This is a genomic window from Streptomyces sp. NPDC031340, assembly GCF_055569945.1.
This window is the reverse complement of sequence record NZ_JBVIIE010000052.1, coordinates 1-57,671: the sequence shown is the minus strand read 5'-3', so window position 1 is coordinate 57,671 and position 57,671 is coordinate 1. Positions and strand designations below refer to the sequence as shown.

Here is a 57,671-nt window from a genome sequence, read left to right as displayed (position 1 = left end):
GCGACCGTCCCGGGGCAGCCGGCGGGGCATCAGGTCGGTCGTCGCGAGGCTTCGGCCCTGCGGCGAGGTGCCGTGCGGCGTCCCTCCCAGCCGCCAGGCCGGGGACGCGTCGCGGGCCCGCCAGGATCGACGGGGGTGTCCCCTAGGCGCCGGCGGCCCACGTCGTGTGGAAGCCGTGCGGCACCCGGACGGGCAGAGGTACGACGGCGACCGGGCGCCCGGTGAAGTCGGCGGTGTCGATTATCCTCAGCTCGCTCCTGCCCGCGCACCGGTCGTACACGAGGCTGAGCAGCCAGCCGTCACCCTCCGGGGCGCACGCCTCCCGCGGTACGAGCACCGCCTCACCCGTGGTGTGGCCGGGCGGCAGACGGTGCTCGTCCGTCCGTCCGGCGGCGAGGTCGTGGCGCAACAAGGCAGGACCGCCCAGCAGTTCGTCCGTGCTGGGATCGAGGGCCGTGGTGAAGGCGATGCGGTGCGCGCTGCCGCGGTACCGGTCGTCGATCCGCGGACCCTCCTGGACGACGTCCGAGAGCTGTTCCTCCACAACGGTGCCCGCGCCTGGGTGGACCGTCCAACGCCACAGGGTGGGGGCGGTCTCACCGGGGCGGCGTCGGTCGTGGTCGAAGATCCGGGGGTGGCGCACGACGTCGACCACGATGTGCCGGTCCGTCTCGTAGGCGTTGACCGGGTGGAAGACGAAGCACGGTGCCAGTTCCACCCACAGGATGTCGTCCGGTCCCCCCTCGCGGGACAGTAGTCCGAGGCGCGCGCCGTGACCGTCGTCCCAGGTGTAGGGGGTGCGCGGGTCGGCCGCCGGGTCGAGAACGACGGGCAGGTCGTAGATGAGCGCGTAGTGCTCCGTGAGGGAGAACGCGTGCATCATGGTCGGTCGTTTGAGCTGGATGGGAACCCTGCGCCGGACCCGTCCCTGGACGTCGACGACGATGTGGACGGCGTGGGGCGGTTCGTGGCTGCCGGCGATCGCGTGCAGTTCACCGGTGAGCGGGTCGTGCTGCGGGTGCGCGGCGAATCCCCCGGGAAGGGTGCCGTCGAAGTCGATGCGGGCGACGGTGTTCAGCTCGCGGTCGAGCTCCAGCGGGGATGGCCCGCCGTCCCCCAGAGCCAGAGTGCGGCCGGCGTGCCGGATGATGTTGCCGTTGGCGTTGTCGCCGAAGCCGAGGCGGGGCCCGGGGGCGGGCAGCTCGCCGAGGACGCGGGCGACGCGGTCGGTGCGCAGCCAGCGGTTGCGGTACCACTGCGCACGGCCGTCGCGCAGTCGCACGCCGTGGACCATGCCGTCGCCGGCGAAGGGGTGCCGGTCATCCGGCCCGCGAAGCGGATTCGGGCCGATGGTGAGGAGGGTGCCGTCGAGTTGTGGGGGGATGGCGCCGAGTACCGGCGGCGCGAAGACGGTCGCCTCCCGGGTGACCGGGGGAACGGCGGTGAGGTGGGCCGTGCCGGCTTTCGATGCGATCATGGTTCCGCCCAGGTATCGTATCGACGTTACGTAACAGCGTTTGATTGCATGGTGACGGCACGACCGAAGGGACGTCAAGGGTGAGTCCACGTCAGGCGGATCCGGGTCTTCGCGCGCGCCTCGTCGAGGAGGCGGCCGGGATCCTGGCCGAGGAGGGGCCGCAGGCTCTGACGACGCGTCGGCTGGCTGCGGCGGTGGGGACGTCGACCACCGCGGTCTACACGCACTTCGGCAGCATGGACGACCTGGTCCGGGCCATCGTCCGGGAGGGCTTCGCGCGCCTGGACCAGCGCATGGGTGAGGTCGCAGCGACGGGCGACCCGGTGGCCGACGTCGCCGCGCTCGGGCTCGCGTACCGCGGCAACGCGCTCGACCATCACCATCTGTACGGGGTGATGTTCGGCGGCGCCGGGCCGGGCGGGTTCAGCCTCACCGAGGACGACCGGCAGCACGGGCGTTACACCCTCGAACCGCTGGTCCGTGCGATCGGTGCGGCCATGGCGGCCGGTCAGTTCCGGGACGGGGACGCGCGGCTGGTGGCCCATCAGATGTGGATCGCCCTGCACGGGCTGGTCACCCTGGAACTGGGCGGCTTCCTCGTTCCGCCGTACGACGCCGAGCTCTGTTTCGCGGCGCAGGTGCACGGGCTGCTGGTGGGGGCGGGCGCCGAACCGTCGGCGGCCAAGCGCTCGCTGGAGCGGGCGGGCGTACCCTCCCCGGTCCGCTGACGGACGGGGCGCGCGACGCGGGCCTCGTGCCGCCCCGCCATACTCTCGTGGGCGCCGGCCGCTGAAGGATCCGCCGCTCCAGTCGGGCGAGCGCGCCCGGAAGTGCCGGTGCGCCGGTGCCGACCGCGGATCGGTGAGCCGCGAGGTCCGGGCCGGATCCCCGGCTGCCCGAGGCCGAGCAGGGTTCCCTCACGCCGTCGAGGCCGCCGCCACCGGCCGCTGTCGGTCCCGAACCGACCACGCACTCCAACTACTCGATCTTGAAATCCGAAACGCATCGACCGTCCCTCTGGACGGGCGGATAATTCACAGGGATGGTTCGGAGAAAATCGGCTGCGCCGTTAGTCCGTGCCGCAGAGGCTGCGACATCTCCGGGGTTGCTGTTTCAAGTCACTCCGCCGGGCTGGCATATTACCCCGGCCTACGCATTCGAAACATGAAAAGGATGCTTGTTCGAATGCGAGTCGGACTGCTAATATCCATTTTCGCTGTGAGTGTTCTGGGCAGCCCGTCACCCGGTGGCCCCTGTGACCTCGAATGCAATCGGCCTGATCGCCGTCTCACTGCCCTGGGAGGGTAAATGGAGAACGGGAAGCGTGCGGCGCCCACTATTGTCGATGCTGTACAGCGATCCATCGAGATCATGCGGGACAACCTCTCGGAGCCGCTGAGCATTGATGACATAGCCGGCTTCGCCATGTACAGCAAGTTCCACTTCTCCCGCGAATTTCAGCGGGTGACGGGCGTCTCACCAGGTCGTTTCCTGTCTGCGATGCGGATCCGGGAGGCGAAGAGGCTGCTGCTGACGACCGATCTCACTGTCACCGCTATCAGTCACATGGTCGGGTACAGCAGCGTGGGGACCTTCAGCTCACGGTTTTCCGGCAGCGTCGGAATGGCGCCCTCCGCCTACCGACGATTCAACGGGTTCATCAATTCGGTGAAACTGCCGGGAAGGCGAGATGTCGGGGGCTCGGTGTACGGGTCGGTTACTGCACCTGAGGGTGCGGAGCTGGGATTATTATTCCTCGGTCTTTTCCCTACCCGGGTACCCGAGGGGAGGCCGGTGAGTTGCACCGTTCTCCCTTTCCCCGGACCTTTTGAGATCACAGGGGTTCCGGCTGGAACATGGTATCTGCTGGGACATTCCGTTCCGGGGCACGCCTGCGAAGCCCTGACGGAGGACCAAGCGGTTCATGTGGGTTCCCTCGGCCCCCTGAATGTGCGCCGGGAAACACCGCTCGGCCCGACCGAGTTCCGGCTGCGGGGCAGGCGAGTTCTCGACCCCCCGATACTGGTGGCACTGCAGCGAGTGCGGTCGGAGGCGTTCGAGGCGGCCATCGTCCGAGCCGCCGGATGATCCGGCGCTGCGGCGGGGCGCCGGCCCCCGCCGCAGCGGTTACCGCACTGTATGAACCCTTGCCGGCGGCCCGCCCCACATCCCGAGCCGGAGCATCGGCTCCGCCACCACCCGGTGACCCGGCTCCTTCTCCTCGGCCTCGGGGGAGCGCCCTGCCGCGGGCAGGGTGGCCGCGCCCCATGGCGTTCAGAACGGTGCACGCCATCGTCGCGCCCTCGTAGGCGAACCCGCTCCGCTCGGCGTCGATCAGCTCCGGACGGGGCGTCAGGCCGTCCAGCCCGCGTGCCTCCATGGCCCACTGCGAAGCCGTGCCGCGCGAAGCCGACCTCCACAGGGGTGGCGCGAACAGTGTCCGCCGGAGCGATCGGAGAGTTCTCGCCACACGCCCTCCACCAGGATTCAGAAGCCTGGCTTTCATTTTCCGGCCGGGAAAGCGGTGCGACATCTTTCGCATTGCCGATCGGCGGGCCCCGGAGACTGCCGCGGCGTACCGCAAGGCATGAGTGACAGCGGAAGCCCCCGGGCCGCAGGGCGCGCAGGGTCAACTGGACCAGCGCCATCCCGTGGTCCCGCCACCCCGACCCGGTGCCTCGGACAGGACGGCGCTCGGGGCCGGGCCTGCCCGACGCGGTCCGCGATGCGGCGCAGCGGATCCTTGCGATCACGCACTCCCGCTGCTCGATCTTGAAATGCGCAACGGCATCGTCGGAGTTGTTGCGGTGAGAAGAACCTTGCCACGCTGTCGCGGACCGGAAAACGCGTAAGCCAAAGGGAGACGACAATGTCGACCAATACCAGTTCCACCCGGCCCGACCAGGCAGGTGCGGCAGCAGTTCCGCAGCGAATTGTCGCGGCGTGGGCGAGCCAGGACGCCAAGAAGTTCGCTGCGGTCTTCACCGAGAAAGGGACGATGATCCTGCCCGGGTCTTTCAAGAAGGGCCGCGACGCCATCGAAGAGTTCATGACTGAGGCGTTCACCGGCCCCTACAAGGGGACACGTGTGACCGGTGAGCCGATTTCGGTCGAGTTCATCGGCCCGGACTCCGCGGTTCTCGTCACCGCGGGAGGCGTTCTGCTGCCCGGAGAGAAGGAGGTCGCAGCGGAGCGCTCCATTCGGGCCACCTGGGTGGTCGTCAAGGAGGAGACCGGGTGGCAGCTCGCCGCTTATCAGAACACTCCGGTGGGCTGAGAGGGCGGCGGTGAACCGAACCGTGTTCGGGAATGAGGCCGGCGGGGGACGTCTCGGACGATCTCGTCGGCCGGTACGGCGTGGATAGAGGAACGGGCCTCTCGGCGGAGACGATGTTGTCGAGCAATTCTCCGGCCGAGCAGGCCCGTTGCTGTTTCGGTGCGCCATTCCCGAGCCGGTCTGCGCCACTTCGGCCATCCCGGCGTGTGACTGCCGCATCCAGCGGTTCGGGGCGATCCGCGAGCCTGCCCGTCCTGCGTGCCGGCCCACCGGCATGACCCAGCGCGCCGCTCGAGCGGCGCTCAAGCGCCGCTTCGGCCTCGCCGGCGATGCAGCCCCTGCGCGCCGGTGACGTCCGTCCGGAACGACGGTGTCGTGGAACGAACGGCGCTGGGACACGTCACCGCGACGCCGCCGAACTCACGGCATGACCCTCGCTCGACCCGGAGTGCTCCCGACTCGGCACGGATCACGTGTCGGATTCCCGGAATCTGTTCCGACTACCGGGTAACGACACCATGCGCGGGTGCCGCCCGCGGTGGTGAACGAGAAAGGATTGCCATGAGTGACACGGCTCAGGACACGGCTCCGTCGGCCGGGCGCCGGGAGTGGCTGGGCTTGGCCGCACTGGCGTTGCCCACGCTGCTCGTCGCCTTCGACATCGGTGTCCTGTTCCTCGCGCTGCCCCACCTGAGCGCCGACCTGGGCGCGACCGGCAGCGAGCAGCTCTGGATCACCGACATCTACGGCTTCATGCTCGCCGGCTTCATGATCACCATGGGTACTCTCGGTGACCGGATCGGCCGTCGCAAGCTTCTCATGATCGGCGCCAGCGCCTTTTCCGCCGCCTCGGTGCTCGCGGCGTTCTCGACCAGCCCACTGATGCTGATCATCGCCCGGGCCCTGCTCGGCATCGCCGCCGCCACGCTGTCGCCCTCGACGCTCGCCCTGATCAGCAACATGTTCCGCAACCCCAAGCAGATGGGCACCGCGATCTCGCTGTGGGCCTTCTGCAATTTCGGCGGAGCCGCCCTGGGCCCGGTCATGGGCGGGGTCCTGCTGCAGCACTTCTGGTGGGGCTCGGTCTTTCTGCTCAGCATCCCGGTCATGGTGCTCCTGCTGATCGTCGGGCCGATCCTGCTGCCCGAGTACCGCGACGCCGATGCCAAGCGCCTCGACCTGGTCAGCGTGGCGCTGTCGCTGGCCGCGATCCTGCCGGTGATCTACGGCATCAAGCAGCTGGCCACCGGCGACGACAGTTCACCGGTGGGTGCGCTCCTGGCCATCGCCGCCGGTGTCGCCTTCGGCGTCGTGTTCACCCGCCGACAGCTGCGACTGCCCAACCCGCTGCTCGACCTGCGGCTGTTCCGCAACGTCAGGTTCAGCAGCCCGCTGCTGGCCATGCTGCTCGCCTCCGGGACGCTGGCCGGGCTGGGCCTGCCGACCAGCCAGTTCATCCAGAGCGTGCTCGGGCTGGAGCCGACCGAGGCAGGGCTGTGGCAGGCCCCGACCGGCCTGGGCATCGCCATCGGAGTCCTGGTCACACCGGTGATCGCTCGGCGGATCCACTCGCGCAGCGCGATCCTCGGCGGACTCGTGCTGTGCTTCATCGGCCTGGCCCTGCTCACCACGGTGACCAGGACCAGCAGCCCCGGCCTGGTGTCACTGAGCGTGGCGCTGGTGGCGTTGGGCATCGCGCCGATGTTCGTGCTCGGCACGAGTCTGATCGTCGGGGCGGCTCCGCCGGAGAAGGCAGGCTCGGCGGCGTCGATGTCGGAGACCAGCAACCTCCTCGGCTCGACCCTCGGACTGGCCCTGCTCGGCAGCGTCTGCGGCGCGGTCTACCAGTCCGGCATGGCCGACTCTCCGGTCTCCGGGGCCCGGCAGACGCTGGCCGAGGCGGTCGCCGCCGCCGCCGAACTCCCGGCCGACCGGGCCCAGTCGCTGCTGGCCGCGGCCCAGAAAGCCTTCACCGACGGGCTGAACGTGGTGGCGGTCGTCGGCATCGCGGTCATCGCGGTCGTCTTCGTCCTCGCCTGGATGACGCTCGGTCAGAAGGCTGCGGCGCAGTCAGCGTCCGACGAGCCGGACGCGGTCGCCGAAGGCGCCGAGGCGACCGGATCGTGAGGCCTTCCGCCTGGTACCCGATGCGGCGGTCACCAGGCGGAAAGCCGGCCCGGCTCAGCCCGTGGCCGTGCGGGCGTCGATCTCATCGGGATCGACGACGGGCTCCGGCCGGCGCGGCCGGGGCCTGGACCATTTCCGCATGACCGGCACCTCGACGAACCGGTAGAGCAGCCAGGCCAGGACGATGCTGACGGTCAGGCAGCCCAGCAGGAACAGCACCGCCACCGGCGTACTCCACGACGTCCTGTCGAAGTCGCCGTACCCCATCCACTCCCCTTTGAACGCGGCCTGCGCCGAGTTCAGCACGTTGAGGTGGATCAGGAAGAACGCGTACGAGATCTCGCCCAGCCAGACCAGCGGACGACGGGCCAGCAGTGTTCCCCGACCGGCGGCGTCTCTGGTGGCTGTGGCCGAGACCAGGAGCCCGATCGGGAACGCATAGGGCGCGGCGAACGACCAGAGTTGGGGCAGCCACAGGGACACCACATACACCGCGACGACGCTGAGCGCGGCCGGAGCCAGGCCGATGCGGCCCCACCGTCCGCTCAGGACGATGCGGGCGAAGAGGATGCCGACGACGAACTCCAGGCAGCGCACCAGCGGGAACTGGTAGGCGAACCACATCTGCGGCCAGGAGAACTGGTCGTACCCCGGGAACACCGGGGTGTCGGGCATGAAGGTCTTCGACAGCAGCGGAACCGACAGTGACAGCGCCGCCACACCGACGGCCCAGTACCAGAGCCGGCTGGCCCGGATCTTGTCGATTCCGACAATCAGGAACGGGAACAGCAGGTAGAAGACGATCTCCGCCGACAACGACCACGTGACCCCGTTGACCGCGAACATGAGGTTGTTCATCTGCGGCACCCAGGAGTTCACCAGGAAGAGGTTGGCCACGGCAGGCCCGGTCCTGATCGCGGTACCCGACACGAACAGCATGACGAAGATGATCAACCAGACCACGACGTGGCTCGGGTAGATCTTGAAGAACCGCCGGCGCCAGAACGTGCCCATCGTGTCGGTCGGCTTGGCCGCCCAGGTCAGCAGGAACCCACTGAGCACGAAGAAGAACGAGACGCTGATCCCGCCGGCACTGTTGGTGATGAAGTTGTACTGCTTCTGCACCGAGGCGTTGCTGAATATGCCCAAGTAGTGCGAATGAAATATGAAGACCAGGAACGCGGCAACGAATCGTAAGGCGGTCAGGGACGGAAGTCTGCCTGGACGGGGTGTCGTTGTCTCTGTCATGTCTGTCTGCCTCGTCGTCAAAGGGAACCAGGAGAGAGCCGCACGGGTCTCGGGGTGGATTGTCCGGGCTGCGCCGCGAGCCGGCGTCTTCCAGGATGCGGACTTTTCCCGGCCGGCTCTTTCGGCGTTCGCGTGCACACCTGACGGCGGCGCACCAGGTCCGTGACCACTTGCCCGCACCCCGCAACCCAGGAGATGTAGCGCAAACCGATGGCTGCGACGGTGGTCCAGGGCTCCGGTCACCGGGTGCCTGCCGCCCCCCTGTCGTCGCTTCCCGAGGAGAATCTGTGGACACCACCGAGCTTGCGGACTCACCGACCCGCGCCGACCTCGTCGCCCGCGCAGCGGAGTTGGTGCCGACGCTCCGTGCGAACGCACTCTGGGCCGAAGAGAACCGCCAGTTGCACGAGGGCACCATCAAGGCGATGGCCGAGGCCGGCCTGCTGCGCACCCGGCTCCCCGCCCGCCTCGGCGGTTACGAGTCCGACATGAGGACCCAGGCGGAGGTGATCGCAGAACTGGGCAGGGGGGACGGATCCGCGTCGTGGACCGCCGGCGTGTGGTCCATCAGCGCGTGGGTCGCCGGGCTCTTCCCCGACACGGTCCAGGACGAGGTGTTCGCCTCCCCGGACAACCTGGTGAGCGGCATCATCAGTCCGACGGCCATGGCGGTGCCGGCGAAGGGCGGCATCGTGGTCAACGGCAGGTGGGCGTTCAACAGCGGGGCGAAGCAGAGCAAGTGGAACACCAACGCGGCGGTGCTGGCCATGCCGGACGGCAGTCACCAGCCGGTCATGACCCTGATTCCGCTGGCTTCGCTGGAGATCGTCGACGACTGGCACACCGCCGGACTGCGCGGTTCGGGCAGTGTCAGTACGGTCGCCCACGAGGTCTTCGTGCCGGACGGCTGGTACATCCCGCTGGGCGGCATCCTCCAGGGGCACAGCGGTCACGGCAGCAACGCCGACGCGTCCATCTACCGGGCGCCGATCATGCCGACGGCGTGCGCCACGGTCAGCGCGACCGCGCTGGGTCTGGCCAAGGGCGCCAAGGACGTCTTCTTCGAGCGGCTGCCCGGCCGGAAGATCACTTACACCGATTACACCGATCAGAGCCAGGCCCCGCTCACCCACCTCCAGGTCGCCGAGGCATCGGTCAAGATCGACGAGGCCGAGTTCCACGTGTACCGCATCGCCGACCTCGTGGACGCCAAGAACGCGTCAGGCGAGCCGTGGACACTGGAGGAGCGCGCCCGCGTCCGGCTCGACACGGGCGCGGCGTGCCAGCGGTCGAAGGAAGCCGTCGACATCCTGAACACGGCGAGCGGCGCCTCGTCCATCTACACCGACGTGCCCATCCAGCGCATCGAGCGCGATGTCCAGACGCTGAACCTGCACGCCGTCATGCACCCGAACACCAACCTGGAGCTGTACGGCCGCATCCTGTGCGGGCTGGCCCCCAACACCCAGTACCTCTGAACATCCTCCTCTCAGCACGGTCTGGGGCCGGGGCGGTGGCCGCTGCTCCGCTTCCGGCCCCGCCGCTGCACGCCACGTGTGCTTGCCTCCGCGCACGGCACGGCCACCGCGGCGGTGCCCGCCCCGTCCTGCGCCGGGCTTTGACCCCCGGCCGCCGGTCCGGCGGCCCGGGATGGACGATCAGCCCCTGTGCGGGGCCTGCCGACAGGTGTTCGCGGCCGTCGTCGCGGCCGCGGGGCCGGTGTCCGCGCAGGGGCTGACGCGCGCGCCGGGCCGGGACGCGTCGCGGTCGAACGAGGCGGAGACGGTGCGCCACCGTGCCGGTCTCGGACCGGTGCAGGCGCCGGCGCGCCGTCCGCCGCGTCAGCGTGATCGGACCGGCCCACCGCACCGTCCGCACAGCGCCGTACGCACTCGGCTTCCACGCCGTGCGCCGCGAACGCCGGGGTCAGGGCCTCTCCCCGGCGGGCGGAATCGGCCCGCACCGGCTTCCGCGTGCGGCCCGATCGGCCGTGAACGCCCCGATCAGCTCGGGGCGCCCTTCGAGCCGCAGGAAACTCGTCTCAGCGGCCGTCCCCCAGCACGTCGGGTGGCGTGCGAGGTCGAACAACGGGCTTACTGCCGGACCGCCCCGGTCGCCGGGTTGAACCGCCCGGCGGGCAGGTTCTTGTCGCGCCGGCGCGCCGTGAACTCCAAGTAGGCCTGCGCGGCGAGCAGGTGGATGATCCATGCGCCCCAGCTGGTGACCTCGATCAGAACCTCGATGTTCACCCGCAGACCCCAGTGCATCATCATCCAGGCCACGATGCGGCCGTAGGTCGTGAACAGCGCGAGCGAGAAGCTGTAGATCATCCAGCGGCGGTGCTCGGCGTAACGGCGCAGGCGTGCCTTGCGCCAGGCGTACAGCGTCGTACCCAGCCACAGGACCGCGCTGCAGGCGAGGCCGGTGCTGCCGTGGTTGGCGCGGTGCGGGACCAGCACGAACAGCACGATGAGCGTCGTCGGGATCACCGCGCCGAACACGTACACCCGGCCGACCAAGCGGTGGACCCGGGGCCGCGTGCGGCGCAGGTGGGGCCAGACCTGGAGCATCATCGTCACCAGGGCCAGGTTGCCGGTGACCACGTGTGCGACCAGGAACGCGAAATGCGGGTGGAAGCCCGGGTCGAGCTGGCTGCGGGAGGCGTTGGGGTCCGTGGTGAAGTAGTGGGGGAACGCGTACAGCAGGTTGAACAGCACGGCCCCGCCCACGACGGCGTACCAGGGGTAGTACCTCTTCCACCAAGGCCGTTCCGCGCCTGCTGCGGGCCGCTGGTCAGTGTCAGGGTCCTCCAGGGGGTTCGTCTGGAGGCTCGTCTGTTGCCTGTTCTGAGACATGCCTGTCCTCGGCTCTCTCACGGCTGGGGTGAAGCGCAGGTAGAGCATCGGGCCTGAGCGTCCCGGCGGCATCTTCGTACGTGCCGTTCTGCGGCTTGTCCGCCGGCCGCGACCGGGCCGCAATCAAGGAGATGCCAGGCCCTCGCCGCAGACCACATCGTGAAGGGCGTCGCGCTCACCCGCCGGTCCCCTTCACCCCGGGCGGCTGACCGAGGCGGTCCGCCCGGTCTCCCGCGACCGCCGGAAGAACCCCGAGAACCCGGGAACCGCGGACTCCCGACATCCCCAGGACGATCCCCAGGAGGTGGGCAGGATGCCCAAGGAAACACCCCGGTCGGCGGCCGCCGGCGACCCGACCCGCGCCGTAGTGCTGGGCGGCAGCATCGCCGGGCTGTTCGCGGCCCGTGTGCTCGCCGAGGCCTACGACGAGGTCCTGGTCGTCGACCGGGACAAGGTCACCGGCGTCGACGGGCCGCGCCGCGGCCGTCCCCAGGGCAAGCACATCAACGCCATGCATGTGCGCGGCCGGATGGTGATGGAAGAGCTCTACCCCGGCATCACCGACCAGCTCATCGCCGACGGCACCCCGGTCGGCGACTTCTCCGGCTCGGTCCGCTGGTACTTCCGCGGCCGCCCGGTCAAACGCGCCGACATCGGCTGCATCGCGGTGCCGGCCACGGCGCCGCTGATGGAGCGTCGGATCCGCGAACGCACGGCCGAACTGGCGAACGTCCGGTTCGTCGAACGCTGCGACATCCTGGGCCTGATCGCCACCGCCGACCACGCGCGGGTGACGGGGGTCAAGGTGCAAAGGAGCGGCGCGCCCGGCGAGACGATCGCGGCCGACCTGGTGGTCGACGCGACCGGGCGTGGCTCGCGCACCCCGGTGTGGCTCGAGGAGATGGGCTACCCGCGCGTCGAGGAGGAGCGGACCAACATCGGCCTGGGCTACGTCACCCAGAACTACCGGATGAAGGCCGATCCCTACAACGGCGACCTCGCGATCATCGCTGTCGCCTCCCCCGACGTCCCGCGCGGTGTCATCTTCACCAAGACCGAGGGCGACACGACCCTGATGACCGTCTACGGCATCCTCGGCGACCACCCGCCGACGGACCAGCAGGGGCTGTACCAGTTCGTCAAGGGCCTGCCCGTCCCTGACATCCACGAGGCGCTGAAGCACGCCGAGCCGCTGGACGAGCCGGTCGCCTTCCGGTTCCCCACCACACAGCGCCGCCGGTACGAGCGGATGAGCCGCTTCCCGGCCGGACTGCTGGTCATCGGTGACGCGGTGTCCTGCTTCAACCCGGTCTACGCGCAGGGCATGACGGTCGCGGCGCTGTCCGCCCTCACCCTGCGCCGCCACCTGCACTCCGGCGCCACGCCGGACGGGCGGCAGTACTTCCGCGACCTGGCGCGCGACGTCATCGACCCGCCGTGGGAGATGACGCGCACCGTCGACCTGGGCTTCGACGGCGTCGAGGGCAAGCGGGACCTCAAGGTGCGGATGGGCCAGCGCTACCTGGCGATGGTCCAGGTCGCGGCGACCCGCGACCGCTCGGTGACCCGCGGGTACATGCGCGCCGCCGGGATGCTCGACCGGCCGGAGCAGCTGATGCGCCCCGGCATGATCGTCCGGGTCCTGCTGAACGCGCTGCGCGGCCCGGCCGTGCCGGCCGCCGTGCCGCCGGCCGTGGCCGAGGCCGCCCCGAGCCGGCCGGGACACCGCTGACCGGGATACCGCTGACCGGGACCCCGCTGACCGGGTCCCGGTGCCACGTACGCCACGCCGTCGTGGACCTGCCGAGACGGCAGTTCAGGAGATGTGTCGCGGCTGGCGTGGCTGCGAAAGTCATATCCCGGCGTACTGGGCCGCGAACCGACCGACCTGTGCGCCTTCTTGAGGGACGACCACAGCCACGTCGTCCGGCACGCCGCGACGTCGGCGCGGTCGTGCAGGGGCATCAAGGCGCTGACCCCTCACACGACATGCACCCGACACGAACTTCGAACTGTACGGGCGGCCGGCCTGCGGGCACGCCCGCCCGCACCCGATATCCCTGAAATCCTGTGAGGAGCAATGACATGACCACTCAGCAGCCGGCGGCCACCGCGGACGTCGTCCAGCGAGTCGCCGCCATCTGGACGGACGTCCTGGGGCCGGGCTCCGATCGGGCGGGAGCCACGTTCGTCGAGCTCAATGGGCAGTCCATCGCCGCCGTGCGGATCGCCGCGGAGATCGAGGAGCAACTGGGCATCACGCTCGACATCGGCGACCTGTTCGAGGACCCGGACCTGGAGACCCTCACCCGAAACATACTGGCCCGCTTGGAGGGGTGAATGGGATGGCCGAACTGACCCACGTCACCCCTGCCACCCCGCTCGACGAAGTCGTCGGGATCCTGGAGTCCGACGGAGCGGTGATCGTCGAGGACTTCGTCGATCCCGCGACGCTCGCCGGGCTCCGGGCGGACCTCGGACCCGGCCTGGAGACGGCCGGCTACAGCGAGAGCGGCTACGACGGGAAGAAGACCAAGCGGCTGTCCAGCCTGTTCCAGCGGTCGCCGCGCCACATGACCGGCGTGGTCCTTCAGCCGCAGTTCCTCGGCGCGGCCCGGCGCCTGCTGCAACAGCCCACGCACATGTGGATCGGCAGGGTTCGGATGGAGGTGACTCCGAGTATCCAGGTCAGCTTCACCCAGGCGATACGAATCGATCCGGGCCAGGGGCGGCAGCCGTTGCACCGCGACGACGCGATGCATCTGTGGCGGCATCCGGGACCACCGTGCCGACTGCAGCTGATGCTGGCGATGACCGACTTCACCAGCGCGAACGGCGCGACCCTGGTCATCCCCGGCAGCCACCACTGGGACGACGAGCGGGCCCCCGCGTACGCCGAGGCGGTTCCGGCAGTCATGCCCGCCGGTTCCGCCCTGCTCTGGCCGGGCGGGGTGTACCACGGCGGCGGAGCCAACACCACGGACTCGCCGCGGTACAGCCTCTCCGTCGCGCTCGATCTGGGCAACCTGCGGCAGGAGGAGAACCAGTATCTCGCCGTTCCCCGGGAGACCGTGCTGACCCTGCCGGAGGAGGTGCAGCGGCTGCTCGGCTGGGAACGTTGCCCGCCCGGCCTCGGCCAGGTCGAGACGCAGGACCCGCTCCTGCTGCTGGAGCGGACCCAGCAGGAGCTCGCCACCCGGCCACGCGGTGCGAATCCGCTGAAGTAGTGGTCGTGAGCCGAAAGCAGCCGGTGCGCCATCGCGAAAGCAGGCGCACCGGCTGCTGCTTTATGGGCTGCGGCTTCACCGGCCGCCGGTGAACACGACGACCGGCTGACCACCGCCGAGCACGAGACGCTGAAGCAACTCCGGTGAGAAGTAGCGGAGCTGGGGTGGACCGCTCAGTACGTCACGACGGCGCGGAAACGGACGTCTCCCTGAGCCACCTTGTCGACGGCGTCCGTGATCCTGTCCATCGGGAAGATCTCGGTCATCGGGGTGACCGCACCCTCCGCGACCAGGTCGAGCGCCTCGGTCAGATGCCGCAGTCCGTTGTGGGTGGCGCCCAACACACGCTGGCCCCGCGCCCAGAACGGACTGGCGGGGCCGATGGTGAACGAACCCGCCGGGTCGATGGTGGCCAGCACGATCCGCCCGCCGACCCGCAGCCCCTGCAGCGCGTCCGTGGCGGCCTCGTACGACGTACCTGTCACCAGGACGACGTCGGCGCCGCCGGCCTCCCGCAGTTCCTCCCCGTCCCGGACGACGAGGTCGGCCCCGAGCTTCGCGGAGAGTTCGTGCTTGTCCGACGAGCGGGTGATGGCGACGGTCTCGAACCCGCAGGCCCGGGAGTACTGCACGGCCATGTGCCCCAGCCCCCCGATACCGAGAACGGCGATCCGCTCGTGCGGCTGCGGTTCGCTCGCGCGCAGCGCGCTCCACGCCGTGTAGCCGGCACAGAGGACGGGCGCGGCCGTCGCGTAGTCGATCCCGTCGGGGAGCAGCACGGTGCTCCCGGCGGCCACGCAGAGGTATTCGGCATGGCCTCCCTGTACGGTCAGACCGGTCATCACCGACGCCGCGCACATCATGCCGGACTGGCCGGTCAGCGGCAGGTTGCGCCGGCAGTAGGAGCATCGGCCGCAGGTGGCCTGGACCCAGGTGGTGCCGACCCGGTCACCCACCTGACGGGTCGTGGTTCCCGGCCCCAACTCGACTATCTCGCCCGCCGCCTCGTGCCCGGTGATCGCCGGTTCGCACGTCGGGAAGGGGAAGACGCCCTGGGTGGTCCAGATGTCGTTGTGGCAGATCCCGCACGCGTGCACCTTGATGAGCACCTCTCCCGGGCCCGGCCGGGGGGTCGCGACCTCCTGAATCTCCCAGCGGGCGTTGACCGCGGGAACGACGGCTGCCTTCATATGCGTACATCCTCCGGCTTCAGACGTAAGGAAGGCTGCGCAGCCGACAGTGGCCGGTGCCGTGCTCGGTGGGCGGACCGTCCATGAGGACCCGGCCGATGAGCGGGAAGTCCCCTTCCCGACCCCGCCGTTGGCATACGCAGTCCAGTGCTGGCGCGGATCCCTGGAGAACCGCCGGCCGCTGCGGACGTTCAGCAGCTTCGACCGGCGCCAGCCTCACACCCGGTCGGCCGGCAGGCATCTTCCGGAATGCTCTTGGCAGCCCGCACCGCTCTCTGAACCGGGTTCGAACTGCTGCCCCGGGAAAGCAGGTTGCGGTCGTACACGGCGCGCCGCCCCGGCTCCCGCCGGGAGTTGGGGCGGTGGAACCCCGGTCAGGCGTTGCCGTCAGGCTTCGGTGCGAATCCGTCATGCAGGATCGGCCACATCTCGACCGGGTCCTCACTCGCCCGCGGCATGTCCGCCGCGATCTCACGGGCTCGCTCGGCCGACTCCACGTCCAGGAGGTAGAGGCTGCAGACGTATTCCTTGGCCTCCAGGTAGGGGCCGTCGGTGGAGAAAGGGGCGCCGTCCTTGTTCCGTACCAGGGAGGCCTCGCTCTTGTCGCCCAGACCGTAGGCCGCGAGCAGCTCGCCGGAGGCCCGGTAGCGGGAGTTCCAGGCCTCCTGCTCCGCGATCTCCTTGTCCAGGGCCTCGGCCGGGATCGAAGCCCACTTCTCCTCGTTGCCGTAGATCATAAGCAGGTATTTCATGTCGGCCCTCGGCCTCCTCGGGTCTCACGTGCGAACCGGACGAATACTCGAAGTCCGGTGGAAGCGATCGGGTGGATCACGTCGCTCACCCTACGAAAGGCCACTGTACGAGATCCACTGATGGGGCCCCGGGGTCACCGCAAAGAGTGCCCGTGTCCCAAGGAGGACCGGCACCGGCGGTACGGCGACCAGTCACCTTCGGCAGGAACCGAGTCCGCACCGTGGAAGACGCCCGTGGCGGCGGCCACTGGACACCATAGGAGTGATCGGTATCCATCCGTCCTCACAGGAGGTAGACGTGGACGACGATCCGCCATACGTCATCGATCCGGCCGGGACCGACATCCACGGCGAGGCGGCCCTGCTTCGGGCCCGCGGGCCGGTCACCCGGGTGTTGCTGCCCGGCGGGGTCGCGGCCTGGTCGGTGACCGGCTACCACGCCGCCCGGCAGGTCCTGGCGGACGAGCGGTTCGCCAAGAACGCCCGGCGGCACTGGCCGGCGTACATCGAGGGCACCCTCGGCCCGGACTTCCCGCTGATCGCCTGGGCTCGGATGGACAACATGTCCACCGCGGACGGTGAGCCGCACGCCCGTCAACGTCGGCTGGTCGCGGGCGCGTTCAGCCCGAGGCGGATCGCCATGCTGCGGCCGCGCGTCGAGCGGATCGTGACGCGCGCGCTGGACGAGCTGGCCGAGCACACGGCCGGGCGTCCCGGCGAGCCGGTCGACCTCAAGGTGCGGTACGCGCACCCGGTGGCGTCGCGGGTGATCGGCGAACTGCTCGGCGTGCCCGACGGCGACCCGGACGGCATCCTGGACCGCGCCGGGTACGTCGAGCCGAACCCGCGGAAGGCGGCTGCGGAGTTCGCCTTGCTGCGGAGCAAGATCGAGGCCCTGGTCGCGGAGAAGCGCAGGGAACCGGGCGAGGATCTGATCAGTGATCTGATCGCGGCCGGGCCGAGCGGGTGCCCGGTGTCCGGGACGGGCGGCGGGTCCGACGCCGAACTGGTCGGCCTGGCACAGCTGATGCTCAACACCGGCGCCGAACCGGCCAGGAACCTCATCACGAACACCGCGCTGGCGCTTCTCACCCGGCCCGACCAGCGTGCCCTGGCGGTGGGCGGCGAGGTGGACTGGGACGACGTGGTGGAGGAGACGCTGCGCACCGACGCGCCGGTCGCGCACCTGCCGTTCCGGTTCGCGACGGAGGACGTCACGATCGCCGGCGTGACCATCTCCCGGGGTGACCCGGTGGTGGTCGGTTACGCCGCGACCGGCCGCGACCCGGAGCTGCACGGCGCCGCCGCCGGGGAGTTCGACGCCCGGCACGCGGACAAGCGGCACATGGCGTTCGGCCACGGCGTGCACCGGTGCGTCGGCCCGGCGCTGACCCGCATGGAGGTGCGCATCGCGGTGGAGGCGCTGTTCACGCGCTTCCCCGGGCTGCGACTGGCGGTGGAGCCGAACGAACTGGCCAGTCAGGGCACGTTCATCATGAACGGCCGACGCGCGCTGCCGGTCCGTCTCTGAGAGGGCGCGACGCGCATGCCCGGGCCCGGGCGCGCGGCCCGTTTCCCGGCCCCGGCAGGCGGAGGAGGACGGGGGCCGGCCTGTGAGCCGTCGTCGCGGCGACCGGCGCAACAGGGAAGATGCCTGCCGCCACCACCACTGCGACCCTGGGGCGAAGGCTCGGTGAAGCTGGTCCCAGCGCGAGAGGAGAAGGCATGGAGAGCGCGACGACCACGGGCGGGACGCCGGAGACGGCCGCGATCGCCAAGATGTTCGACGAGTCGTCCGACATGTCGGGGGTGTTCAACGACGGTCAGGTGCATCTGGCCTACTGGTACGACGAGGAGGACCAGGCTCCCCTGATCGAGGCGGCGCAGCGACTGACCCGCAAAGTGGCGGATTCGCTGCGGCTGCGCGAGGGTGACCGGGTCCTCGATGTCGGTTGCGGCCTCGGCGCCCCGGCCATCCAGCTCGCCACCGAGTACGGGGTGCGGGTCACCGGTGTCAACATCAGCACCCGCCAGGTCGCCGAGGCGCATGCCCGGGCCCGGGCGGCCGGGCTGGCCGGCCAGGTCACGTTCCAGGTCGGCGACTACGGTTCGATGGACTTCCCGGACGGCAGCTTCGACGCCGTGGTGGCGATGGAGTCCCTCGTCTACGTCGGTGACCTCGGGCACACGCTCGGCAGTCTGCACCGGGTGATGCGCCCTGGCGCCCGGCTGTCCTTGGCCGAGCCCACCCGGGAAGGCCTCAGCGTCGTGGCCGCAAGCCAGTTCGCCGCCGACTTCGGGGCGAAGTGGCTGCTGTCGGTGGCCGAGTGGCTGGACCCGTTGCGAGAGGCCGGGTTCGAGCCGGTGGAGTACCTGCAGTGCGGGCCGCGGGTGTTCGGGATGGGCCCCAAGTACCTGCAGGCCGTCGAAACGCGGCGCGACGAGCTGGCCGCACGGTTCGGCGAGGCCGCCGTCGACGAACTCCGGCAGACGCTGGAGAACTTCTTCGCACCCGGGGCGAGCCAGATCGGATACGCGATCATCACCGTTCAAAAGCCCTGGAATTGACCCGCCAGGAGCGATCGCTGCAGGGGTACGCGCAGACCCGGCTGGACCGGGGACCGACGGCGCCGACGTGCTGGAGGTCCGCCATGGCACGCGGACCAGCGGCCGTCGTCTTCTGGTGGAATCCGCTGGTCGTGGGTGGTGCGCGGGTGGCGGCAATCACGAAGATGCGCGGTCCTCGAAGCCGTGAAGAGAATCGAGACGCGGCCACACAGCAATGTACTGACCACCCGTCACACCCGGGCGTACCGGCCGACGACAACCCGCTGTTCCTCACCGGCCACGAGACTTCCACGGCGTGAACCTCCACGGCGTGAACTTCCACGGCCGGCCGCTCCGTTCCTGGTGATCGCGCGCGGTCGCCGCCACCACGCCGGCCACGAAGAACCGGACGATCGGCCCCGGCCGGCGTTCACGGCGTGCCGACCGACGGGGACAGCCGGGGTGTGGCCGGCCGGGCCTGGCCGTCACCGAACTCGAACGCGACACGCTGATCGACACCCTCCACAACGGCAGCGTCCGCCTTTTCTGAGGAGAGATCCCACATGACCACGACTTCGGACCCCCAGCAGGCAACCGCGGCGCTCTCACTGCAGCAACAGTTTCTCCGCATGTTCGCCCAAGGCTTCGAAGCCGGGCCGTTCGGGCCGCACTACACGGAGGTCTTCGCGTGGCGGGTCAACGGCCGTATCGACGTGCCGGCCATGCGTCTGGCGTTGGCCGATGTGGTGGAGCGGCACGAGGCGCTGCGCACCGTGGTGCACCTGGAGGACGAGGGCGGGCAGAGCGTGCTGCCCGCCGTACAGCCCGAGCTGGAACTGGTCGACCTGGACGAGCCGCCGGGCGCGGACCGGGACCGGCGCGCCGAGCAGCTCATGATCCAGGCGGAGACCCGGTCGTTCCCGGCCGACCAAATCCCGCTGCTGCGAGCCGTTCTCGGCCGCTTCGACGCGGAGGACTCCGTCCTCGTGCTGTGCGCCCATCACAGCGCCGCCGATGTCTGGTCGATCCAGGTGATCCTGCGGGACCTGGCCGAGTGCTACACGGCTCGCGCGGCCGGGAAGGAGCCGCAGCTTCCCGAGGCGGCCCAGTACCGGGACTACGTCGCCGCGCAGCAGGAGGAGGCCGCCGGGCCGAAGGTGGCCGCCTCACGGGCGTACTGGCGCGAGACGCTGCGCGGTGCCAAGATCCTGGTCGCGCCGGTGCACCGCACCGGGCAGGCCCCGGCGACGAGTTATCACCGGTTCACGACCGACGCGCAGCTGAGCGCGGAGGTGTCCCGGCTGGCGAAGGCGACGCGCAGCTCGCCGTTCATGGTGCTGCTCGCCGCGTTCACCGTCTTCGTGAACCGTCGTACCCAGGCGACCGACATCGTGGTGCCCACCTTCACACCGGGCCGTGAGCACCGCTTCCAGTCCACGGTCGGGTCGTTCTTCAACTTCACCCCGCTGCGGGTGGATCTGGAGGGCTGCCGGACCTTCCGCGATGTCGTCGCCCGCACCCGGACGGCCTGCGTCGGCGCCTTCGCGCATGAGCTGCCGCTGCTGCACCTCCTCGCCGAGGCGCCCGAGCTGATGTCCTCGGCCGGCCCCGACGCGGTACCGACCCTGTTCCAGGCCGTCCAGCCGCCCTACCTGATGCAGGGCAACCGGATCGGCGACCTCGAGTACACGGCGATCTGGCGGCGGGTCATCCCGCAGCCGCTCGGCTCCGAAACCCCCGACGGCATGATCTGGTCCATGCACCTGAGCAGCACCGAAGTGGTCGGCGGGATCAGCTACAGCCGCCACCTCTTCGAGCAGGCCGAGGTCGACGACCAGGCAGCCGGCTTCCTCGACCTGATCGGCGAACTGGTCGCCGACCCGGACTCGTCGATCTGAGGGAGACGCCATGACCGACACCGAGAACGCCGCGCGCGGCGCGGCCATGCCGGCCGAGCCCGACGTCACCCCGGCCGTGCTGATCGAGAGAGCCAAGGCCATGGTGCCCGCACTGGTGGCGCGCCAGCACGAGACCGAGCAGCGGACCCATTACGCCGAGGACACCCATCGGGCGTTCCGGGACGCCGGCTTCTACCGCATAACGGTGCCCAAGCGGTACGGCGGCTACGAGTTCGGCTTCGACACGTTCCTGCAGGTCGCGATGGTCCTGTGCCGTGCCTGCCCGTCCACGGGCTGGATGTTCTGCCTGGGAGCCGCCCACTCGCTGTTCGCGGGCAGCATGTTCGGGGAGAAGGCGCAGGCGGAGATCTTCAGCGGCGGCGACTTCATCGCGCCGCTCGTCAACGCCCCGTACGGAACGGCCAGGCGCGCCGAGGACGGCGGCTGGATCCTGGACGGTGTGTGGAGGTACTGCTCCGGCGCGCCGTACGCGACGCACCTCATCGGCAATACCGTGATCGCCGGGGAGGACGCGGACCCGCCACGCCGGCTGCTGTTCATCGCGCCCCGCGATCAATGGGAGATGCTCGACGACTGGGGCGGGCAGATCGGCCTCAAGGGCAGCGGTTCGCACAGCATCCGGATCTCCGGCGGGCACATCCCCGATCACTTCGGCATCGAGGTCAATTTCGAGGAGATCTCGGTGACCGAGGGCACCCCGGGACGCGAGCTGCACACGCACCCGCAGTACGGGGGAGCGCCGGCGAGCTCGATGGCCCTGGAGGGCGCGCACATCGCGGTCGGCATGTGCCAGGGCGCGCTCGACGCGTACACGGAGCTGATGTTCTCCCGCACCACGATCCTCCCACCGTTCCCGCCCAGGGCGGAGGATCCCGACTTCCAGAACTGGTACGGGAAGGCCAGCGGCATGATCGACGCCGCCGAGACGCTCGTTCTCGCGGCGTCGCGGCGCTGGCAGGAGCTGTCCGCGCTGCCGGTCGGGGCGTTCACCCCCGAGGAAGACCTGCGGATCGCGGTCACCTGCCGAGAGGCCACGGAGCTGGCCTGGCGGGCCGTCGACGAGATTCTCCAGCCGACCGCCGGCAGCCAGGCCGTACGTGAGGGAACTCGCCTGGAACGGGTCTGGCGCGACCTCTCCACCGGGCGTACGCACGCCAGCTCCGCCGTGCTGCTCACCACCGTGGCCAACCGGGAGTTCGCCAAGCTCAGGCTGCAGAGCGCGCGTCCTTGACCCGCGCCGGAGGCGCCGTACTCCGAACCCGTGCCGATGGTCGCCTGCGACCACCGGCACGGGCGTTCGGCGTGCGGGAAGGACGCCCCGGCCCCGCTGCGCCGCTTCCCACGCGACGACGGCAAGGAGGGCGCCGGCCCGGTCCGCTCTTGCCGGGGTCCTGCACCGCCGGCCGGTCCGGGCGGCCGGCCGCACACGTGTGAACGTCCCGGACCGGTGCGGCTGCCCCCGGACGTCCGCCGCAGCCGGGAGGCAGCCGACCGCGACACGGGAGACACCGGCCGCCTCCACGACCACCCCGGTGGACACCGGAAACCGTGGTCGCCGACCACGTCGCACCCCGGATCAGCCGGGCACGAGGAGCGAGGTCCTGGTGTCCTCGCGACCGACCCGAGCGGGTGATCCGAACGACCGGCCCTAGTACTCCAGTCTGACTTCGCGATCTTGCACCTTCAAGGCCGAGCTGATCGAGGTGCAAGGACCGCGGCGGGACAGTCCGCCTGAAACAAGATCACCGGACTCCACGGAACCCGGGACAGCTCACTCGGCAAGGGGCGCGGACACCCGCGCGACCGGCCACGACCGGTTCGCGGTCCCCCGCGCCCCTCAACCGCCACGACTCAGGCGTAGAAGCGGGACAGGCTCTGCAGAACGGCCGCCGGCTTCGGGGCGCCCTCGATCTCGATCGTGCCGTCGACCGTGATCTGCACACCACCCGGCACGTCCTCGACAGACGCCAGCCTGCCGACCAGACGGATCTTGGAGCCGACCTTCACCGGTGACGGGAAACGCACCTTGTTCAGCCCGTAGTTGACCTTAGTCGAGACGCCCTCGACATCGAGCAGTTCGGTGAAGAGCGGGATGAACAGCGACAGGGTCAGGTAACCGTGGGCGATCGGCGCGCCGAAGGGGCCCTCGGCCGCCTTCTCGGGGTCGACGTGGATCCACTGGTGGTCGCCGGTCGCGTCGGCGAAGGTGTTGATGCGGTCCTGTGTGACCTCGATCCACTCACTTGTGCCGAGGTCGCTCCCGGCGAGCTTCTTGAGTTCGTCGATGCCGTTCACGGTGATGCTCATATGCCGTTCCTTACCTACGAATCGATGCCGTAGCGCTTGCGCACCCGGGCCTTGAGGAGCTTTCCGGAGGCGGTGTGGGGGAGCTCTTCCGCGACCACCACCGACTTGGGGATCTTGTACTTGGCCAGCCGTCCGGTGAGGGACGCCAGCACCTCGTCGGCGTCCAGTGAAGCGCCCTCCCGGGGGACGACGACCGCCCGCGGCACCTCGCCCCACTTGTCGTCGGGTACGCCGATGACGGCGCACTCGACGATGTCGGGGTGGGCGAGGAGCTGGTCCTCGATCTCGGCGGGGTAGATGTTCTCGCCCCCGGAGATGATCATGTCCTTGATGCGGTCGACGATGAAGACATAGCCGTCCTCGTCGACGCGGGCGGCGTCCCCGCTGCGGAACCAGCCGTCGGCGAAGACCGCGGCGGTCTCCTCGGGCAGCCCCCAGTAGCCGGGCATGACGTGCGGTCCGCGGACCACGATCTCGCCGGGCTCGCCGACGTTGACCGGTGTCATGTCCGGCCGTACGACCCGTACATCGCTGAAGAAGTGCGGGACGCCCGCCGATCCGGCCTTGCTCACGGCGTGTTCGGCGTCGAGGAAGAGCGTGCCGGGTGCCGCCTCCGTCATGCCGTAGCCCTGGAGGAAGGTGAGCCCGCGCTCCTGGAACCTGGCGATGAGCGGGGTCGGCACCGGTGAGCCGCCGCAGGAGAGCATGCGCAGCGACGACAGGTCGGCGTCCGCCCAGCGCGGGTGCCGGCCGATCTGGTCGAACATGGTCGGCACACCGAACATGAAGGTGATCCGGTGGCGTTCGATCAGTTCGAAGGTGGCCTCCGGGACGAAGGCCTCGACCAGGACGCACGTGCCGCCCTTGAGCAGCACCGGCAGGGTGAGCATGTTCAGCCCGGCGGTGTGGAACAGCGGGGCGGAGACCAGGGCGCGTTCGTCGGTGATGATGTCCTGGTCCACGAGCACGTTGACGGCGTTCCAGATGATGTTGCCGTGGGTGAGCATCGCGCCCTTGGGGCGGCCCGTCGTCCCCGAGGTGTACATGATGATGGAGGTGTCGTCGGCGGTGACGGGCTGGTCGATCGGTTCGTCCTCGGCCCCGGCGAGCAGCGCCTCGTACTCGGTGCCGACCTCCACGAACGTACGGACGTCGGTGTCGCCGGGCAGTCCCGCGACGAGCCCGGTGAAGCCGGACGCGTACACCAGTGCCTCGGCTCCGGAGTCCGCGAGCTGGTAGGCGATCTCGGGGCCCGCGAGGCGGGTGTTGAGCGGGACGAAGACCGCGCCGAGGGTGCCGGCGGCGAACAGCGTCTCCAGGTAGGAGGGGTGGTTCGGACCGAGGTAGGCGATCCGGTCGCCGCGGCGTACGCCGCAGGCGTGCAGAGCGTGGGCGAGGCGCGTGGTGCGCTCGTACAGCTCCGCGTAGGTGATGCTCGTGTCCCCGTGGATCAGGGCGATACGGCCGGGGGTCTTGCGGGCCCGGCGGGCGGGCCACGATCCCAGTCCCTCATTGCGCATGTGTGTGCCCCTGTCCGTCATTGCACATGGGGTGTGTCCCTCATGGTGTCGTCACGGCTTGGTCAGGCCGAGCAGGCGGGCGGCGTTCTCCTTGAAGATCTTCGGCTTGACCTCGTCCTTGATCGGCAGCTTCTCGAAGTCGGCGAGCCAGCGGTCGGGGGTGAGGACGGGGTAGTCGGAGCCGAAGAGCACCTTGTCCTTGAGCAGGGTGTTCGCGTACTGCACGAGCTGCGGCGGAAAGTACTTCGGTGACCAGCCGGACAGGTCGATGTGCACGCCCGGCTTGTGCGTGGCCACGGCCAGTGCCTCGTCCTGCCAGGGGAAGGACGGGTGCGCCAGGATGATCTTGAGGTGCGGGAAGTCCGCGGCGACGTCGTCCACGTGCAGCGGGTTGGAGTACTTCAGCCGGATGCCACCGCCGCCCGGGACGCCGGCTCCGATGCCCGTCTGGCCGGTGTGGAAGAGGGCGATCGTGCCCGTCTCCTCGATGACCTCGTACAGGGCGTACGCCACCGCGCGGTCGTTGGGGAAGAAGCCCTGGATGCTGGGGTGGAACTTGAAGCCCTTCACCCCGTACTCCTCGACCAGACGGCGGGCCTGCTTGACGCCGGCCCGGCCGCGGAAGGGGTCGATGGAGGCGAAGGGGATCAGCACGTCCGCGTTGGCGGCGGCCGCCTCGGCGACCTCCTCGTTCGGGACGGGCTCGGTGCCGGTCGCGGACTCGGCGTCCACCGTGAAGATCACGGCGGCCATCCTCCGCTCGCGGTAGTAGGCGGCCGTCTCCTCCAGGGTGGGCTTCCGCTTGCCCTCCACCTTGAAGTAGGCGGACGAGGCGTCGTGCAGTTCGTCGGCCAGGGACGAGGTGCCCTTCTTCGACGACGCCTCCGCGTGGGTGTGGACGTCGATGGCGACCAGCTCGTCGACGTTCATGGCGGGGTCGGCGGGGCTCATCACGCCTCCGGCATCTTCGGGGCGGGGATGCCCACGGTCTGCGGCTCGGCGCCCAGCGAGGTCGGCCAGACGTCGGCGAGGGCCTCGGGGGTCCAGCCGCCGTTCGCGTACGCCGTCTTGATCTCCTGCGGATGCGACCAGAGTGCCACCTTGTCGCCACCGATGCCGATGGCCTGGCCGGTGACTCCCCGGGCGGCCTCGGAGGCGAGGAAGGGGACCAGGGCCGCGCAGTCCTCGGGGGTGCCGAAGCCCTCCCCCTTGCGCAGGAAGTCCGGGAACGGCTTGCCCTCGCGCAGCGCCTTCACAAAGGGGGCGAAGACCGGGATGGTCTCCGTCATCGCGGTGGCGGCGACCGGGATGATCGCGTTGACGGTGATGTTCGCGCGGCCCAGCTCCATCGCCCAGGTGCGGGCGAAGGCGGCGATGCCGGCCTTGGCTGCGGCGTAGTTGGTCTGGCCGAAGTTGCCGCGCTGGCCGGCCGGTGAGCCGACGAGGATCAGCGAGCCGCCCTCGCCCTGCTCGCGCATACGGATCGCCGCTGCGCGGGCGCAGGTGAAGGTGCCCTTGAGGTGGGTGGTGATCACGGCGTCGAAGTCGTCGTCGGACATCTTCCACAGCACCTTGTCGCGCAGGATGCCCGCGTTGGTGACCAGGATGTCGAGCCGCCCGAACTCCTCCACCGCGCGGCCCACGAGCCGGTCGGCGGCCTCGGTCGTACCGACGGCGACGACCTCGGCCACGGCCTTGCCGCCCGCCTCGGTGATGGACTTCACGGCCGCCTCGGCCACGGCCTCGTCGATGTCGTTGACGACGACCGAGGCGCCGGCGGAGGCGAGGGCCTGTGCGTAGGCGAGGCCGAGGCCACGGCCACTGCCCGTGACGACGGCGACCTTGCCGGTGAGATCGATGCTCGGCATGAGTGGGTCCCTTCGGGTGGCGATGCAGCGTCGAAATCGAAGGTAAGAGCAATAATTGTTGACGTCAATGGTTGTTGTGGCTCGATCTTTGAGGCATGCTGGGCTCAGTACGCATGCGCACCCCCTGTCCGGGGTCCAGGGTCTGTCCTTCGGATCGGGCCAACCACGGCCGGGGGCGTCGCCGGGCCTGATCCGAAAGGCAGGCCCCAGAGACCAGGGAGCCCGCCATCGCCCGCCAGCAGACGCAGGACGCCGCCTCGGTCGACGCGCACGAGCCGTGGATGCGCGGACTGCACGCGGACACGGGCTACCTGCTGTACCGCCTGGGTCTGCGGTCCGGGCAACTGTTCAACTCGTCCCTCCAGGAGTCGGGCCTGCGGCTGCGCCACTACGCGCTGCTGCGCTTCCTGGCCACCTCGCCGGGCGTGCTCCAGCGCGAGCTGGGCGCGTCGCTCGGCTATGACCCGAGCGCGATCGTCGGCCTGGTGGACGACCTGGAGAAGCTGGGCTTCGCCGAGCGGCGCCCCTCCCCCGACGACCGCCGCAGCCGGATCATCATCCTCACCGAGGACGGCAGATCCTTCCTGCGCGACACCGACGAAGCCGGACAGCGCGTCACGGACGAACTGTTGGAGCCCCTCGACGCCACCGAGCGCGAGACTCTCCATACGCTGCTGCAGAAGGTCGCCGAAGCCGGACTGGGGTGACGCCATGCCGATGACCGCTGACGCGCTCCCGTCCCCGCAGGCCGCGCGGCAGCAGGCGCTGCCCCATCCGCCCCAACCCCGCCACCAGCCCGAGCCCTCAGCCCACCACGCAACCCCCGTCACGACGAAGGAGGAAACGAACATGCCTCAAGCTTGACGTTTGACCTCGCGGGTCACCTGACCTGCTGAACTGCGGTTCTTCCCGGGACAGCGGACGCGTGTTGTCCCGCTTTCGGGTCGACTTCTACGACTGCCTGTACAGCCGTGCTGATGCGCTCTTCGAGCTCACCGACGCGATCTTGTGCGCGGACGGGCCGGTGAAGACCCTGGTCGAGCTGGCGCCTCTCCTTCCTGCGCGAACGGCAGGTGCTGTGCTTGTTTCAAGCGCGATGTCGGATCAATGTGCTCGATTCAAGTGTGATGACGATGGAATCGAGCGATCGTGCGTGCGGCTTCTGAACCGGCTGCCCCGCCTTCAAGCTCTGCGAAGTGTCTGGGGCAAGCGGCTGGACCGTTTTCTGTCCCCGACTCGTCCGCGACCGTGCTTGTCCCTCTGCTGTCGAGACAGCGACCGGAGGGGACGGTCGGCGGCCACGGCCACCCCGGTGACCGGGCCCTGGGTGATCCACTCGACAACAGTCGCATAGGCTGGTTCCTTGTCGCCGGCAAGGAGACGCAGGTTGCGGCAGCGCGTGCGCTCGCCGTCCGTCCGAGGAAGGCGTTCGCGTGGCAGTTGCTGGGGGGCGGTCGCCGAAGCGGCTCCAGCGGGGAACCCTTTCCCAGAGGCTCATCGTGGAGACCGCGCTGCGGATCCTCGACGAGGACGGGCCGGACGCGCTGACTTTCCAGCGACTCGGCAAGGAACTGTCCTCCTCCGCGACTGCGGTCTACCGGCACTTCGCGAGTCGCGACCACATCATGGTCGCCGTCGCAGATGAGCTGGACAGGATCTCCCTGGAGGGGTACGCGCCGCACGAGTCGTGGACCGAGTCGCTGCGGGACTTGGCGATCCGTGCCTGGAACACCGCGCTGGACCACCCGGCGGCCGCCGCGCTCTGCATGGGGAGAGTTACCCGAGGCGTTCACGAGTTGCGTGCCGTCGACGCCGTCCTGGAAGCGTTCCACCGCGGCGGCTGGCGCGGCCGGGCAGCCGTCCTGCACTACCAGGCGTTCTCGAACTTCGTCCTCGCCATGGCGAGCAACAACGCCTGGCGGCTCGTCAACCAGCGGTTCGGCGCCGAGTTGAACTGGGTGCAGGAGTACCAGCCGGCGGATCCTGACGCGTACCCCTACGCCGAGGCGGCGAAGGAGCACCTGCGCAGCATCGACACGACCGAGGTCTTCCACCGGCAGACGGACATCCTCCTCGCGGCCCTCGAGGCGGAGGCGGCGACGCTCCCGCGCGACTGACGCGCGTCAGTCTTCGCGGCCACCGCCCAGCAGCAGTTTTCGCGGCCGAAAACCGCTGCTGGGGTGGCGCGCGCAAAGATAGTTAACGCTATTGACTACGTCGTTCACTTTGCTGCATCCTCTCCACACCGAGTGTTCCACGGATCGCTCCCAAGCGGCGTCCACCGAGCGCCGCGCGCACCGCCTCCACCTCAACGGCGTCCACCGAGCGCCGCGCGCACCGCCTCCACCTCGAACTGCTCGCGCTCGTCCCGCCCGATTCCGTGCGACCTGCGCGGAGCGCGACATCCCTCTCCAGGAGCACCCATGCGCCAGACCCGTACCCGCGCGGTCCCTGTGACCGCAGCCGTCGCCATGACGGCCGTACTCGCCGGCTGTACCACCACGGGATCGACGTCCGGAGACCCGAGCGGCGGCGATGCCGCGACGACGACGAAGATCCGGACGACGATCGACGTGCCGGCCGGCTTCGACCCGGCCAAGGCTCTGTCCCTGCCGGACTACCAGCTCGCCCGGAACAGTTACGACACCCTCGTGCGCAAGGACGACGGCGGGCTCGTCGGCGGGCTCGCCACCAAGTGGAAGAACACGCCGACCTCGGCCACGTTCACCCTGCGCGCCGACGCGACCTGCGCCGACGGGACGCCGATCACGCCGACGGTCGTCAAGGACTCCCTCGACCGCTACATCGACCCGAAGACGGCGGCGCCCGACCTCCCCACGGTCTTCGGCCCCGGCAACACGGTGAAAGTGACCGCCGACGACGCGGCGCGGACGGTGAAGATCACGCTCGCCAGGCCGTGGGGCGACATGGTCACCGGCCTCTCGGTCGCGAGCACGGGCATCGTCTGCCCGGCGGGACTCAAGGACCTCAAGGCCCTTGCCGCCGGAAAGGCCAAGGGCTCCCAGTCCGGCCCGTACCTTCTTGAGAAGTCCCAGTCCGGCGTCTCGTACTCCTACACGCTTCGCCCGGAGTACAAGGTATGGCCGGCCTGGCGTACGAAGATCCCCGGCAAGGTCGCCAGGACGCTGGAGTACCTGGTCTCGCCCGACCCGACGGCGACAGGCAACCTCGTGACGAGCGGCCAGCTCGACATCGGCAAGATCGACGCCTCAGGCATCCCGCGGTTCGACGGCGTGGGTGGCCACAGCGTGAGCATCAGCCGGTTCTCCGACTTCTACCTGCTCTTCAACGAACGACCCGGCACCGTCTTCGCGGACGTCGCCACCCGCCGGGCAGTCGCCCAGGCCGTCGACCGCGCCGCCTTCACCAAGGTCGTCTCGAAGGACACGGGTGAGCCGTCGACGATGTTCGTGCAGAAGGGCGTCCCGTGCAACGACCCTGGCTCCTCCTTCCTCGTACCCAAGGACAAAGCCGCGGCAGCCGACGTACTCAAGGGCAAGAAGATCCGCCTCGTCGGCCCCCAGGTCGTCGGGCCGGCCGGCGCAGGAAACCAGTACATCCAGGAGGCGCTGCGGGCCGCGGGCGCGGACGTCACCCTGGACAACGTCGACGTCGGAGCCTGGGTCGGGACCGTGTTCGGCAAGCCTGACGCCTGGGACCTGACGGTCTTCGCCGACCTCAACTTCCTCGGCAGCCTCGCCAACCCGCTCAGCCGCTTCGTGGGTCCGACCGTCCCCGAAGGCGGCGGCAACCTCGGCGCCGTGAAGAACCCCGCGTTGAACAAGGCCTTCGCCCAGGGCACCGAGGCGACGACCGACAAGGCCCGCTGCGCCGCCTACCAGAAGGCCGCCAAGGCCGTGATCTCGCACGTGGACGCGGTGCCGCTGGTCAACGATCCGTTCATCTACGCGCTGCGCAACGGATTCAGCGCGCGAATGCTCGGCGGCTCGCTCGACGACCCCATTCTGCGCATCACCGGCTGACGGACACCGCCCGCGCCCCGCGGGGACCCACGCGGCCGGACCCCACCGTCCGGTACGGAGAACCCCGCGCCGTTCCGGAGCCCCGCAACCGAGACCCTTGCACTATCTGACAGGAGCCCCCTGGTGATCGATCCATTCAGTACCGCTCAGCAGATCGCCGACCTGGTGCGCACGAGAGAGGTCAGCCCGGTGGAGGTGGCCGAGACCTACCTCGACCGCATCGAGCGGATCAACCCCGCCGTCAACGCCGTCGTCTGGCTCGACGCCGACGCCGTGCGCGCGGCGGCCGTCCGGGCCGAGCGGGCGGTGCTGCGCGGCGATCGGCTCGGTCCGCTGCACGGCGTCCCCGTCCCCATCAAGGACCTCAACTCCGTCGCGGGACAACCCAACACGATGTCCTCACTGGCGATCCGGGACACCCCGCAGACGATCACGGACCCCGACGTCCAACTCCTCCTCGACGCCGGGGCGATCCCCCTCGGCCGGACGAACTCGCCGGAGTTCGGCGCTCTGACCGTCTCCGAGAACGCCCGGCACGGCAAGACGCGCAACCCGTGGAACCCGGCGCACACCTCCGGCGGCTCGAGCGGCGGCGCGTCGGCGGCCGTCGCGGCCGGACTCGCCCCGGTGGCGCACGCCAGCGACGGCGGCGGATCGATCCGGGTACCGGCGTCCGTCACCGGCCTCATCGGCCTCAAACCGAGCCGGGGACGCGTGCCCGCGTTCGTCCGGGGCTGGGAACACTCGACGACCGAAGGCGCGATCACCCGCACCGTGCGCGATACGGCCCTCATGCTCGACGTGATGGGCCGTGCCGACCGGCTCGCCTGGTACAGCGCGCCCGAACCGGGTCGCCCGTACATCGAGGAGGTCGGCGCCGATCCCGGGCGGCTGCGGATCGGCCTGCTCCTCGACGCGCCGACCGGGCTGCCGGTCGACGAGGAGTGCCGCACGGCGGCGCTGACGGCGGCGCAGGCCCTGCGCGACCTGGGGCACGAGGTCGTCGAGGTCCGTCCGAAGATGTTCTCGCACGAGGCGATCATGGGCTTCACCTGGACGATCATCAGTGCCTCCACCTACGCCATCGAGGTCGACGATCCCGACGCGGTGGATCCCTACATCCGGCGCCGCCGGGAGACCGCCCTCGAGGTCAGCGCGGGCGACTACGCCCGGACGGCGGCGCTCCTGCAGGCCGAGTCGCGCGGCGTGGTCGCCCAGTGGGGCAGGGACTTCGATGTTCTCCTCACCCCGACCACGGCGGTCGTGGCGCCACCGGTCGGCCCCGTGTACGACGAGGCGAACTCCGACCCGGACGGCCCGCGGGCCACCGAGACCCGGATGGTCTCGTTCACCGCGTTCGTCAACATCACCGGACTGCCCGCCATCTCGCTGCCCGTCCACACGACCCCGGACGGACTGCCGGTCGGCGCGCAACTCGTCGGCGCACCCTACGACGAGGCGACGCTGCTGCGCCTGTCGGCCCAGCTCGAACCGCGGTTCCGCTGGCACGAGCGGCACCCGGACGACGCGGCACTCGCGGTGGCGCTGTGAGCGCCGGAACCGCGGTCCCGACCGGGCCGCTGCCGACCGCACCCGTCAGGCGCGCCCCCCGGCTGAGGCTTGGCGGTGGCTGGGCCGGGTTCGCCGTCCGCCGGGCGGGCGGCCTGCTGATGTCCATGCTGCTGCTCGTCTTCGTGACGTTCCTCATCGTGCCCCTGCTGCCCGGGGACCCGGCCCGCGCGATCGCCGGCACCAGCTCGTCCCCGGCCACGCTCGCGGCGATACGCGAACGACTGGGCCTCGACGAGCCGTTGGCGACGCGGTTCGTCCACTACCTCGGCGACATCGCGTCCGGACGGCTCGGCACCTCGTTCCGGTTCGACACCCCGGTCGCGGACATCATCGCGACCCGGTTGCCGTACACCGTCCAGCTCGTCATCCCGGCCGTCCTGCTCTCCCTGGCCGTCGCCGTCCCGCTGGGCATGACCGTCGGTGTCCTCACCCGTGACGGACGCCGCCGCCGGCTCGGCGTCGGTTTCGGCACGCTCGCCGGGCTCCTCGCGTCGGCGCCGGTCTACGTCGTCGCGACCCTCCTCATCGTCCTGTTCTCGATCAGCCTCGGGCTGCTGCCGTCCGGCGGCGCCACGACACCGAGCGCGCTCGTCCTGCCGATCGCCGCGCTCTGCACGGGCCCGGCCTTCGCCATCGCCCGGGTCGTCCGGCAGGAGACGGCCTCCGTGCTCGCCCAGGACTACATGAGGACCGCCCGCGGCCACCGCCTGGGACCCGTGCGTCTCCACCTGCGCCACGCGCTGCCCAACCTGGTGACGAGTGTCCTCACCCTGAGCGGTCTCGTCCTCACGTCCTTGCTCGGCGGGACGATCATCCTGGAGAACGTCTTCACCTACCCAGGACTCGGAACCGAGGTCGTCCAGGCGATCATCTACAAGGACTATCCGGTGATCCAGGGCATCATCCTCGTCGTCGGCATGCTCGCCCTGCTCGTCAACCTCATCGTCGACATCGTCCTCGGGATCGTCGACCCCCGCACACTCGAGGGAGGTCGTCGTGGCCACTGACACGACCGCGCGCCGATGGCGCCGCAACCCGTCGCTGCTGTCCGGCGCCGTGATCCTCGGACTGCTCCTCCTCGTCGCCCTCGTGGCCCCGCCGCTGCTGAGCGGCTCCGCCGAGACGCTCACCGGCGGCACCCGGCTGGGGCCCGGCGCCGAGCATCTCCTCGGCACCGACGCCTTCGGCCGTGACGTCCTCGCCCGGGCGCTCGTCGCGACCCGGCTCACGCTGCTCATGGCCGCCGCCGCCACCGCCGCCTCGTTCGTCGTCGGCGTCGCGATCGGCGCGCTGGTCCACCTCGCACCCGGGTGGCTGCGCGAGACCTGTCTGCGGCTCATCGACTCGGCGGTGGCCTTCCCCTCGCTCGTCCTCGCCCTCGTCATCGCGGCGGTGCTCGGACCGGGCATGGGGTCCGCGATCGTCGCGATCGCCGTCGCCGGCGTCCCCGGGTTCGCACGCCTGACGGCGAATCTCGCCGCGACCGTCGCGGACAAGGACTACGTCCTCACCGCGCGCCTGCTCGGCGTTCCCGGCCTGCGCATCCTGGGCCGGCATGTCCTGCCGAACATCAGCGGGCCGCTGCTGGTGCTCCTCAGTTCCAGCTTCACCCTGTCCCTGCTCGACATCAGCAGCCTGTCGTTCGTCGGCCTCGGTGTGCAGAACCCGCAGTACGACTGGGGCCGACTGCTCAACGAGGCGCTGCCGTCGATCTTCGCCCAGCCGTCGCTCGTCCTCGCTCCGTCGATCATGCTCATCGTCACCGGTGTCGGCGCCATGCTCCTCGGAGACGGCGTGGCCTCACTCGTCGACCCGCGAACCCGCGGCACGGCGCCCGCACCGGCCAGAACGGCGGACCCCGCGGGACCGGCCGCCCCGGCACAGGACGGCGCGGCGCAGGCGCCTCAGGCGTCGGGCGGTGCGGCGGCAGTGGCCGGCACAGAGCCGGACGGCCTGCTGACCGTCGCCGGGCTGACCGTTCGGGCCGGCGAACGGACACTCGTCGACGACGTGTCGTTCACCATCGGGGCCGGCCAGATCGTCGGCCTCGTGGGGGAGTCGGGATCGGGCAAGTCCACCATCGCCATGGCGGTCGCGGGCCTGCTCCCCGAGGGCGTGCGGGCGAACGCGTCGCGCCTTGCTCTCGGCGACCTCGACCTGCTCGCGACACCGCCGGAGCACCGCCTCGCTACCGAGATCGGCATCGTCTACCAGGACCCGATCGGCACGTTCAACCCCGCGCTGAGGCTCGGCACCCAGCTCACCGAGGTGGCCAGGGTGCATCTGGGGACACCCAGGCGTCAGGCCGCGCAGGACATGGTCCGCGCCCTGGCCGCCATCCACGTCACCGAGCCGGACCGGCGACTGCGCCAGCATCCGCACGAGCTGAGCGGCGGCATGCTCCAGCGCGCCTCGATCGCCTCCGCGATGACGACGAACCCGCGGCTGCTCATCGCCGACGAGCCGACGACAGCCCTCGACGTCACCGTCCAGGCAGAGGTGCTGCGCCAGTTCCGGCGCATCAACCGCGAGCACGGGACGGCGATGTTGTTCATCTCGCACGACATCGGCGTGGTCGGCGTGCTCTGCGACACCGTCCTGGTGCTCCACGGCGGCCGGGTCGTCGACCGCACCACGGGCGGCGACCTGCGTCGAGGGACGGTCACCCACCCGTACACCCGCGCGTTGCTCGCGGCGACGCCCGCCGCGGTCGAGGCCGGCGGAACCCTCAGCGCGGTCCGGTGGACGGCCGACGCGCACCCGGCACAGCCGGGCAGGGCGCCGTCGGACGACCTTTCCGACAAAGCCGCGGACCGCTCCCCGGCCGCGGAAGGGAGCCGTTGATGTCCGCCACCGCCACCACACCGGACCCGCAGGCGGCCACCGCGCTGCTGCGTGTCGAGGACCTCACCGTCGAGCTCGGCCACGGCGTCGCGGCCCGCAGAGTGCTCAGGGGAGTCTCGTTCGACATCCCCCGGGGCAGCACCCTCGCACTCGTCGGAGAGTCCGGATCGGGCAAGACGACGCTCGCCCGGACACTCGTCGGTGTCCACAGGCCGTCGAGCGGCCGGATCCTCGTGGACGGCGCCCCGCTGCGCACCTCGCGCGGACGGGCGGGGGCCGCGACGGTCCAGATGATCCCGCAGGATCCGTACTCCTCGTTCGACCCGCGGCGCACCGTCGCGCAGTCGCTCGCCGAGGCACTCGATCCGGTCCGGGCCAGAGTCAGACCGGTCCGGGCCCGGATCGCCGAGCTGCTCGGCCAGGTGAGCCTCGACCCGGACAGCATGGACCGCTACCCGCACGAGTTCTCCGGCGGCCAACGGCAGCGGCTGGCGATCGCACGGGCCCTCGCACCAGGTCCCCGGTTCGTCATCGCCGACGAGATCACCTCGGCCCTCGACCTGACGACCCAGGCCGAGATCCTCAACCTGCTCGCCGATCTGCGGCGTCGGCTCTCGCTGACGATGCTGTTCATCTCACACGACCTGGCCGTCGTCCGGCACATCAGCGACACGGTCGCGGTCCTGCTGCACGGGGACCTCGTCGAACTCGGCCCGACCGGGGCCACCTTCGCCGAGCCGGACCATCCGTACACCGCTCGACTCCTCGCGTCCGTCCCGGGTGACCCGAGGTTCCGCCTCGACGACGAGCCCGCCACGGCGTGAACCACCGGACGCGGTGCGACTTCCGGCCCGCCGACCGGCCCATGCCGGTCGGCGGGCCGTACAGCGCTGTGGGCCTGGACCTCGCCGGTCGTCAGCACCTACGGCGCAGGGGAAATGACCATCTCCTCCACGCCGGACAGGCCGCCTCTGCCGCTTCTCCACGATCTCCGGCTCGAACGAGCCGTCCCGATCGCGGGGACGGCTGTGCCCTGCGTCCGACAGTTGCTCAACGAAGGGCTGAGGTTCACCGCACTGGTGACCTTTCTGGTCGGTGAGAACGGCTCGGTGAGATCGGCCCTGGTCGAGGCGTCGGCGGAGGGGTTCGGCCTGGACTCCTACGGCGGCTCCCACGACTGGCGCTACGCTTCCCCGCGCGGCAAGTCGCTCCTCGGCGAGCGTATGAAATTCGATGCCGCCTCGGGGCGCGGGCGCCGTATGGTCACCAGCTGGTCAGCCCGCAAGGGCTTCTTCCTGCGTGCCGAGACCGCGCTGGGCGCCCTGGGCAGGGAGGGGTTCTCGCCGGACGATGTCAGCCATGGTGAGGGCTTTCTCGCGGCGACCAGGTCATCTGTGCCACGCACTTCCCGGGCCTTGTCCTGGGGCCTCCCCCAAGGCCGGGTAGTTGCAGTAACTACCCGGCCTTGGGACAAGGCCCACCATCCGCAGCACCAGACGCGGCCACCATCACCCGGCAGAACAGAACCTTGAGTCACCGGCATTGGGCCTGACCCGGCACACACCCGGGCGATGATCCGCACGGCGTACGTTCGCGTGAGACGACGGCCAAGCGAGGAGGCGAGCCACCGTCGGGGGTTGCGCCAGCTCGGGTGGGAAGTCGTTCAGGTTCCTCGCCAGGCCCGGAAGGCTTATGGGGAGGCCGTCTCGATCGGTTCGTCCCCCAGGTACGGGTCGAACAGCTGGCCAAGGAGCTTGGTGAGCGCCTGGACGGAGGCCGGGAGTACGCGATGTTGCTCCGTGTCAGGTGAGGTGGAGGGTGAGGACGGCGGAGTCGTCCGAGCTGCTGTCGGTTGCCACTGCTCGGGAGACGCAGAGGCACAGTCGGCTCGAGCGTTCCTTCTGGGGCTCGCTCAGGAAGACGTCGCGGTGGTCGATGGTGCCGGTGGAGGCGACCACCTTTGCCAGACAGAGCCCGCACTCGCCCTTGCGGCAGTCCGAGAGCGTTTCGACACCAGCCGCTTGGAGGGCGTCGAGGATCGAGGTGTCGGGTGCGACGGTGATCTCCCGGTCGAGCTGGGGAAGACGCACCACGAATGCCTCGGCCGGGTGCCGGCCGCTGGAACCGAAGGTCTCGAAGCGCAGGTTGGTTGCCGGCAGGTCGTGCTCGGTCCAGCTCCGCGAGATGGCGCTCATGAGCCCGATCGGGCCGCACATGTAGAGCTCGGTGCTTGCGGCGGCGGGTGTCCGGGAAATCCCGGCGACGAGGTCGTCGACCGCCAGCGGGGTGCCTTCGTCGTCGATGTGGACGCGGACCCGGTCGCCGTGCTCGGCAAGCAGTTGGTCGAGGTATGCCATTACGGCGCGGCTGCGGCCGACGAACACCAGCGTGTAGTCGGCGCCGCGTCGGCGCAGTGCGGAGGCCATCGCCACCAACGCGGTGATGCCGATGCCGCCGGCGACGAGGACGTAGCGGGTGGCCCCTACTGCGAGCGGGAAGTTCTGCAGCGGACCGGTGACGGTCAGCTCGTCCCCGGCCTGTAGTCGGTGCATCGCAGCCGAGCCGCCGGATGAGGCGCGGGAGAGCTGCACGCTGAGTGTCAGCCGGCGGCCGCCGTCCTCGGAGCGCACAACGGAGTAGGAACGCACCTGGTGGGCGCCGTCCCCGATCTCCACGTCGATGTGTGTGCCGGGTGCGGCGTGCTCGGGCTGTTCGAGGGCCAGGACGATGCGGCGGACTCCGACAGCGGCGTCGGAGACTTCTACAACCCTGGCCCGCTGCCAACGAAGCTGGCTCTGTACTGCCATTTCAGGCCCCCTGACCGTTGACCGGCACGGAGGAGGGACGTCCTTCGGCCGCGATCATGCGTTCGAGTATCCGGCGTACCCACATTCCTCCGGCATCGATGTTGAGGCTGTAGAACTCGTGGCCCGGGTTGGCGTCGATGGCGCGCTGCTGGGCACGCAGCATGTCTTCGTCCTCACCGAAGACCCCGTGCACCGCTCGGCGCAGCTGGGTGGTGATGGTCTGACTGTCCAGACGGTAGTTGCGCATGAACGCCCAGAAGTAGTGGGAGGTGCGGTCGGTCTCGGGAGTGATCGTGTTCATCACGTACCCGTTGACGCCTTGGCTGCGATCGCCCTCGGGCGCTCCGGTACCGGCCTTCGCCACCCCGACGTCGATGCGGATCGTGCCTGGTGCCTCGAACTGGACGATCTGCCAGCGGTCAACCTTGCCCGAGAAGCCCGGGAACTTGTCGCGCATGTTCTTCAGCCAGAACGGAGGGGCATCGATGTCGCGCATCCATCGGGTGACCGTCACCGTGTTGCCTTCGTGCGTCACGTCGAACTCGGCCTCTGACAGCTCCTCCTGTCCGATGGTTGAGGAGTGCACGAATTCCTCGTGCGTGAGGTCCATGAGGTTGTCCAGGATGAGCTGGTAGTTGCAGCAGGCGTGGATCGTCTCCCCGTCGCCGGACCACGCCGGATCATCCATCTGATGCATGTCGGGCACAGCGGTCGGATCGGCCAGGTCAGGATCGCCGACCCAGACCCAGACGTACCGGTAGCGCTCGATGAGGGGGTGGGAGGGGACCGCCGCGCTGGGATTGACCGTCTCCTGCGCGGGCATCCCGGTGCAGCGGCCGGTCGAGTTGTAGCGCAGACCATGGTACGGACACTGCAGCTCGTCGCCCAGGATCTTGCCTTTCGACAGCGGGGCGAGCCGGTGCCAGCAGGCGTCGGTGAGAGCGACCGCGCGGCCCTCGCTGTTGCGCCACAACGCCACCGGTACGCCCGCGACTGTGCGGGCCAGCGGCTGCCGGTCGGTGACCTCGTGGTCCCAGGCGGCGACGTACCAGGCGTTGCGGGGGTAGTTGAAGATTTTCGCTGCTGCGGTGGTCGGTGGCGCGGTGTCCGGGGAGGGAGAGGCGGAGAGGGGCATGGAAACTCCCTATGGGGAGAGGTATCTGTTGTACGGGTCACAAACTAGCTATGGATATAGTGAGTGGCAAGGGTGTGTACCTTGATCAGCCCGGAAGGGGAGGTGCCATGTCGCTGCGTTACGCGCTGACCGCGCTGCTCACTGGTCGTCCGATGACGGGGTACGACATCTCGAAGAGCTTCAGTCGCTCGGTGGCCCATGTCTGGCACGCCCCGGACTCGCAGATCTACCCCGAGCTCAACCGGATGGAGCGCGACGGGCTGCTCACCTCCGTCGAGGTGCCCTGGGGCAAGAAGGGGACGAAGAAGGAGTACCACGTCACCGCCGCCGGCCTCGCCGACTTCCGGGCGTGGATGAGCTCCCCGCTGACACCTCAGCGACAGCGCGACCCGGCGTACCTGAAGGCGGCCTACTTCGACTTCGCCGACCCCGCATCGGTGCGTGAGCAACTCACGCAACAACAGGCATACTGGGAAGATCAATTGAGCATGCTCGAAGGCACCCGGGCCGCGCTCGTCAACCGCACCCACCCCACGTTGGCCGCCCGCCTGACCAAGCTGACCGAGCGGGAAGCCGAGCTCGCGGTGCGCTACAAGGTGTACGCCTACGACGGGCTCATCGCGCACGCCCGCACCGAGCTGGCCTGGATAGCGGACGGTTTCGCACTCGTCGACGAGCTGCACGACTCCTGACGCCCGGTCCCCGAGCCCGCCACGGAATTCTCCGGTTGGTCGGGGTGATGTACCTCCAACAACGACCGGATTGCACCTAAGTCACCGGTATCGAGGCTAGGAGTGGAACTCGCCCGCGTCGACGTTGAGGCTCTGTCCGGTGATCGCCCTGGCCAGGTCCGAGGCCAGGAACAGCACCGCGTTGGCGACGTCGCCCGGGTCGGGCAGCCGGCGCAGGTCGAACGCGGCCGCGGTCTCGGCGTAGACGTCCTCCAGTGTCACCTTGCGTTCGGCGGCCTGACTCGCGAACCAGCCCTTCAGCCCCTCGGTCCAGATGTAGTTCGGCACCACGGTGTTGACCCGGACGCCGCTCGGACCCAGCTCGGTGGCCAGACTGCCGGCCAGTGAGCGCAGCGCCGATTTCGAGGCTTTGTAGGCGCCGAAGTTGGGGCGGGAGTGGTGCACCACCGCCGAGCTGACCATCACGACCGAACCGGCGTGTCCGGTCAGGGTGGGAGCCAGCAGCTGGACCAGGCGCAGCGCGGCCAGGGCGTCCGTCTCCAGCGAGGCACGCACGGCGTCCAGGTCCATCGTCGCCAGGTCGCCCATCGCCGGGGGAGCGAAGGCGTTGCTGACGAACACGTCCACCCGGCCGAAGGTGTCCAGGGCGCGCTCGGTCAGCGCCCGGCAGGCGTCCGGGTCGAGGATGTCGGTGGGGACCGGCAGCGCCCGGCGGCCGAGGGACTCGACCTCGGCCGCCACCGACGTCAGGACCTTCTCGGTGCGGGCCGCCAGGACCACGTCCGCTCCGGCCGCGGCGCCGCGGACCGCGATCTCGCGGCCGAGGCCGGGGCCGACGCCGGACACCAGCATCACCTTGTCGGAGAGCATCTTCGCCTTCTTTCCTGCTTGAGAACGCGATGGATAGTGGGTCACGCCGGACGACAGCTGCGTGCGCGCCGTCTCCGACGTGGTCGTGGGTCCATGGGTTCCGCGAACCGCGGCCGGCCGCCACCGAGCGGCACCGGCACGGTTCGTCCGGCACACGGCCGGCCGGGGCAGCGGCGATCACCTGTCCGCCGCCCGTCACCGCCGTGTCCTCGCCCTCCGCTCCGGCCGCGGCGACGGCACTACTGCCGCCGCCACGCCGCCGGTGACGAACCCGAAGCCGGTGCCGCCGGGCATCCGGCACGGCGGCACCGGCCGGTGCGTCACGACGAGGACCGGCACGAAGACCGTTACGTGGAAGCCGGGGCCGGCGGTGAAGCCGTCGGGGGAGAGAAGTCCGCGATCGCCTGGGTCATGTCTCCGACGATCGCAGGCCATGAAGTCGTGGGCGTCTTCCGGCGTGCCATGTCAGGGCGCGATCACCGTTTCAGGCATCGCGTCACCCCGGAACAGGCCGTCGGGGTCCACGCGCGCCCGGACCCGCTCGACCGCCCGGACATCGGCTTCGGACAGATGCCCGCGCGGCCGGTCCAGGCCCTTCACGAAGCCCGGCGCGGTCCGGCCGGTGTCCCACGGGCCCAGGGCGGCGCGCACCTTGTCGCAGTGTCCGATGATCTCCGCCGGTGTGCCGCGCAGCTCCGGGACGCCGGCACCCATGTAGGCCAGGCGCGCGTCCAGGCGGTTCAGCACGCCACCGGCCGGGTCGCCGACGGCCAGGCGCCCGCCGAGCTGCCGCAGCTCGGCGGCGATCAGGGGCGAGCCGGAGCCTTCGCCGGTCAACCGCAGGAATTCGGCGATCCCTTCCCGGCCCGGCTCGGCGAGCAGCAGGTGGTCGCCGACGAAGGCGCCGGGCTCGTCGGGATCCATGTGGATGTCCGGGACCAGTTCGGGACCGCAGTCCTGCCAGGTGTCGAGCACCGGCTCGCCGATCTCGCGCAGCGGGCCCAGCAGGTCGCGCGCGTGGGCGGCCGCCATGGCGACGCCGGCGACGCACACCACCGGACCGCCCTTGAGCATCGGCGGGATCTCCGGCAGGTCAGGCAGGTTCATCACGCGCAGGGAGGTGGAGACCTCGTCGGGCGCGTGCAGCGTCCAGTCGTACCAGGCGCCGACCACGGCCTCGGCGTGCTCCCACGACCAGAAGGCGGCGCCCGCGACAAGACCGGTCGCCGGGAACAGCTCGATCTCGACGGCGGTGACGACGCCGAAGCCGCCGCCCCCGCCGCGTATGGCCCAGAAGAGGTCGGGGTCCTCGGCAGCGCTCGCGTGGCGCGCGTGCCCGTCCGCGGTGATGAGCTCGACGGAACCGATGTGGTTGGCGGCCAGGCCGAGTTTGCGGCCGTAGAGACTCACGCCTCCGTGCAGCAGGTAGCCGATGGCTCCGACGGTGCCCGAGGTGCCGTGGGGCGCGGCGAGGCCGTAGGGCGCGGCCGCCCGGACGACGGCGTTCCACGGTGTGCCCGCGGGGATGCGGGCCCGACGGCGCTCGGGGTCGATCACGACCCCGCCGGGCAGGCGCGGACGGATCAGGACGGCGCCGGTCATCGGGGTGGCCGCGCCGGCGGAGTGGCCGGTGGTGTGGACGCGAACGCCCTGGCCGTGCGCCGACGCATAGCTGATCGCGGCCCGCACGTCGGCGATGCTGGTGGCGGTGAGCGCGGCGGCGGGGTGCGCCGGGCCGACGAGGTTGTGGACGCTGGTGGCGGCGTCGTAGGCGGGGTCGCCGGGGAAGGCGACAGGCGCGGTGTCGAGCATGGCAACTCCCCTTGGTGGCCGGGCGGCTCTGTTTCTCAGGGTGCGAGCCGGACAGCCGCGGGAGCATCCGCCAACGTGCTCAGCGACGGGCGTGAAGACGCTTGGCCCGGTCCCCGGGACCATGTTGCCGATCGAGCAGGAACTGCTCGTCGGGCGCCGGTTTCCGGTTGTCCGCCGCCGGCTGCCGTCCGCCGGCACCCAGCCGGCCGCGCTCCCCGGCCCCCCGGTCCTCCAGAGCCGCTTCCACCCGCTCCGCCTGCTCCATGAGGAACCGCTGCTCCGGCCCGCTCACCGCCTGCCGCGTCGCGGTCCGGTACGCCTCCCGCGCCGCTTCCAGATCCCCGTCCATCTCCAGCAGGTGGGCCCGCACCGCGCTGAGCCGGTGACTGCCGGTCATCCAGCGATCCTGCTCCAGCGGCTCCAGCAGCCGCAGACCCTCGCGCGGGCCCTTGACCATCGCCATCGCCACCGCGCGGTTCAGACGCACCGCCGAACCCGGCGCCATCCGCTCCAGCAGGTCGTACAGGGCCAGGATCTGCGGCCAGTCCGTTTCGCCGCCGTCCGGGGTCTCGACGTGCACCGCGGCGATGGCGGCCTGCAAGCGGTAGACGCCGACGCCGGGGCGGGACAGGGCCTCGGCGACCAGCGCCAGGCCCTCCTCGGCGAGGTCGCCGTTCCACCGGGAGCGGTCCTGCTCGGCCATCGGGACAAGGGCGCCGTCGGCCAGGGTACGGGCCGGGCGGCGCGCTTCGGTGAGGAGCATCAGCGCCAACAGGCCGGCGACCTCGCCGTTGTCCGGCAGGAGGCGGCGGGCCTGGCGGGTGAGCCGGATGGCTTCGGCGGTCAGGTCCGGGCGCAGCAGGTCGGGGCCGGCGGTGGCGGTGTAGCCCTCGTTGAAGATGAGGTACAGGACGTGCAGGACCGCGCGGGTGCGATCGGGGCGTTCGGAGTCCGCCGGCATCCGGAAGGTCATGCCGGCGTCCTTGATCTGCTGCTTGGCGCGGGAGATGCGGCGGCTCATCGAGGCCTGCGGGACCATGAAGGCGCGGGCGATCTCCTCGGTGGTCAGGCCGCCGACCGCGCGCAGGGTCAGCGCCACCTGTGAGGACGGGGTCAACGCCGGGTGGCAGCACAGGAACAGGAGCATCAAGGTGTCGTCGTCGGCGGAGACCAGGTCGTCGTCGGGGGGCGGGGCCACCGACGCTTCGGGCAGTGCCATCGAGGCGACGGTGAGCTCACGGGCACGACGGGCACGGTCGCTGCGCCAGTGGTCCGTGAGGCGGCGTCCGGCGACGGTCAGGAGCCAGGCTCGTGTGTTGTCCGGGACGCCTTCGGCCGGCCACTGCGTGGCGGCGGACACGAGTGCCTCCTGTACCGCGTCCTCACAGCCGTCGAACTGCCCGTGACGCCGGACCAGGGCGCCGAGGACCGAGGGCCGCAGCTCCGCGAGCAGGGTTTCCAGACACCGGTCGGAACGCACCAGGTCATTCTATATGCGGGGCACTCGGCCGCCTGAAGAAGTGCGCACACGTCGAGATGCCCGGCGTCCGCCGGCGGTGGCACGGTCGGGGAAGTGACCGCGAACCGCTGAGGAAGGCCGCCATGACGGACACGACCGCCGCCGTCGTCACCCGCGACGACCCTCGCTACCCCGCCCTCGTCGAGGGCTACAACCATCGCTTCGTGGGCCGGCCCGACGAGGTCCGGCTGGCCACCGGCGCCGCCGACGTGCGGGCCGCGGTCCAGGCAGCCGTGGACGCCGGCCGACGGATCGCCGTGCGCAGCGGCGGCCACTGCTTCGAGGACTTCACCGCGCATCCGGACGTCAAGGTGCTCGTCGACCTGTCCGCGCTCAACCACGTCGGCCACGACGCCGAGCGCGACGCCTTCGTGGTGGAGCCCGGAGCCCGGCTGGACCACGTCTACCGCACCTTGCACGACGGCTGGGGCGTGACCGTCCCGGCCGGCACCTGCTTCGAGGTGGCCGCCGGCGGTCACATCGCGGCCGGCGGCTACGGGCCGCTGTCCCGGCGCGACGGCCTGGTGGTGGACCACGTCACGGCCGTCGAGGCGGTCGTCGTCGGCGCGGACGGCCGGGCCCGCACCGTGGTGGGCACCGACCGGCCCGACGACCCGCACCACGATCTGTGGTGGGCGCACACCGGAGGCGGGGGCGGGAGCTTCGGCGTGGTCACGAAGTACTGGCTGCGCACGCCGGGAACGCCGGACGGCGACCCGGCCCGGCAGCTCCCCCGCGCGCCGCGAGCGGTGCTGCGCCGCGACACCATGTGGTCCTGGGACGCGATATCGGACGCCGACTTCCACACCCTGCTGCGCAACTACTGCACCTGGTACGAGGAGAACAGCGAGCCGGGCGCACCGGCCACGGCGTTGTGGAGCAACCTGATCATCACCCACCGCTCCGGCGCCATGTTCACCCTGACCTCGGTGATTCCCGACGACGCACCGGACGCGGCCGAGATCCTCGAAGAGCACACCGAGGCGGTCACCCGCGGAATCGAAGCCGAGCCGGTGTCGGCGACCTCCGAGACCTCCCCGTGGCTGGACACCTGGCTGCCGTCCTACAGTTGGCCCAGCGATCCGCGGGGCCGGTACAAGAACAAGGCGGGTTATCTGCGGCGCGGGTTCTCCGACGCGCAGATCAAGGCGATCCACCGGCATCTGTCGTCACCGGATTACGAGAACCCCATGGGCTGCCTGGTGCTAACCGGTTTCGGCGGCAAGGTGAACGCCGTCGCCCCGGACGCCACCGCGGTGGCGCAGCGCGACTCCATCCTCAAGGCCTCCTACAGCACCGGCTCCTGGACCGACCCGGCCGACGACGAGCGCCACCTGGCCTGGGTGCGCGCCTACTACCGGGACGTCTACGCGCACTCCGGCGGCGTACCGGTCCCGGACGACACCAACGACGGCTCCTACATCGGCTACCCCGACACCGACCTGGCCGATCCCGAGTGGAACACATCGGGGACCGACTGGTCCGCCCTGTATTTCAAGGACAACTACGCCCGCCTGCAACGCGCCAAGCGCGCCTACGACCCGCTCGACGTGTTCCACCACGGGCTGTCCGTTCGCCTGCCCTGAGAGGGCAGTGGTCCCTCCGCGCCCTGATGCCATGTCATGGGGGCGTGGCGCTCACACGTGTTCGTGCGGGTGGCCGGCGTCGGCCGCCGGAGAGCCGCTCTGCCGCTCGGCTTTCCCCTGCCCGCCACCGTGCGGCGCCACAGCTCCGGCCTGGACCTCACGGAACTGACCGGGTGAGCAGGGCGGACGCCATCGCGGCGGACCGAGCCGCACTTCAGGAGATGCCGCTGCCCGCCGGGGCCGTCAAAGTGCAGTGAGGGAGCCGCTCGCTCTGCATCACCGTCCTGATCCGGAGCGGCGTGCGGTCCGTCCCGTTCCCATGAATCGTGCCGATTGATGGAGGCTGTCCATGACCGATCCCGCATACCGGGACGTGCCGGCGACCGAGACGCAGCAAGGGCTGTGGCTGCTGCGTGCGCTCGGGCAGGAGCCCGCGCCGCGGTGCCGGACGTATCGGGTGGTCGGCGACCTGGACGTGGCGGCACTGGCTGGGGCGTGGCGGTCGCTCGTGGACCGGTACGAGGCACTGCGGTCGGCGTTGGTGCTGCGGGACGGCGTGCCGGTGCGCCGGGTGTGGGCGCGTGCTGGGACGCGGTCGTTCCGGCTGCACGAGGTGGACAGCGGGCCGGCCGCTGAGGGGCAGTCAGAACTGGCCGACGGCGGGCCGGATCCGGTGGGCGTGCCGACGGGGGCGCGGATGACCGTCACACGCCGCGGGCCCGAGGAGTACCGGGTCCATTTCGAGGTTCCCTGCGCGTTCGCCGATGAGGACTTCCTGGACACACTGGTCGTGGAGCTGTCCGAACTGTGCGCCGGGAACGCGCCTCTGACCGGCACTCCCGACGGCGGGGAGGCCGACGCGGACGCGGCAGACCCCGAGGCGTTGACCTGGTGGGTCAACGCGCTGACCCCGCTGCCGAGTGAACTGCCGCTGCCCGCGGACCATCCGCGTCCGGATCGGCCTTCGGGACGGTGGGGGACGGTCGGCGCCCCGGCCGACCCGGGGCTCGGTCGCGCCGTCGCACGCTGTGCCGAAGCCGGTCGCAGCAGCCCGTTCGTCGTGATGCTCACCGCGTTCCAGGTGCTCCTGCACCGCTACACCGGAGGCGACCGGGTGGCTGTCGCCGTGCCGGTCTCGCAGGGCGGGGCGGGCACGGCGGCGAACGTCCTGATCCTGCCGGCCGACATCGAGGCGAGGCAGAGCTTCAAGTCCGTCCTCGAGCGCGGCACGGCGCTGGCCGCCGAGGCGATGGCGCGGCGTGCCGTTCCGCTGGCGCGTGTGCTCGGGGCACTGCCGGTCGTCCGCGACGTGCGGCGGGTGCCGCTGGGCGATGTCGTGTTCGACTATCGGGGGCGGCCCAAGCGAGTGCTGTCGATTCCCGGAGCGGTCGTCGAGCCCTGCCCGGAGTACGGCGGGCCGGCCCCGGCCGATCTGGTGCTGCGGGTCGACGACAGCGGGAGCGGGCCGGCCGTCACCGTGCTCTACGACGCGGATCAGTTCGGGCCGGCCACCGCGCGGATGATCCTGCGGCAGTTCCGTACGCTGCTCCGGTACGCCGTCCGGGCTCCGGACACCACCGTCGGCGAGTTGGCCCTCGACAGTCCCGGCAGGGCGGCGCGTGCCGCCGGCGAGGCCGATCCACGGGCCGATGACGGCGCGCCCGGGTACACGATCGTGGAGGCGATCAGCAGGCGTGCCGCGCAGGACCCGGACGCGGTGGCCGTCGACGGTCACGACGGGACGCTCACCTACCGTGCTCTGCAGGCCGCCGCGACACGGGTCGCCGTCGATCTGCGCGCTGCCGGGGTGCGGGCCGGTGACGCGGTCGTCGTGCGGCAGCCGGTGGGAGTGCGTCAGTATGCCGCGCTGCTGGGGGTGTTGTCGGCCGGTGCGCATCTGTGCTGGTTCGGCACCGATGACAGCGGGGACCGCGGCCGGGCCGTCCTGGAGGCGCTGAAGCCCGCGGCGATGTTGGTGGCCGCTGGAACGACCGGAACCGCGGACGCTGTCGCACCCGGCTCCGACGCACTTCTCGACTGGTACCGCACGACCATCGGCGGCCAGGTCGTCACCGTCGGAGAGCCCGACCCGGCGCCGCGCACGGTCGCCCCCTCCCCGACGCTCCCGTCGCCGAGCCTCACCGACCGCGCCTACGTCGCCTTCACCTCCGGCACCACCGGCGTCCCGAAAGGCATCGCGCACCGTCACGCCACACTCGCGCAGTTCACCGCGTGGATGGCGGCACAGTTCGAGATCGGGCCCGGCGTACGCGTCGCGCAGTGGGTGACCGCCGAACACGACCCCGCTCTGGCCGAGACGTTCGCGGCACTCGGATCGGGCGCCACGCTGTGCCCGGTGCCCGCGAAGATCCGGGCCAACCCCGAACGCCTCCTGGACTGGCTGGCCGCGGAAGACATCGGCGTGCTCCAGACCGTGCCCAGCTTCGCCCGCGAACTGCTCCGGGTCCTCACCGAGCGCCGTTCCGCCGAACACCTGGGCAGGCTCAGGGTCCTGCTGTTGATGGGCGAAGCACTGCCCGGCGAGCTCGCCGACGGACTGCTGGCCGCGCTGCCGCTGGTCCGCGTCGCCAACCTCTACGGCCCGACCGAGACCGTGGCCGCGACCTGGCACCCGGTTCGCCGGCGGGCAACGCACGCCACCAGGGCGGTCACCGCCCCGGCGGGCAGCGCGTCGGCGAAGCCGGCCGCCGCCCCGGTCCCCATCGGCCGCCCCATTCCCGGCCGCGGCGTCCTCGTCGTCGACGAATCGGACCGTGTCTGCCCCGTCGGCGTCACCGGGGAACTGGTCGTCACCGGCCCCTACGTCGCCGACGGCTACCTCGCCGCCCACGACCACGCCGCCTTCACCCGGCTCCCGTACCTCGACGCGCCCTGCTACCGCACCGGCGACCTCGCCCGCCGCCGCCCCGACGGCACCCTCGAATACCGCGGCCGCAAGGACAGCCAGGTCAAGCTCTACGGCAGCCGACTGGAGCTCACCGACGTCGAAGCGGCCCTGGCCGGACACGCCACCGTCGCCGACTGCGCCGTCATCGCCGGTGCCGACCGCGACGGCCTCGCCGTCCGCCTGGTGATCTGCATCGTCCCGCGCCGTCTGCCCGACGGCGAGCCGCAAGGCTCCCCGAGCGAGTGGCGCGCCCATCTGCGCCGACGCTTCGGCCGCTCCCTGCTCCCTGCCCTGTACCGCACCCTGGACCGTCTCCCGCGTACCGCCACCGGCAAGATCGACCGTCCGCAGCTGGCGCTTACCGTCGCCGCCGCCGAGCGTGATGCGGCGGCCCGGCGCCCCGCGGCCGGTACCGAGGCCGGCCTCGCCGCGATCTGGGCGGACCTGCTCGGTACGCCGCCGGTCCACGTGGACCAGACCTTCTTCGCCGTCGGCGGCACCTCCCTGCTGGTCCCGCGGCTGCTGCACCAGGTGCGACAGCGCTTCGCGGCCGACCTGACCGTCCCTCAGTTCTACGCACATCAGAGCCTGGCCGCCCTGGCCGCTCTGGTCGACCGAACCCGATGAAGGAGCCCTTCGTGTCCACCACCCCCATCAGCGCCCCAGCCGTCAGCGCGTCAGTCGTTCTGGACGGCGAGACGCTCGACATTCCCGCCGTCCGCCGGGTGGCCGAGCAGCGGGCCAAGGTGTCGCTGACGCCCCAGTCGCTGGCCAAGGCCGGCAAGAGCCGCGCCGTGTTCGAGGACGTGGTCCGTGCCGGGACCCCGGTCTACGGCGTCACCACCGGCTACGGCGAGATGATCTACATGCTCGTCGACCCCTCGCAGGAGACCGAGCTGCAGACCAACCTGGTCCGCAGCCACAGTGCCGGCGTCGGTCCGTTCTTCCCCCACGACCAGGCACGTGCGATCGTCTCCGCGCGTCTCAACGCCCTGGCGAAGGGCTACTCGGCGGTGCGGCCGGAGATCCTGGAGCGGCTGGCCCTGTACCTGAACACCGACCTGATCCCGGCGATCCCGGAGATCGGCTCGCTGGGCGCCAGCGGAGACCTGGCTCCGCTGTCGCACGTGGCCTCCACCGTCATCGGCGAGGGCTACTTCCTCGGCCCGGACGGCCCGCGGCCGGTCGCTCCGGTGCTGCGCTCGCTCGGGATCACGCCGCTGGAGCTGAAGTTCAAAGAGGGCTTGGCGCTGATCAACGGTACGTCGGCGATGACCGGGCTGGGTGCGCTGGTCGCCGGCCGGGCGCTGGAGCAGGTGCGGCACGCCGAGATCGTCTCGGCGCTGCTGGTGGAGGCGATGCGCGGATCGATGGGGCCGTTCCAGCCCGAGGGCCACGACATCGCCAGGCCGCACCCCGGCCAGATAGACACCGCGGCGAACATGCGGGCCCTGCTGCGCGGCAGCGGGCTCACCGTGGAGCACGCGGATCTGCGCCGTCAGGTCGCCGCGGCCAAGGACGACGGGAACGTCACCCGGACCGAGATCTACCTGCAGAAGGCCTACTCGCTGCGGGCGATGCCGCAGGTGCTGGGCAGTGTCCGGGACACCCTGACGCACGTCACGGCCCGGGTGCAGACCGAACTCAACTCCGCCAACGACAACCCCCTGTTCTTCGAGGACCACGAGGTCTTCCACGGCGCCAACTTCCACGGCCAGCCGGTGGCCTTCGCGATGGACTTCACCACGATCGCCCTGACCCAGCTCGGCGTGCTGGCCGAGCGGCAGCTCAACCGGGTCCTGAACCGGCACCTGAGCTACGGCCTGCCGGAGTTCCTGGTGGCCGGCGACCCGGGTCTGAGCAGCGGATACGCCGGCGCGCAGTATCCGGCCACGGCGCTGGTCGCCGAGAACCGGACGATCGGCCCCGCCAGTACCCAGAGCGTGCCGTCCAACGGCGACAACCAGGACATCGTCAGCATGGGTCTGATCGCGGCCCGGAACGCCCGGCGGGTGCTGGCCAACAACCAGCACATCCTGGCTGTGGAGTTCCTGGCCGCGGCCTCGGCGGTGGACGTCTCCGGGCGCTACGCCGGCCTGGGGCCGGCCGGCCGCGCCACCTATGACGCGGTGCGCTCGCTCGTGCCGCCGCTCAACCGGGACCGGTACATGGCCGACGACATCGAGACCGTCGCCGCGGCCCTGACCCGCGGGGAGTTCATCGCCGCCGTCGAGGACTGCGGCGTGGAACTGCGCTGACACCGGCCGTCCGACACCGGCGTCCGACACCGGCGTCCGGCGGCCCTGGGCCCGGCGGACCGACAGGAAGGCAGGACAGCACATGGCCACACGGCCGATGACAGGCGAGGAGTACGTGGAAAGCCTTCGCGACCGTCGCGAGGTCTACGTACACGGCGAACGCGTCAAGGACGTCACGACGCACCCGGCGTTCCACAACCCGGTGCGCATGACCGCCCGGCTCTACGACGCCCTGCACGACGACCGCTACCGCGATGTCCTGACCTGCCCAGTCGACGGCGGCGGCGACGGGTACACCCACCGCTTCTTCACCACGCCGCGCAGCGCCGAGGACCTGGTCGCCGCGCAGGGAGCGATCGCGGCCTGGGCCCGCCTCAGCTACGGCTGGATGGGCCGCAGCCCCGACTACAAGGCGTCCTTCCTCGGCACCCTCGGCGCCAACGCCGACTTCTACGAGCCCTACGCCGACAACGCCCGGCGCTGGTACCGCGAGTCGCAGGAGAAGGTCCTGTTCTGGAACCACGCCATCGTGCACCCGCCGGTGGACCGCGACCGGCCGCCGGACGAGGTCGCCGACGTGTTCGTGCACGTCGAGGCCGAGACCGACGCGGGGCTCGTGGTCAGCGGCGCCAAGGTGGTGGCCACCGGCTCGGCGCTGGCCCACTACAACTTCATCGCGCACTACGGCCTGCCGATCCGCAAGCGTGAGTACGCGCTGGTGGCCACCGTGCCGATGGACGCCCGCGGCGTGAAACTGATCTGCCGGCCTTCTTACAGCGCGGCCGCGGCCGTGGTCGGCAGCCCCTTCGACTACCCGCTGTCCTCACGGCTGGACGAGAACGACACGATCCTCGTGATGGACAAGGTGCTGATCCCCTGGGAGAACGTCTTCATCTACGGGAATCTGGGCAAGGTGCAGATGTTCACCGCCCGCTCCGGCTTCCCCGAGCGGTTCACCTTCCACGGTTGTATCCGGCTGGCGGTGAAGCTGGAGTTCCTGGCCGGTCTGCTGTCCAAGGCGCTGCAGGCCACCGGCACGCGGGACTTCCGCGGCGTGCAGAGCCGGCTGGGGGAGGTGCTGGCCTGGCGGAACCTGTTCTGGGGGCTGTCCGACGCGGCCGCGCGCAACCCGGTGCCGTGGAAGGACGGAGCGGTACTGCCCAACGCGGACTACGGGATGGCCTACCGATGGTTCATGCAGGTCGGCTACCCGCGGATCCGGGAGATCATCCTGCAGGACGTGGCCAGTGGGCTGATCTACGTTCCCTCCGGCGCCGAGGACTTCCGCAACCCGGAGACACGGCCCTACCTGGACAAGTACGTCCGCGGCTCGGGCGGGGTCACAGCCGTGGAGCGGGTCAAGCTGATGAAGCTGCTGTGGGACGCGGTCGGCAGCGAGTTCGGCGGCCGGCACGAGCTGTACGAGCGCAACTACTCGGGCAACCACGAGAACACCCGGGTCGAGCTGTACGCCGGCCAGCTGGCCTCCGGTCAACTGGCCGGTTACGAGAAGTTCGTCGAGCAATGCATGGCCGAGTACGACCTGGACGGCTGGACGGTCCCGGACCTGGAGTCCTTCCCGGACCTCAGGACGCTGATCAACCGGCCCTGAAAGCACGCCGGCACGCCGGACGATGCCGCGGCCGACGACCGTGGCCGACGACCGTGGCCGACGGGACACGTGATCCAGCCCGGCGGAAAGTTCCGCATGCGATGTCCGGTTCCCCGGGGCGGCTCCGACCCATGGGTGAGAGCGTCCACACCGGGCGCCCGGTCGCGAGGAGCCCAGCGATGAAGTACATGCTGCTGATCAATCTGAACCCGAAGGTCCTCGGGGCGATGAACGAGGAGGAACAGGCCGCTGTGGGCGCCGCCCACGAGAAGCTGACGGCGGTCATCAAGGAGGCCGGCGAGTTCGTCGCCGCGGAGGCCCTCGCCGAGCCCGCCAAGACCACCGTGGTCCGCGTCCGCGACGGCAGGACGGCCACCTCCGAAGGCCCATTGGTCGAAGCCGAGGAGTACTTCTGCGGCTACTACATCGTCGATGTGGCCGGCCAGGACCGCGCGGTCGAGCTCGCCGCCATGATCCCGGACGCGCAGTGGTCCGCCGTCGAGGTCCGGCCGTTCTTCGAGATGCCCGAGGCGGGCTGAGACGCCGGCGGAGCCCGGCCGGCGGCGGTCGTCCGCAGCCGGCCGGGCGGCGCACCGACCCGGCGGCCGGGCCGGCGCATGTCCGGATCCGCGCTTCGGCTCCGACTGACAGGTATAGGAAGAAGACAGCGCCGACGGGTGCTGCTCAAAGGAAGAAGAGGGAGACCACCATGGACAGCGCCTTGGAGCCCGAGGTCATCGAGGCACTGCGGGCCGAAGTCACCGGTGAGGTTCTCGTGCCGGGCGACGACGGATACGACGCCCTCACCGATCTGATCGTCCACACCGGGCACCCGGCCGTGATCCTCCGAGCCCGCAGCAACGACGACGTGGCCCGCGGCATACTCTTCGCGGTCGCGCACGATCTGGAGATCTCCACCCGCAGCGGCGGTCACAGCAACGCCGGCTTCAGCACCAACGTCGGCGGTCTGGTCCTGGACCTGGCGCACCTGAACTCCATCGAGGTGGTGAACGAGTCGGAGCGTCTGGTCCGCCTCGGCCCCGGCGCGGAGTGGGCCGAGGTCGCCACCGCGCTGGAGCCGTACGGCCTGGCCTTCACCTCCGGCGACACCACCAGCGTGGGTGTCGGCGGCCTGCTGGTCGGCGGCGGCATCGGCTGGCTGGCCCGTAAGTACGGCCTGGCCCTGGACAGCCTGGTGGCCGCGGAGGTCGTGACGGCCGACGGCCGCGTCCTGCCGGTCAGCGCCGAGGAGAACCCGGACCTGTTCTGGGGGATCCGCGGCGGCGGCGGCAACTTCGGCGTGGTGACCTCCTTCACCGTGGTGGCACAGCCGGTCGCCCAGGTCTTCTTCGGCCAGATCTCCTTCGCCCCCGACGAGACCGCCGCCGTCCTGCGTGGCTGGGCGGAGTACATGGACTCCGCGCCCGAGGAGCTCACCGCCACCGCCATGTGCTGGCCGACCTTCGGCGAGGCCGCCCCGCCGCTGGCCATGATGGTCTGTTACGCGGGCGACGACGAAGCGGCCGCCGCCGCGGCCATCGACCCGATCCGCAAACTCGGCACCGTCGTGGACGACCAGGTCCGGCTGATGCCCTACGGCGACGTCCTTCAGCCCGCGGGCGACCTCCCCCCGGGCTGGCGCCCGCGCGTCCGCAACCGGTTCACCCCGGCCCTGACCGGGGACCTGGTCACGACGATCCTCGCCGAACAGGCCAACCTCGAGAACCTGTACGTGGAGATCCGCAGCATCGGCGGCGCCCTGAACCGGGTGCCGCGGGACGCGACCGCGTTCGCCCACCGTTCCACCCAGGCGATGATCATGGGCGTGCTGCTCGGCTCCCCGGAGGGGAACGAGCCGCTGCTGCCCGCCTACGAGGCGTTCTGGTCCGCCTTGGCCCCGTCGACGTCCGGTGCCTACAGCGGCTTCCTGAGCGACATCCTCCCGGCGGACGTCGAGGCGGTGTACCCGCGGCAGGCATATCGACGGCTGGCGGCGCTGAAGCACGAGTACGACCCCGGCAACGTCTTCCACCTGAATGTCAACGTCGTCCCGGCCGGAGTCTGCGCGAGCTGATCCGCGCGGCGCCGTGCATCGCGCACGGCGCCGCTCGGCGTTCTTCCTCACACCGGCAGCACTCTCACCGGTACCCCGTTGAACACCGCGTTCCCCGAAACCGGGTCCACCACCAGCTCATCGGTCAGCGCGTTCGCGTTGACACCGGCGTTCCTGCGCGCCACGGACTGCCCACTGTCCTCATGGCCCCAGCCGTGCGGCAGGCTCACCACCCCCGGCATGATCGCCTCGGTGGGCTCCACCGGCACCTCCACCTCCCCGGCCGCCGACCGCACCCGCGCCCGGTCCCCGAGGCCGAAGCGGGCCACGTCCTGCGGATGGATCTGCAGGGTGCACCGGTTGCTGCCGCCGACCAGCGAGGGCACGTTGTGCATCCAACTGTTGTTCGAGCGTAGGTGCCGGCGTCCGATCAGCACCATCTCCGGGGCCGGGTCCCGCAGTCGGCCCAGCAGCCGCGGCACGTCGGCGGCCAGCGCCGCCGGCGCCAGATCGACCTTGCCCGAGGCGGTGCACAGGATCTCCGGCAGCCGCGGCTGGAGCGGACCGAGGTCCAGTCCGTGCGGGGCCTGCCGCATCGCCTCCAGCGACAGACCGTAGGACCCCAGTTTCAGCAGCGCGTCCAGAATGCGCTCGGTCCCGTCGGCGCCGTCCAGGCCGGCGCGCAGCTCCGGTGCGGCCGCCAGCAACTGCCCGAGCAGCATCTCCTCGCCCTCCCCGGGGTCGGCGTCGGGGCCCTGACCGGTGAGGATGAGCAGCAGCCTGGCCAGGATCGCGGCCTCGGAGTACTGGTCGTGACGCAGTGGCAGCACCGGCGGGGAGAAACGGGCGTAGTTGCGGACCATGATGATCTGCACCAGGAAGTCGAAGTGCGGGCTCTGCAGGATCCGCGGCGGTGGCAGGATCACGTTCGCGTGCCGGGTGGTCTCGTTCAGGTAGGGGTCGACGCAGACCATGAAGTCCAGCCCGGACAGGGCCCGGGCCAGGCGCGGGGCGCCCGGCGCGGACAGTGCCGGGTTGCCCCCCACCGTGATCAGGGCCCGGATCTGCCCGTCCCCGGGTGTCTCGATCTCGTCGGCCATGGTGGCGACCGGGAACTCGCCGAGGACCTCCGGCAGACCGCGTACCCGGCTGTGCCAGGCGCCGGTGGCGAACGGCTGTCCGCTGCGGAAGATCTCCAGGCCCGCGGTCTTGGCGAACATGACGCCGCCGGCCCGGTCCAGGTTCCCGGTCAGGGCATTGATGACATCGACCAGCCACTGCGCCGTCGTGCCGAACTCGGCGGTACAGGTGCCGATCCGGGCGTAGACGCACGCCGATGGCGCCGCCGCGACCTCCCGCGCCAGCCGCACGGTCGTCGCGGCGGGCACGCCGCACGCCCGCTCCACCGCATCCGGCGTGAAGTCGCTAGCCAGGGACCTGAGTTCGGTGAGTCCGGTGACCTCCATGTCCAGGGAGGTCAGTCCCTCGGCCAGCAGCGTGTGCACGATGCCGAACAACAGGTAAGGATCCGTCCCCGGGCGTATGAACAGGTGCTCGTCGGCGAGTTCGGCGGTGCGGGTGCGCCGCGGGTCGACGACCACCACCTTCCCGCCGCGCTCCTGCAGAGCGCGCAGTCGGCCCTTGAAGTCCGGCGCCACGCACAGCGAGCCGTTGGACTCCACCGGGTTGGCCCCGAGGATCAGCATGTAGTCGGTGCGGTCGAGATCCGGGACGGCCACGGCCATCGGATCGCCGAACATCAGCCCGCTGGCGACGTGCTTGGGCATCTGGTCGACGGTGCTGGCCGAGTACACGTTGCGGCTGCCGAGGACCTGCGTCAGCGGCTGCCGGTAGAGGAATCCGGCCATGGTGTGGAACGTCGGGTTGCCGAAGTACAGCGCCACGGCGTCGCGGCCGTGCGCCGCCATCGTCTCGTCGAGCCCGCGGTGCACCTCGGCGAACGCCTCGTCCCAGCCGGCGGGCCGCAACTGCCCGTCGACCCGGACCAGCGGGCGCGCCAGCCGGTCCGGATCCTCGTCGAGCCGGCCCAGCGCCGCCCCTTTCGGGCAGAGGAAGCCCTTGCTGAACGGGTCGTCCGGGTCGCCCTCGACCCGCAGTACGGAGCCGGCGTCGTCCAGGGTCAGCCGCAGCCCGCAGGACGTCTCACACAGGGGACAAGTGCGCAGTGCAGTCTTCATGCTCGCTCCCGAGGTCGGGGGTGGGCCGACGCCCCGGGCGGAAGCCCCCGGCCCACCGCCGGCCGGTCCTGCGGGCAGCGGAAAAGGGACCGGTGGACCTCGCCGGCGTCGCACGGTTCACTCGCCTCCCGACGCTAGCAGCGGCGCGGCGCGCGCTCTTCTCGCTGCATGCGAAGCGGCATTGACTTCTCGCTGGATGCGAAGGGGCCCGGACCGGTTGGGCATTCCGGAAGATGTCGGCCGCCCCCGGGCGGGCGATCGTGGGGGCAGACCTGTCGAAGAGAGGATTCACCATGGCTCCGCCCGCCGAGCCGGCCACCGCCGCCGGACCGCTGACCGCCTTCCGTGAAGCCGACTCCGAAGCGCTGGCCGGGGCGTTCAGCCGCCTGGTCGGCACGTTCTGGACCGACGGAGTACTGAACGATCCCGCCTCGGCGCGGGAAGCCGTCCCCGATCTGCTGCTTGCCTGGCACAACGCCGACGCCGCGCACCGCGGCTACCTGGCGATCGGCCTCGGCCTGCTCGTCGAGGCCGAGTACCCGGCGCTCGACGGCCCGGTCGCCACCGCCGTGCGCCAGGGCCTGGACCCCTTCCTCGACGAGGTCCGCGGCACCACCGCCGTCGCACCGCTCACCCTGGCGCTGCTGTACCTGCTCTCGCACTTCCCGGACGAACGCGACCGCATCCAACCGGCGTTCAGCGGTGTGCCGCTGGACCCCGACGACCGGACCCGGCTGGAGCGCGGGCTGACCCGGCTGGACCACCTCGACCCGGACCTGGGCCGGGCCTGGCCCTCGCCGTTCGACTGGGACATCGACGAGCAGGAGCGGGAGTCCGACCGGGCCTGGATCGGAACGCTGACACCGAAGCAGATCACCGAGACCTGGGACAACGACACCCGCACGCTGTGGGCCACGGCCGGCGCCAAGGCCCTGTGGACGGTGGCCAACGGCATGCCCACTCCGGTCGTCGACCAGAGCCCGTACTGGTCGGCCAGGCACGAGGCGGCGGGCACCGTCGACGGCACCACGTTCGCCCGGCACGGATCCGCGCTGCGCTGCCCCTCCTGCCGGAGTGCGCTCACCTTCCAGAACAGGGGAGCGCGCTGCCGGAGCTGCTCCACCTTCTACCCCGTCGCCCCCGGCGGCATCCTCGACCTGTCCCGCCGGGAGCGCTCCGGCGCCGGCGTGAGCGACGACGCCGAGGACATCGAGTCCGACGTGCTGCAGAACGCCGCCGTCATGAGCACCGTCGGCCACCACTACGAGGCGGGGCTGCGCCCGGCCTTCCTGCGCGTCATGGGCCAGAACTGGGACGGTGGCGTCACGCCGGCGATCGAGGACGCCTACCTCACCGACCGGCTGCGCGCGGCCGCCGCCCGCACCGACGCCCCCGTACTGGACCTCGGGGGGGGGGGGGGGGGGTGGGGAGGGGGGGGGGGGGGGGGGGGGGGGGGGGGGGGGGGGAGGGGGGGGGGGAGGGGAAGG

At 70.6% G+C, this 57,671-nt stretch carries 43 protein-coding genes and 1 pseudogene; 28 read left to right on the top strand and 16 right to left on the bottom strand.

The genetic code is table 11. From position 1 onward, the window contains the following. Positions 1-142: 142 nt before the first annotated feature. The gene (locus ACZ5GT_RS31720; protein WP_469033101.1) at positions 143-1,477 is read right to left on the bottom strand and encodes a carotenoid oxygenase family protein; all 1,335 of its coding nucleotides are present in this window, start codon (positions 1,475-1,477) and stop codon (positions 143-145) included. Positions 1,478-1,557: 80 nt separating this feature from the next. Between ACZ5GT_RS31720 and ACZ5GT_RS31715 the strand changes: the two genes are divergently transcribed. Both ACZ5GT_RS31715 and ACZ5GT_RS31710 read left to right on the top strand, forming a co-directional pair. Further along, positions 1,558-2,205 carry a TetR/AcrR family transcriptional regulator gene (locus ACZ5GT_RS31715; protein ID WP_469033099.1) on the top strand — a complete coding sequence of 216 codons (648 nt, stop codon included), beginning with the start codon at positions 1,558-1,560 and terminating at the stop codon, positions 2,203-2,205. Between the two features lie 643 nt (positions 2,206-2,848). Further along, positions 2,849-3,565, top strand: a complete 717-nt coding sequence (locus ACZ5GT_RS31710) for a helix-turn-helix transcriptional regulator (protein WP_469033112.1) — start codon at positions 2,849-2,851, stop codon at positions 3,563-3,565. A gap of 187 nt (positions 3,566-3,752) precedes the next feature. On the opposite strand, the pseudogene ACZ5GT_RS31705 reads toward ACZ5GT_RS31710, so the two are convergent. Beyond that, a pseudogene (locus tag ACZ5GT_RS31705) lies at positions 3,753-3,857 on the bottom strand (DUF1702 family protein); the annotation flags it as partial. 489 nt (positions 3,858-4,346) lie between these two features. Here ACZ5GT_RS31705 and ACZ5GT_RS31700 point away from each other — a divergent pair. Together ACZ5GT_RS31700 and ACZ5GT_RS31695 are read left to right on the top strand one after the other, a co-directional pair. Next, positions 4,347-4,754 carry an SgcJ/EcaC family oxidoreductase gene (locus ACZ5GT_RS31700; RefSeq protein WP_469033097.1) on the top strand — a complete coding sequence of 136 codons (408 nt, stop codon included), beginning with the start codon at positions 4,347-4,349 and terminating at the stop codon, positions 4,752-4,754. Positions 4,755-5,315: 561 nt separating this feature from the next. Next, positions 5,316-6,881, top strand: a complete 1,566-nt coding sequence (locus tag ACZ5GT_RS31695) for an MFS transporter (RefSeq protein ID WP_469033095.1) — start codon at positions 5,316-5,318, stop codon at positions 6,879-6,881. 54 nt (positions 6,882-6,935) lie between these two features. Here the strand turns inward: ACZ5GT_RS31695 and ACZ5GT_RS31690 are convergent, their stop codons facing one another. After that, positions 6,936-8,129: an acyltransferase family protein gene (locus tag ACZ5GT_RS31690; RefSeq protein WP_469033093.1), complete on the bottom strand. Its 1,194-nt coding sequence runs from the start codon at positions 8,127-8,129 to the stop codon at positions 6,936-6,938. 287 nt (positions 8,130-8,416) lie between these two features. Between ACZ5GT_RS31690 and ACZ5GT_RS31685 the strand changes: the two genes are divergently transcribed. Beyond that, positions 8,417-9,607, top strand: coding sequence for an acyl-CoA dehydrogenase family protein (locus ACZ5GT_RS31685; protein WP_469033091.1), 1,191 nt, complete (start codon positions 8,417-8,419; stop codon positions 9,605-9,607). Positions 9,608-10,222: 615 nt separating this feature from the next. Here ACZ5GT_RS31685 and ACZ5GT_RS31680 read toward each other — a convergent pair. Then, complete coding sequence (locus tag ACZ5GT_RS31680; RefSeq protein ID WP_469033089.1) at positions 10,223-10,984, bottom strand: DUF2306 domain-containing protein; 762 nt, start codon at positions 10,982-10,984, stop codon at positions 10,223-10,225. A 313-nt stretch (positions 10,985-11,297) separates the two neighbouring features. Here ACZ5GT_RS31680 and ACZ5GT_RS31675 point away from each other — a divergent pair, with 313 nt between their 5' ends. The 3 genes from ACZ5GT_RS31675 (at position 11,298) to ACZ5GT_RS31665 (ending at position 14,211) form a co-directional block, all read left to right on the top strand. Then, on the top strand, positions 11,298-12,716 hold the full coding sequence (locus ACZ5GT_RS31675) for an FAD-dependent oxidoreductase (protein ID WP_469033087.1): 1,419 nt from the start codon (positions 11,298-11,300) through the stop codon (positions 12,714-12,716). A gap of 353 nt (positions 12,717-13,069) precedes the next feature. Further along, on the top strand, positions 13,070-13,324 hold the full coding sequence (locus tag ACZ5GT_RS31670; protein ID WP_469033084.1) for a phosphopantetheine-binding protein: 255 nt from the start codon (positions 13,070-13,072) through the stop codon (positions 13,322-13,324). 5 nt (positions 13,325-13,329) lie between these two features. Continuing rightward, complete coding sequence (locus ACZ5GT_RS31665; RefSeq protein WP_469033081.1) at positions 13,330-14,211, top strand: phytanoyl-CoA dioxygenase family protein; 882 nt, start codon at positions 13,330-13,332, stop codon at positions 14,209-14,211. Between the two features lie 173 nt (positions 14,212-14,384). Here the strand turns inward: ACZ5GT_RS31665 and ACZ5GT_RS31660 are convergent, their stop codons facing one another. Together ACZ5GT_RS31660 and ACZ5GT_RS31655 are read right to left on the bottom strand one after the other, a co-directional pair. Continuing rightward, a complete protein-coding gene (locus ACZ5GT_RS31660; protein ID WP_469033079.1) occupies positions 14,385-15,401 on the bottom strand; it encodes an alcohol dehydrogenase catalytic domain-containing protein in 1,017 nt (338 codons plus the stop codon). A gap of 374 nt (positions 15,402-15,775) precedes the next feature. Then, positions 15,776-16,153 (bottom strand): YciI family protein, encoded by a 378-nt coding sequence (locus tag ACZ5GT_RS31655; RefSeq protein WP_469033077.1) that lies wholly within the window; start codon positions 16,151-16,153, stop codon positions 15,776-15,778. A gap of 298 nt (positions 16,154-16,451) precedes the next feature. On the opposite strand from ACZ5GT_RS31655, the gene ACZ5GT_RS31650 reads away from it, so the two are divergent. The 4 genes from ACZ5GT_RS31650 to ACZ5GT_RS31635 all read left to right on the top strand — a co-directional run bounded on the left by ACZ5GT_RS31650 (position 16,452) and on the right by ACZ5GT_RS31635 (position 21,850). Beyond that, positions 16,452-17,684 (top strand): cytochrome P450 family protein, encoded by a 1,233-nt coding sequence (locus tag ACZ5GT_RS31650; RefSeq protein ID WP_469033075.1) that lies wholly within the window; start codon positions 16,452-16,454, stop codon positions 17,682-17,684. A 194-nt stretch (positions 17,685-17,878) separates the two neighbouring features. Next, positions 17,879-18,721, top strand: a complete 843-nt coding sequence (locus ACZ5GT_RS31645) for an SAM-dependent methyltransferase (RefSeq protein ID WP_469033073.1) — start codon at positions 17,879-17,881, stop codon at positions 18,719-18,721. A gap of 542 nt (positions 18,722-19,263) precedes the next feature. Further along, positions 19,264-20,598, top strand: a complete 1,335-nt coding sequence (locus ACZ5GT_RS31640) for a condensation domain-containing protein (protein WP_469033071.1) — start codon at positions 19,264-19,266, stop codon at positions 20,596-20,598. A 10-nt stretch (positions 20,599-20,608) separates the two neighbouring features. Then, entirely contained in the window at positions 20,609-21,850 is a 1,242-nt protein-coding gene (locus tag ACZ5GT_RS31635) for an acyl-CoA dehydrogenase family protein (protein WP_469033069.1), read from the top strand. 620 nt (positions 21,851-22,470) lie between these two features. Here the strand turns inward: ACZ5GT_RS31635 and ACZ5GT_RS31630 are convergent. Genes ACZ5GT_RS31630 through ACZ5GT_RS31615 form a run of 4 tightly spaced genes read right to left on the bottom strand, consistent with a single transcriptional unit; the run spans position 22,471 to position 26,314 of the window. Beyond that, positions 22,471-22,926: a MaoC family dehydratase gene (locus tag ACZ5GT_RS31630; RefSeq protein ID WP_469033066.1), complete on the bottom strand. Its 456-nt coding sequence runs from the start codon at positions 22,924-22,926 to the stop codon at positions 22,471-22,473. Positions 22,927-22,940: 14 nt separating this feature from the next. Further along, positions 22,941-24,446 carry an o-succinylbenzoate--CoA ligase gene (gene menE / locus ACZ5GT_RS31625; protein WP_469033063.1) on the bottom strand — a complete coding sequence of 502 codons (1,506 nt, stop codon included), beginning with the start codon at positions 24,444-24,446 and terminating at the stop codon, positions 22,941-22,943. Positions 24,447-24,497: 51 nt separating this feature from the next. Next, positions 24,498-25,376: an amidohydrolase family protein gene (locus ACZ5GT_RS31620; RefSeq protein ID WP_469033110.1), complete on the bottom strand. Its 879-nt coding sequence runs from the start codon at positions 25,374-25,376 to the stop codon at positions 24,498-24,500. A gap of 20 nt (positions 25,377-25,396) precedes the next feature. Then, positions 25,397-26,314 (bottom strand): SDR family NAD(P)-dependent oxidoreductase, encoded by a 918-nt coding sequence (locus ACZ5GT_RS31615; protein WP_469033060.1) that lies wholly within the window; start codon positions 26,312-26,314, stop codon positions 25,397-25,399. Between the two features lie 281 nt (positions 26,315-26,595). On the opposite strand from ACZ5GT_RS31615, the gene ACZ5GT_RS31610 reads away from it, so the two are divergent. From ACZ5GT_RS31610 to ACZ5GT_RS31575, 8 genes are all read left to right on the top strand, one after another. Next, entirely contained in the window at positions 26,596-27,021 is a 426-nt protein-coding gene (locus ACZ5GT_RS31610) for a MarR family winged helix-turn-helix transcriptional regulator (protein ID WP_469033057.1), read from the top strand. 726 nt (positions 27,022-27,747) lie between these two features. Further along, positions 27,748-28,431, top strand: a complete 684-nt coding sequence (locus ACZ5GT_RS31605) for a TetR/AcrR family transcriptional regulator (protein WP_469033055.1) — start codon at positions 27,748-27,750, stop codon at positions 28,429-28,431. 306 nt (positions 28,432-28,737) lie between these two features. Continuing rightward, positions 28,738-30,318: an ABC transporter substrate-binding protein gene (locus tag ACZ5GT_RS31600; RefSeq protein ID WP_469033053.1), complete on the top strand. Its 1,581-nt coding sequence runs from the start codon at positions 28,738-28,740 to the stop codon at positions 30,316-30,318. 123 nt (positions 30,319-30,441) lie between these two features. Continuing rightward, positions 30,442-31,869 carry an amidase gene (locus ACZ5GT_RS31595; RefSeq protein ID WP_469033051.1) on the top strand — a complete coding sequence of 476 codons (1,428 nt, stop codon included), beginning with the start codon at positions 30,442-30,444 and terminating at the stop codon, positions 31,867-31,869. Next, positions 31,866-32,897, top strand: coding sequence for an ABC transporter permease (locus tag ACZ5GT_RS31590; protein ID WP_469033049.1), 1,032 nt, complete (start codon positions 31,866-31,868; stop codon positions 32,895-32,897). The genes ACZ5GT_RS31595 and ACZ5GT_RS31590 overlap by 4 nt, the downstream gene beginning before the upstream one ends. Next, positions 32,887-34,734 carry an ATP-binding cassette domain-containing protein gene (locus ACZ5GT_RS31585; RefSeq protein ID WP_469033046.1) on the top strand — a complete coding sequence of 616 codons (1,848 nt, stop codon included), beginning with the start codon at positions 32,887-32,889 and terminating at the stop codon, positions 34,732-34,734. Before ACZ5GT_RS31590 ends, ACZ5GT_RS31585 begins: the two co-directional genes overlap by 11 nt. After that, on the top strand, positions 34,734-35,558 hold the full coding sequence (locus ACZ5GT_RS31580; protein WP_469033043.1) for an ABC transporter ATP-binding protein: 825 nt from the start codon (positions 34,734-34,736) through the stop codon (positions 35,556-35,558). The genes ACZ5GT_RS31585 and ACZ5GT_RS31580 overlap by 1 nt, the downstream gene beginning before the upstream one ends. A gap of 114 nt (positions 35,559-35,672) precedes the next feature. Then, positions 35,673-36,266 carry a hypothetical protein gene (locus ACZ5GT_RS31575; protein ID WP_469033041.1) on the top strand — a complete coding sequence of 198 codons (594 nt, stop codon included), beginning with the start codon at positions 35,673-35,675 and terminating at the stop codon, positions 36,264-36,266. 270 nt (positions 36,267-36,536) lie between these two features. On the opposite strand, the gene ACZ5GT_RS31570 is transcribed toward ACZ5GT_RS31575, so the two are convergent. Both ACZ5GT_RS31570 and ACZ5GT_RS31565 read right to left on the bottom strand, forming a co-directional pair. After that, the gene (locus ACZ5GT_RS31570) at positions 36,537-37,541 is read right to left on the bottom strand and encodes a PDR/VanB family oxidoreductase (protein ID WP_469033039.1); all 1,005 of its coding nucleotides are present in this window, start codon (positions 37,539-37,541) and stop codon (positions 36,537-36,539) included. Between the two features lies 1 nt (position 37,542). After that, positions 37,543-38,676, bottom strand: a complete 1,134-nt coding sequence (locus tag ACZ5GT_RS31565) for an aromatic ring-hydroxylating dioxygenase subunit alpha (RefSeq protein WP_469033038.1) — start codon at positions 38,674-38,676, stop codon at positions 37,543-37,545. A 107-nt stretch (positions 38,677-38,783) separates the two neighbouring features. On the opposite strand from ACZ5GT_RS31565, the gene ACZ5GT_RS31560 reads away from it, so the two are divergent. Beyond that, on the top strand, positions 38,784-39,368 hold the full coding sequence (locus ACZ5GT_RS31560) for a PadR family transcriptional regulator (RefSeq protein ID WP_469033036.1): 585 nt from the start codon (positions 38,784-38,786) through the stop codon (positions 39,366-39,368). 96 nt (positions 39,369-39,464) lie between these two features. Here the strand turns inward: ACZ5GT_RS31560 and ACZ5GT_RS31555 are convergent, their stop codons facing one another. The 3 genes from ACZ5GT_RS31555 to ACZ5GT_RS31545 all read right to left on the bottom strand — a co-directional run bounded on the left by ACZ5GT_RS31555 (position 39,465) and on the right by ACZ5GT_RS31545 (position 43,530). Next, positions 39,465-40,238, bottom strand: coding sequence for an SDR family oxidoreductase (locus tag ACZ5GT_RS31555; RefSeq protein ID WP_469033033.1), 774 nt, complete (start codon positions 40,236-40,238; stop codon positions 39,465-39,467). Between the two features lie 465 nt (positions 40,239-40,703). Continuing rightward, positions 40,704-42,050: an FAD-binding oxidoreductase gene (locus ACZ5GT_RS31550; RefSeq protein WP_469033031.1), complete on the bottom strand. Its 1,347-nt coding sequence runs from the start codon at positions 42,048-42,050 to the stop codon at positions 40,704-40,706. A 79-nt stretch (positions 42,051-42,129) separates the two neighbouring features. Then, complete coding sequence (locus tag ACZ5GT_RS31545) at positions 42,130-43,530, bottom strand: RNA polymerase sigma factor (RefSeq protein ID WP_469033029.1); 1,401 nt, start codon at positions 43,528-43,530, stop codon at positions 42,130-42,132. A 122-nt stretch (positions 43,531-43,652) separates the two neighbouring features. On the opposite strand from ACZ5GT_RS31545, the gene ACZ5GT_RS31540 reads away from it, so the two are divergent. From ACZ5GT_RS31540 to ACZ5GT_RS31515, 6 genes are all read left to right on the top strand, one after another. Next, complete coding sequence (locus ACZ5GT_RS31540) at positions 43,653-45,155, top strand: FAD-binding oxidoreductase (RefSeq protein ID WP_469033027.1); 1,503 nt, start codon at positions 43,653-43,655, stop codon at positions 45,153-45,155. A gap of 349 nt (positions 45,156-45,504) precedes the next feature. Beyond that, positions 45,505-48,690, top strand: coding sequence for an AMP-binding protein (locus ACZ5GT_RS31535; protein ID WP_469033025.1), 3,186 nt, complete (start codon positions 45,505-45,507; stop codon positions 48,688-48,690). Continuing rightward, positions 48,687-50,321 carry a tyrosine 2,3-aminomutase gene (gene cmdF, locus ACZ5GT_RS31530; RefSeq protein ID WP_469033022.1) on the top strand — a complete coding sequence of 545 codons (1,635 nt, stop codon included), beginning with the start codon at positions 48,687-48,689 and terminating at the stop codon, positions 50,319-50,321. Before ACZ5GT_RS31535 ends, cmdF begins: the two co-directional genes overlap by 4 nt. Before the next feature lie 82 nt (positions 50,322-50,403). Then, positions 50,404-51,933 (top strand): 4-hydroxyphenylacetate 3-hydroxylase family protein, encoded by a 1,530-nt coding sequence (locus ACZ5GT_RS31525; protein WP_469033019.1) that lies wholly within the window; start codon positions 50,404-50,406, stop codon positions 51,931-51,933. Positions 51,934-52,112: 179 nt separating this feature from the next. After that, on the top strand, positions 52,113-52,472 hold the full coding sequence (locus ACZ5GT_RS31520; protein ID WP_469033017.1) for a YciI family protein: 360 nt from the start codon (positions 52,113-52,115) through the stop codon (positions 52,470-52,472). A 170-nt stretch (positions 52,473-52,642) separates the two neighbouring features. After that, the gene (locus ACZ5GT_RS31515) at positions 52,643-54,007 is read left to right on the top strand and encodes an FAD-binding oxidoreductase (protein WP_469033015.1); all 1,365 of its coding nucleotides are present in this window, start codon (positions 52,643-52,645) and stop codon (positions 54,005-54,007) included. A 47-nt stretch (positions 54,008-54,054) separates the two neighbouring features. Here the strand turns inward: ACZ5GT_RS31515 and ACZ5GT_RS31510 are convergent, their stop codons facing one another. Further along, a complete protein-coding gene (locus tag ACZ5GT_RS31510; protein ID WP_469033014.1) occupies positions 54,055-56,184 on the bottom strand; it encodes a molybdopterin oxidoreductase family protein in 2,130 nt (709 codons plus the stop codon). A 293-nt stretch (positions 56,185-56,477) separates the two neighbouring features. Here ACZ5GT_RS31510 and ACZ5GT_RS31505 point away from each other — a divergent pair. Beyond that, a partial coding sequence (locus ACZ5GT_RS31505) for a class I SAM-dependent methyltransferase (protein ID WP_469033012.1) occupies positions 56,478-57,671 on the top strand: 1,194 nt, incomplete at its 3' end.

Coding starts and splice junctions, on each gene's coding strand:
- ACZ5GT_RS31655 (WP_469033077.1), bottom strand. CDS start 16,153: ATGAAATACCTGCTTATGATCTACGGCAACGAGGAGAAGTGGGCTTCG.
- ACZ5GT_RS31560 (WP_469033036.1), top strand. CDS start 38,784: ATGTCGCTGCGTTACGCGCTGACCGCGCTGCTCACTGGTCGTCCGATG.
- ACZ5GT_RS31550 (WP_469033031.1), bottom strand. CDS start 42,050: ATGCTCGACACCGCGCCTGTCGCCTTCCCCGGCGACCCCGCCTACGAC.
- ACZ5GT_RS31510 (WP_469033014.1), bottom strand. CDS start 56,184: ATGAAGACTGCACTGCGCACTTGTCCCCTGTGTGAGACGTCCTGCGGG.
- ACZ5GT_RS31520 (WP_469033017.1), top strand. CDS start 52,113: ATGAAGTACATGCTGCTGATCAATCTGAACCCGAAGGTCCTCGGGGCG.
- ACZ5GT_RS31570 (WP_469033039.1), bottom strand. CDS start 37,541: ATGGCAGTACAGAGCCAGCTTCGTTGGCAGCGGGCCAGGGTTGTAGAA.
- ACZ5GT_RS31580 (WP_469033043.1), top strand. CDS start 34,734: ATGTCCGCCACCGCCACCACACCGGACCCGCAGGCGGCCACCGCGCTG.
- ACZ5GT_RS31630 (WP_469033066.1), bottom strand. CDS start 22,926: ATGAGCATCACCGTGAACGGCATCGACGAACTCAAGAAGCTCGCCGGG.
- ACZ5GT_RS31565 (WP_469033038.1), bottom strand. CDS start 38,676: ATGCCCCTCTCCGCCTCTCCCTCCCCGGACACCGCGCCACCGACCACC.
- ACZ5GT_RS31555 (WP_469033033.1), bottom strand. CDS start 40,238: ATGCTCTCCGACAAGGTGATGCTGGTGTCCGGCGTCGGCCCCGGCCTC.
- ACZ5GT_RS31640 (WP_469033071.1), top strand. CDS start 19,264: ATGACCACGACTTCGGACCCCCAGCAGGCAACCGCGGCGCTCTCACTG.
- ACZ5GT_RS31515 (WP_469033015.1), top strand. CDS start 52,643: ATGGACAGCGCCTTGGAGCCCGAGGTCATCGAGGCACTGCGGGCCGAA.
- ACZ5GT_RS31680 (WP_469033089.1), bottom strand. CDS start 10,984: ATGTCTCAGAACAGGCAACAGACGAGCCTCCAGACGAACCCCCTGGAG.
- ACZ5GT_RS31720 (WP_469033101.1), bottom strand. CDS start 1,477: ATGATCGCATCGAAAGCCGGCACGGCCCACCTCACCGCCGTTCCCCCG.
- ACZ5GT_RS31700 (WP_469033097.1), top strand. CDS start 4,347: ATGTCGACCAATACCAGTTCCACCCGGCCCGACCAGGCAGGTGCGGCA.
- ACZ5GT_RS31610 (WP_469033057.1), top strand. CDS start 26,596: ATGCGCGGACTGCACGCGGACACGGGCTACCTGCTGTACCGCCTGGGT.
- ACZ5GT_RS31635 (WP_469033069.1), top strand. CDS start 20,609: ATGACCGACACCGAGAACGCCGCGCGCGGCGCGGCCATGCCGGCCGAG.
- ACZ5GT_RS31665 (WP_469033081.1), top strand. CDS start 13,330: ATGGCCGAACTGACCCACGTCACCCCTGCCACCCCGCTCGACGAAGTC.
- menE (WP_469033063.1), bottom strand. CDS start 24,446: ATGCGCAATGAGGGACTGGGATCGTGGCCCGCCCGCCGGGCCCGCAAG.
- ACZ5GT_RS31645 (WP_469033073.1), top strand. CDS start 17,879: ATGGAGAGCGCGACGACCACGGGCGGGACGCCGGAGACGGCCGCGATC.
- ACZ5GT_RS31535 (WP_469033025.1), top strand. CDS start 45,505: ATGACCGATCCCGCATACCGGGACGTGCCGGCGACCGAGACGCAGCAA.
- ACZ5GT_RS31615 (WP_469033060.1), bottom strand. CDS start 26,314: ATGCCGAGCATCGATCTCACCGGCAAGGTCGCCGTCGTCACGGGCAGT.
- cmdF (WP_469033022.1), top strand. CDS start 48,687: ATGAAGGAGCCCTTCGTGTCCACCACCCCCATCAGCGCCCCAGCCGTC.
- ACZ5GT_RS31660 (WP_469033079.1), bottom strand. CDS start 15,401: ATGAAGGCAGCCGTCGTTCCCGCGGTCAACGCCCGCTGGGAGATTCAG.
- ACZ5GT_RS31695 (WP_469033095.1), top strand. CDS start 5,316: ATGAGTGACACGGCTCAGGACACGGCTCCGTCGGCCGGGCGCCGGGAG.
- ACZ5GT_RS31675 (WP_469033087.1), top strand. CDS start 11,298: ATGCCCAAGGAAACACCCCGGTCGGCGGCCGCCGGCGACCCGACCCGC.
- ACZ5GT_RS31525 (WP_469033019.1), top strand. CDS start 50,404: ATGGCCACACGGCCGATGACAGGCGAGGAGTACGTGGAAAGCCTTCGC.
- ACZ5GT_RS31670 (WP_469033084.1), top strand. CDS start 13,070: ATGACCACTCAGCAGCCGGCGGCCACCGCGGACGTCGTCCAGCGAGTC.
- ACZ5GT_RS31540 (WP_469033027.1), top strand. CDS start 43,653: ATGACGGACACGACCGCCGCCGTCGTCACCCGCGACGACCCTCGCTAC.
- ACZ5GT_RS31710 (WP_469033112.1), top strand. CDS start 2,849: ATGCGGGACAACCTCTCGGAGCCGCTGAGCATTGATGACATAGCCGGC.
- ACZ5GT_RS31690 (WP_469033093.1), bottom strand. CDS start 8,129: ATGACAGAGACAACGACACCCCGTCCAGGCAGACTTCCGTCCCTGACC.
- ACZ5GT_RS31620 (WP_469033110.1), bottom strand. CDS start 25,376: ATGAACGTCGACGAGCTGGTCGCCATCGACGTCCACACCCACGCGGAG.
- ACZ5GT_RS31575 (WP_469033041.1), top strand. CDS start 35,673: ATGACCATCTCCTCCACGCCGGACAGGCCGCCTCTGCCGCTTCTCCAC.
- ACZ5GT_RS31600 (WP_469033053.1), top strand. CDS start 28,738: ATGCGCCAGACCCGTACCCGCGCGGTCCCTGTGACCGCAGCCGTCGCC.